The sequence below is a fragment of the Clostridium hominis genome (genome assembly GCF_014287825.1).
GTDB lineage: Bacteria > Bacillota > Clostridia > Clostridiales > Clostridiaceae > Clostridium > Clostridium hominis.
On the sequence record NZ_JACOOO010000016.1, the window covers coordinates 1 to 57,671 of the forward strand.

The 57,671-nt window shown below is 29.3% G+C and carries 46 protein-coding genes, 1 pseudogene and 1 other annotated feature (1 of these 48 running past the window's edge); of the genes and pseudogenes, 8 read left to right on the forward strand and 39 right to left on the reverse strand.

Annotated elements, in window-relative coordinates:
• Nucleotides 1-90 precede the first annotated feature (90 nt).
• The 12 genes from H8S20_RS08270 to H8S20_RS08325 form a co-directional block, all read right to left on the reverse strand.
• Complete coding sequence (locus H8S20_RS08270; protein ID WP_186859823.1) at nucleotides 91-1,254, reverse strand: class I SAM-dependent methyltransferase; 1,164 nt, start codon at nucleotides 1,252-1,254, stop codon at nucleotides 91-93.
• 189 nt (nucleotides 1,255-1,443) lie between these two features.
• Nucleotides 1,444-2,643 carry a cation:proton antiporter gene (locus H8S20_RS08275; RefSeq protein WP_186859824.1) on the reverse strand — a complete coding sequence of 400 codons (1,200 nt, stop codon included), beginning with the start codon at nucleotides 2,641-2,643 and terminating at the stop codon, nucleotides 1,444-1,446.
• 50 nt (nucleotides 2,644-2,693) lie between these two features.
• Nucleotides 2,694-3,029 carry a P-II family nitrogen regulator gene (locus tag H8S20_RS08280; protein WP_186859825.1) on the reverse strand — a complete coding sequence of 112 codons (336 nt, stop codon included), beginning with the start codon at nucleotides 3,027-3,029 and terminating at the stop codon, nucleotides 2,694-2,696.
• 157 nt (nucleotides 3,030-3,186) lie between these two features.
• Nucleotides 3,187-4,380, reverse strand: coding sequence for a cation:proton antiporter (locus tag H8S20_RS08285; RefSeq protein ID WP_186859826.1), 1,194 nt, complete (start codon nucleotides 4,378-4,380; stop codon nucleotides 3,187-3,189).
• A gap of 256 nt (nucleotides 4,381-4,636) precedes the next feature.
• Nucleotides 4,637-6,835: a sensor histidine kinase gene (locus H8S20_RS08290; protein WP_186859827.1), complete on the reverse strand. Its 2,199-nt coding sequence runs from the start codon at nucleotides 6,833-6,835 to the stop codon at nucleotides 4,637-4,639.
• Nucleotides 6,810-7,514, reverse strand: a complete 705-nt coding sequence (locus H8S20_RS08295; RefSeq protein WP_186859828.1) for a response regulator transcription factor — start codon at nucleotides 7,512-7,514, stop codon at nucleotides 6,810-6,812. Before H8S20_RS08295 ends, H8S20_RS08290 begins: the two co-directional genes overlap by 26 nt.
• Before the next feature lie 354 nt (nucleotides 7,515-7,868).
• The gene (gene ascB, locus H8S20_RS08300; protein WP_186859829.1) at nucleotides 7,869-9,278 is read right to left on the reverse strand and encodes a 6-phospho-beta-glucosidase; all 1,410 of its coding nucleotides are present in this window, start codon (nucleotides 9,276-9,278) and stop codon (nucleotides 7,869-7,871) included.
• Nucleotides 9,279-9,299: 21 nt separating this feature from the next.
• Nucleotides 9,300-10,391: a DUF871 domain-containing protein gene (locus tag H8S20_RS08305; RefSeq protein ID WP_186859830.1), complete on the reverse strand. Its 1,092-nt coding sequence runs from the start codon at nucleotides 10,389-10,391 to the stop codon at nucleotides 9,300-9,302.
• A gap of 78 nt (nucleotides 10,392-10,469) precedes the next feature.
• Nucleotides 10,470-11,804 (reverse strand): PTS sugar transporter subunit IIC, encoded by a 1,335-nt coding sequence (locus H8S20_RS08310; protein WP_032117712.1) that lies wholly within the window; start codon nucleotides 11,802-11,804, stop codon nucleotides 10,470-10,472.
• 141 nt (nucleotides 11,805-11,945) lie between these two features.
• A complete protein-coding gene (locus H8S20_RS08315) occupies nucleotides 11,946-13,856 on the reverse strand; it encodes a BglG family transcription antiterminator (RefSeq protein WP_186859831.1) in 1,911 nt (636 codons plus the stop codon).
• Between the two features lie 31 nt (nucleotides 13,857-13,887).
• The gene (locus H8S20_RS08320) at nucleotides 13,888-15,054 is read right to left on the reverse strand and encodes an aminotransferase class I/II-fold pyridoxal phosphate-dependent enzyme (protein WP_032117710.1); all 1,167 of its coding nucleotides are present in this window, start codon (nucleotides 15,052-15,054) and stop codon (nucleotides 13,888-13,890) included.
• Nucleotides 15,051-15,533: an Lrp/AsnC family transcriptional regulator gene (locus H8S20_RS08325; RefSeq protein WP_032117708.1), complete on the reverse strand. Its 483-nt coding sequence runs from the start codon at nucleotides 15,531-15,533 to the stop codon at nucleotides 15,051-15,053. The genes H8S20_RS08320 and H8S20_RS08325 overlap by 4 nt, the downstream gene beginning before the upstream one ends.
• 100 nt (nucleotides 15,534-15,633) lie before the next feature.
• Nucleotides 15,634-15,889 (reverse strand) — a binding site (T-box leader).
• Between the two features lie 198 nt (nucleotides 15,890-16,087).
• Here H8S20_RS08325 and H8S20_RS08330 point away from each other — a divergent pair.
• The gene (locus H8S20_RS08330) at nucleotides 16,088-16,735 is read left to right on the forward strand and encodes an HAD family hydrolase (protein WP_243177579.1); all 648 of its coding nucleotides are present in this window, start codon (nucleotides 16,088-16,090) and stop codon (nucleotides 16,733-16,735) included.
• Nucleotides 16,736-16,896: 161 nt separating this feature from the next.
• Here the strand turns inward: H8S20_RS08330 and H8S20_RS08335 are convergent, their stop codons facing one another.
• Together H8S20_RS08335 and H8S20_RS08340 are read right to left on the reverse strand one after the other, a co-directional pair.
• Nucleotides 16,897-17,715 (reverse strand): MerR family transcriptional regulator, encoded by an 819-nt coding sequence (locus H8S20_RS08335; RefSeq protein ID WP_032117706.1) that lies wholly within the window; start codon nucleotides 17,713-17,715, stop codon nucleotides 16,897-16,899.
• Between the two features lie 111 nt (nucleotides 17,716-17,826).
• On the reverse strand, nucleotides 17,827-19,131 hold the full coding sequence (locus H8S20_RS08340) for an MATE family efflux transporter (RefSeq protein WP_032117705.1): 1,305 nt from the start codon (nucleotides 19,129-19,131) through the stop codon (nucleotides 17,827-17,829).
• 386 nt (nucleotides 19,132-19,517) lie between these two features.
• Here H8S20_RS08340 and H8S20_RS08345 point away from each other — a divergent pair, with 386 nt between their 5' ends.
• Nucleotides 19,518-20,246, forward strand: a complete 729-nt coding sequence (locus H8S20_RS08345) for a hypothetical protein (RefSeq protein WP_186859832.1) — start codon at nucleotides 19,518-19,520, stop codon at nucleotides 20,244-20,246.
• Nucleotides 20,247-20,367: 121 nt separating this feature from the next.
• Here the strand turns inward: H8S20_RS08345 and H8S20_RS08350 are convergent, their stop codons facing one another.
• Complete coding sequence (locus H8S20_RS08350) at nucleotides 20,368-21,198, reverse strand: phosphatase PAP2 family protein (RefSeq protein ID WP_032117703.1); 831 nt, start codon at nucleotides 21,196-21,198, stop codon at nucleotides 20,368-20,370.
• 128 nt (nucleotides 21,199-21,326) lie between these two features.
• On the opposite strand from H8S20_RS08350, the gene H8S20_RS08355 reads away from it, so the two are divergent.
• Entirely contained in the window at nucleotides 21,327-22,196 is an 870-nt protein-coding gene (locus H8S20_RS08355; protein ID WP_186859833.1) for a methionyl aminopeptidase, read from the forward strand.
• A 115-nt stretch (nucleotides 22,197-22,311) separates the two neighbouring features.
• Here the strand turns inward: H8S20_RS08355 and H8S20_RS08360 are convergent, their stop codons facing one another.
• From H8S20_RS08360 to H8S20_RS08375, 4 genes are all read right to left on the reverse strand, one after another.
• Nucleotides 22,312-23,355 carry an SPFH domain-containing protein gene (locus H8S20_RS08360; protein WP_186859834.1) on the reverse strand — a complete coding sequence of 348 codons (1,044 nt, stop codon included), beginning with the start codon at nucleotides 23,353-23,355 and terminating at the stop codon, nucleotides 22,312-22,314.
• A 46-nt stretch (nucleotides 23,356-23,401) separates the two neighbouring features.
• On the reverse strand, nucleotides 23,402-24,109 hold the full coding sequence (locus H8S20_RS08365; protein WP_032117700.1) for a PspA/IM30 family protein: 708 nt from the start codon (nucleotides 24,107-24,109) through the stop codon (nucleotides 23,402-23,404).
• 240 nt (nucleotides 24,110-24,349) lie between these two features.
• Nucleotides 24,350-25,795, reverse strand: a complete 1,446-nt coding sequence (locus H8S20_RS08370; RefSeq protein ID WP_186859835.1) for a YybI family spore inner coat protein — start codon at nucleotides 25,793-25,795, stop codon at nucleotides 24,350-24,352.
• Between the two features lie 232 nt (nucleotides 25,796-26,027).
• A complete protein-coding gene (locus H8S20_RS08375) occupies nucleotides 26,028-27,107 on the reverse strand; it encodes a collagen-like domain-containing protein (RefSeq protein ID WP_186859836.1) in 1,080 nt (359 codons plus the stop codon).
• Between the two features lie 630 nt (nucleotides 27,108-27,737).
• Between H8S20_RS08375 and H8S20_RS08380 the strand changes: the two are divergent.
• Nucleotides 27,738-28,055 (forward strand): annotated as a pseudogene (locus H8S20_RS08380) (3D domain-containing protein); the annotation flags it as partial.
• 196 nt (nucleotides 28,056-28,251) lie between these two features.
• Here H8S20_RS08380 and H8S20_RS08385 read toward each other — a convergent pair.
• From H8S20_RS08385 to H8S20_RS08405, 5 genes are all read right to left on the reverse strand, one after another.
• Nucleotides 28,252-29,244: an aromatic acid exporter family protein gene (locus tag H8S20_RS08385; RefSeq protein WP_042281316.1), complete on the reverse strand. Its 993-nt coding sequence runs from the start codon at nucleotides 29,242-29,244 to the stop codon at nucleotides 28,252-28,254.
• A gap of 15 nt (nucleotides 29,245-29,259) precedes the next feature.
• On the reverse strand, nucleotides 29,260-29,946 hold the full coding sequence (locus H8S20_RS08390; RefSeq protein WP_032117698.1) for a PHP domain-containing protein: 687 nt from the start codon (nucleotides 29,944-29,946) through the stop codon (nucleotides 29,260-29,262).
• Between the two features lie 116 nt (nucleotides 29,947-30,062).
• Nucleotides 30,063-31,163, reverse strand: a complete 1,101-nt coding sequence (locus tag H8S20_RS08395; RefSeq protein ID WP_186859837.1) for a DHHW family protein — start codon at nucleotides 31,161-31,163, stop codon at nucleotides 30,063-30,065.
• Between the two features lie 11 nt (nucleotides 31,164-31,174).
• Entirely contained in the window at nucleotides 31,175-32,551 is a 1,377-nt protein-coding gene (locus H8S20_RS08400) for an MBOAT family O-acyltransferase (protein ID WP_186859838.1), read from the reverse strand.
• Between the two features lie 73 nt (nucleotides 32,552-32,624).
• Entirely contained in the window at nucleotides 32,625-33,113 is a 489-nt protein-coding gene (locus H8S20_RS08405) for a DUF4358 domain-containing protein (RefSeq protein ID WP_186859839.1), read from the reverse strand.
• 328 nt (nucleotides 33,114-33,441) lie between these two features.
• Here H8S20_RS08405 and H8S20_RS08410 point away from each other — a divergent pair, with 328 nt between their 5' ends.
• Both H8S20_RS08410 and H8S20_RS08415 read left to right on the forward strand, forming a co-directional pair.
• Nucleotides 33,442-34,173, forward strand: a complete 732-nt coding sequence (locus tag H8S20_RS08410; RefSeq protein ID WP_243177581.1) for an N-acetylmuramoyl-L-alanine amidase family protein — start codon at nucleotides 33,442-33,444, stop codon at nucleotides 34,171-34,173.
• Between the two features lie 110 nt (nucleotides 34,174-34,283).
• Nucleotides 34,284-34,700 (forward strand): hypothetical protein, encoded by a 417-nt coding sequence (locus H8S20_RS08415; RefSeq protein ID WP_032117692.1) that lies wholly within the window; start codon nucleotides 34,284-34,286, stop codon nucleotides 34,698-34,700.
• 244 nt (nucleotides 34,701-34,944) lie between these two features.
• On the opposite strand, the gene thiI is transcribed toward H8S20_RS08415, so the two are convergent.
• The 4 genes from thiI to H8S20_RS08435 all read right to left on the reverse strand — a co-directional run bounded on the left by thiI (nucleotide 34,945) and on the right by H8S20_RS08435 (nucleotide 41,011).
• Nucleotides 34,945-36,102, reverse strand: a complete 1,158-nt coding sequence (gene thiI, locus H8S20_RS08420) for a tRNA uracil 4-sulfurtransferase ThiI (RefSeq protein WP_186859841.1) — start codon at nucleotides 36,100-36,102, stop codon at nucleotides 34,945-34,947.
• Complete coding sequence (locus H8S20_RS08425) at nucleotides 36,099-37,244, reverse strand: cysteine desulfurase family protein (RefSeq protein WP_186859842.1); 1,146 nt, start codon at nucleotides 37,242-37,244, stop codon at nucleotides 36,099-36,101. The genes thiI and H8S20_RS08425 overlap by 4 nt, the downstream gene beginning before the upstream one ends.
• Nucleotides 37,245-37,360: 116 nt before the next feature.
• Nucleotides 37,361-38,233 (reverse strand): DegV family protein, encoded by an 873-nt coding sequence (locus H8S20_RS08430; RefSeq protein ID WP_366455896.1) that lies wholly within the window; start codon nucleotides 38,231-38,233, stop codon nucleotides 37,361-37,363.
• A gap of 198 nt (nucleotides 38,234-38,431) precedes the next feature.
• Nucleotides 38,432-41,011: a calcium-translocating P-type ATPase, SERCA-type gene (locus H8S20_RS08435; RefSeq protein WP_186859843.1), complete on the reverse strand. Its 2,580-nt coding sequence runs from the start codon at nucleotides 41,009-41,011 to the stop codon at nucleotides 38,432-38,434.
• A 158-nt stretch (nucleotides 41,012-41,169) separates the two neighbouring features.
• Between H8S20_RS08435 and H8S20_RS08440 the strand changes: the two genes are divergently transcribed.
• Complete coding sequence (locus tag H8S20_RS08440) at nucleotides 41,170-42,810, forward strand: putative manganese-dependent inorganic diphosphatase (protein WP_186859844.1); 1,641 nt, start codon at nucleotides 41,170-41,172, stop codon at nucleotides 42,808-42,810.
• A 29-nt stretch (nucleotides 42,811-42,839) separates the two neighbouring features.
• Here H8S20_RS08440 and H8S20_RS08445 read toward each other — a convergent pair whose 3' ends face one another.
• The 8 genes from H8S20_RS08445 to murG form a co-directional block, all read right to left on the reverse strand.
• A complete protein-coding gene (locus H8S20_RS08445) occupies nucleotides 42,840-43,685 on the reverse strand; it encodes an aminotransferase class IV (RefSeq protein WP_243177583.1) in 846 nt (281 codons plus the stop codon).
• Nucleotides 43,676-44,320 (reverse strand): HAD-IB family hydrolase, encoded by a 645-nt coding sequence (locus H8S20_RS08450; RefSeq protein WP_186859845.1) that lies wholly within the window; start codon nucleotides 44,318-44,320, stop codon nucleotides 43,676-43,678. The genes H8S20_RS08445 and H8S20_RS08450 overlap by 10 nt, the downstream gene beginning before the upstream one ends.
• A 297-nt stretch (nucleotides 44,321-44,617) precedes the next feature.
• Nucleotides 44,618-45,811, reverse strand: coding sequence for a pyridoxal phosphate-dependent aminotransferase (locus H8S20_RS08455; RefSeq protein ID WP_186859846.1), 1,194 nt, complete (start codon nucleotides 45,809-45,811; stop codon nucleotides 44,618-44,620).
• Nucleotides 45,812-45,822: 11 nt separating this feature from the next.
• The gene (locus tag H8S20_RS08460) at nucleotides 45,823-46,650 is read right to left on the reverse strand and encodes a PHP domain-containing protein (RefSeq protein ID WP_032117685.1); all 828 of its coding nucleotides are present in this window, start codon (nucleotides 46,648-46,650) and stop codon (nucleotides 45,823-45,825) included.
• A 136-nt stretch (nucleotides 46,651-46,786) separates the two neighbouring features.
• On the reverse strand, nucleotides 46,787-47,128 hold the full coding sequence (locus H8S20_RS08465; RefSeq protein WP_032117684.1) for a DUF1292 domain-containing protein: 342 nt from the start codon (nucleotides 47,126-47,128) through the stop codon (nucleotides 46,787-46,789).
• A gap of 236 nt (nucleotides 47,129-47,364) precedes the next feature.
• Nucleotides 47,365-50,886 (reverse strand): pyruvate:ferredoxin (flavodoxin) oxidoreductase, encoded by a 3,522-nt coding sequence (gene nifJ, locus H8S20_RS08470; RefSeq protein WP_186859847.1) that lies wholly within the window; start codon nucleotides 50,884-50,886, stop codon nucleotides 47,365-47,367.
• A gap of 147 nt (nucleotides 50,887-51,033) precedes the next feature.
• Nucleotides 51,034-51,462: a flavodoxin domain-containing protein gene (locus H8S20_RS08475; protein WP_186859848.1), complete on the reverse strand. Its 429-nt coding sequence runs from the start codon at nucleotides 51,460-51,462 to the stop codon at nucleotides 51,034-51,036.
• Nucleotides 51,463-51,594: 132 nt separating this feature from the next.
• Complete coding sequence (gene murG, locus H8S20_RS08480; protein WP_032117681.1) at nucleotides 51,595-52,668, reverse strand: undecaprenyldiphospho-muramoylpentapeptide beta-N-acetylglucosaminyltransferase; 1,074 nt, start codon at nucleotides 52,666-52,668, stop codon at nucleotides 51,595-51,597.
• Between the two features lie 148 nt (nucleotides 52,669-52,816).
• Here murG and H8S20_RS08485 point away from each other — a divergent pair, with 148 nt between their 5' ends.
• Nucleotides 52,817-52,999 (forward strand): alpha/beta-type small acid-soluble spore protein, encoded by a 183-nt coding sequence (locus tag H8S20_RS08485; RefSeq protein WP_032117680.1) that lies wholly within the window; start codon nucleotides 52,817-52,819, stop codon nucleotides 52,997-52,999.
• Between the two features lie 147 nt (nucleotides 53,000-53,146).
• Here the strand turns inward: H8S20_RS08485 and recJ are convergent, their stop codons facing one another.
• The 3 genes from recJ to H8S20_RS08500 form a co-directional block, all read right to left on the reverse strand.
• A complete protein-coding gene (gene recJ, locus H8S20_RS08490) occupies nucleotides 53,147-54,913 on the reverse strand; it encodes a single-stranded-DNA-specific exonuclease RecJ (RefSeq protein WP_186859849.1) in 1,767 nt (588 codons plus the stop codon).
• 154 nt (nucleotides 54,914-55,067) lie between these two features.
• Entirely contained in the window at nucleotides 55,068-55,607 is a 540-nt protein-coding gene (locus H8S20_RS08495) for a DJ-1 family glyoxalase III (protein ID WP_186859850.1), read from the reverse strand.
• A 142-nt stretch (nucleotides 55,608-55,749) separates the two neighbouring features.
• Nucleotides 55,750-57,671, reverse strand: the 3' portion of a protein-coding gene (locus tag H8S20_RS08500) for a DNA topoisomerase IV subunit A (RefSeq protein WP_186859851.1). Its footprint extends 994 nt past the window's final position; the window shows 1,922 of its 2,916 coding nt (coding positions 995-2,916); its start codon lies beyond the right edge, outside the window; the stop codon is at nucleotides 55,750-55,752.

Here is a 57,671-nt window from a genome sequence, read left to right on the forward strand (position 1 = left end):
AATAATTTATATTCAATCTTTATAAATTTATTTTAATCCATAAAAAATAGAAGTTATATAAAATAACTTCTACTCTAAACTATTTTAAACTTATATAAATTTATCACTTTTTAAAAGGTTGTATAATGTAGGTTTAAAATTAAATTTATTCATAAGTGATTTAACTTCAAATAATGCTTTCTCTTTCTTTTCACTTGATATATTAGATTTTGATGCTCTTATTAAAATATTCTTTGGAGAATGTGCTATATCTATAAACTCTAGTAACTGAGTTTTATATCCTAAGCTTTCTAAAAGATTAGCTCTAACAGCATCTGTCATAAGTGCAGCTACTCTTTCTTGAACTATTCCATATCTAGTTAATATTGATAAGTCATCTGTCATCATTTGAGCATTAAACTCATGCTGACAACAAGGCACGGAGAATATCATTTTAGCATTCCATTTAACTGCATTATATAATGCATAATCTGTAGCTGTATCACAAGCATGTAATGTTATTACCATATCAACATTATTATTATATTTAAATCCATTTATATCTCCAATTTCAAAATGAAGATTCTCATAATTATATCTTTTAGCTATATCATTACACTTTTTAATTACATCTTCTTTAAGATCTAACCCTATCATCTTAACATTAATCTTTTTAATTTCAACAAAGTAATAATATAAAACAAATGTTAAGTAAGACTTACCACATCCGAAATCTAATATAGTAAGTTCTTTTTGATCTGTTTTCTTTATTTCATCATCAATAATTTCTACAAATCTATTAATTTGCTTATACTTATCATATTTAGAATTTACAACCTTACCTTCTTTAGTAAACACGCCTAAATCTATAAGTGGTTGTATTATCATACCTTCTTTAAGTATATAGTTTTTTTCTTTATTGTGTGATTTATTAACTACCTTTTTATTATCAGAACTTTTCTTACCTAAGAAAACTTTTCCCTTCTTAGAAATCTTCATATCAAAAGTAGAATTTTCACTCCAAGCATTTACTTGCTTATATTTAGCTTCTATATTTTCAAAAAGACTTTCTTCTAATTCATCCTTATCTATATTTTCATGAAAGACTTGTTTATCCGTATATTTCTCAATTTGATAATATTCTTTTCCCTTCTTTTCTTTTAATAAAAATACTATCTTATTATACTGAACATCACTTTTCATCTTATTGCTTAGTACTACTTTAACAATATCCTCTGATACAATATCAAAAATAGCTTTTCTTAAATCGTTCATATCAACACACCTTATCACTTCTAATTTTCTTGTAATCTATACGATATATTATATCGTTATTTCTGCAAAAAGAAAGATGGTTATTTTTATTTCTACATATATTATTTAAAACTCCCTACGGAACTTTTTCCTCAATTCTTAATTCTTAATTTTAAATTTCAAATTAAAAAAGGTGCTTTCGCACCTTTTCTAATGACTTACTTCAATTTTATGATGTGCATCTACCGTAGCTTCTCCAGCCTTGAAGATAGCTATTTTAGTGCATAATGGTCCTATCAGTTCATATATAACTGTACCAGCTAATATTATTGCTCTTATAGATTCCCCACAACTTGGTAATGCATCTTGTACTATCATCGTAAGTCCTATAGCAACTCCAGCCTGTGGAACAAGTGTTAATCCTAAATACTTCTTAACTACAGGTTCACTATTAGCAATTTGAGCTCCTATATAAGCCCCTAATACTTTACCAATTACTCTAAATACAACATATCCTATACCTATTACACCTACAGTTAATAGCACTGATAAGTCAAGTTCTAAACCTGATATAGTGAAGAACATTATAAATATTGGTGAAGTAATATTATCAATTGCAGATAACAATTTAGATTTACTTAATACTAAATTACTTACAGTAGCACCTAATGCCATACATGCTAATAGATTTGAAAGATTTAGTAAATCTGCTAAACCTATTACTAAAAATATTGCTGCTATTACAAGATTCATAGCATTTTCTTTTTGCTTAGACAACTTATTTAAATAAGTTAGTGCAAATCCTACTGCACATCCCAATACTACTGAGAAGAATATTTCTATAAATGGTTCTAAAAATGCCATTATTGAAACACCATCTGATCCATTAGAAATAATTTGCGCAACAGCAATTGATATTCCAAATGCTATAACTGCAATAGCATCATCTATAGCAACTACAGGAATTAAAGTATCTACTAATGGTCCCTTAGCTCTATATTGTTTTAACACCATAATAGTTGCTGCTGGTGCAGTAGCTGACGCTATAGCTCCAATCGCTAAACTAAATTCCCAAGTTTGTGCAAATATAAACTTCATTGCAAGTGTTACTATAAAAGTTGCCATTAATGCTTCAAATAGCGCAATTATAATTACACCTTTACCTATATTCTTTAATTTATTATAATTTAATGAACTACCAATGTTATAAGCTATAAAACCTAATGCTGCTTCAGAAATTATAGTTAAGCTTTCTATAGCTTCATGTGGTACTAGCTTTAAAACAAAAGGCCCTATCAATACCCCAGCTATTAAATATCCTGTAACTCTTGGTAGCTTCAAATAAGATACTACCTTTCCCATTAATAATCCAAAAATTAATATTACTGCTAGGTAATAAAACCAACTCATTTTTTCATCCTCCTTTATTATTACATAATCCTCTCAATAAATTACTGCAATTATAAAGGTATTCCCTCAACTCTTCCCACAGGAACTGTAAATATAATTCCACCACCTGGTGCATCTAAATCTTTTACTACAGATTTGATAGCTTTTATAGCTGAATCCACCATATCGCTCTTTAAAACTGTTAAAATTGTTTTCTTTTGAGCTCGTCCATCATTCATTAACAGCTTTAAAGAACTAAATAAATTAAATTCTTCACATTCACTTAAAATATTTGCCATCCCTTGAGAATCAATTATTGTAGAGCCTTTAATCCCAAGCTTAGTAAACTCTAACATTATGTCCTCGATATTTTCATTTTCTTCTAAAATAGTTACAAGCAATTCCATCTTATCCCTCCTAAATTTATGCGCACCTTTAATTATATACTTGCAAGATTTATTTTTCAAACTTGCAAATACCATATTTACAGTAACTTATAGCTAAATTTACTTATTATAACGATAACATCTCTATATTTATAATAATTTTGCATTCATCTACATATTACTTGTTAACTATCAATTTTTTCTCTTTGTATACTTCTCCAGCCTTAGTTATAGCTATCTTGGTACATACTGGCCCTATAAGTTCATATATAACTGTAGATGCTAATATTATAGCTCTTATAGATGCTCCATATACCGGTAACGCCTCTCCAACTATCATAGTAAGTCCTATTGCAACTCCAGCTTGTGGTACTAGGGTTAAACCTAAGTACTTTTTAACTACAGTCTCACTATTTGCAATTTGAGCCCCAAGAGATGCCCCTATTACTTTGCCAATTACTCTAAATACTACATATCCAATACCAAGTAATCCTACTGTTTTCAGAACAGATAAATCTAGCTCCAATCCAGATATAGTAAAAAACGCCATAAATATTGGTGGTGTAATATTATCAAGAGCCGAAATCAATTTTGACTTACTCAATACAATATTACTTACAGCAGCTCCTAATGCCATACAAGCTAAAAGATTTGATATATTTAAAAATTTTGCCAATCCTATTACTAAAAATATTGCTGCAATAACAAAATTCATAGAGTTATCCCTATCTTTTGATCTTTTATTTATATATACTAATCCAAATCCAGTAATACTACCTAATAGTACTGATGAAATTATCTCTATAAACGGTTCTAAAAATGTAATAAGGGATACACTATCTGCTCCTTTTGTTATCATTTTTACTATAGCCATAGCTATTCCAAATGCTATTACTGCAATCCCATCATCAATAGCTACAACTGGCATTAATGTATCAACTAATGGTCCCTTAGCATTATACTGTTTTAATACCATAATAGTTGCTGCCGGCGCTGTTGCTGAGGCTATAGCTCCTATTGCCAAACTAAATTCCCAACTTTGTCCAAAAATAAATTTCATAGCTAATATAACTACTACTGAAGCCATTAATGCTTCAAATAAAGAGATAACTATTATCCCCTTTCCAATGCTCTTTAGTTTTTTATAGTTCAATGAGCTTCCAATGTTATATGCTATAAAGCCTAATGCTGCTTCTGATATAATTGTTAATCCTTTTATTGCATCATTTGATATTAATCTTAATCCAAAAGGACCTATTAAAACTCCAGCTATTAGGTATCCAGTAACTTTAGGTAACTTCAAATATGAAATAACCTTTCCCATTAATAATCCAAATATCAATACTAATGCAATATAATAAAAATAACTCATTCTTTATCCTCTCATAAAATTATCTTACATCTCATTTTAACCCTTCTGTTATTTTTTTACAATTTAGTTTTGTGCCTATTTTAGGCTATTTTACCCGCAATACACTTCATGTTAACGTTACCTATCATTCAAATTATTATAATTTAATTTTTTACATTTAATCAAACTATTATAATACATAACTTTAAAATTAAATTTATACTTTAGCATATAAAATGAGTGTATCTAGATAAATCTATATACACTCATTTCCTTTTTATTCACTTATCTTATTAAATTTTATAGTTACTTTAAACAAATCTCCATCTACACTTATATTAAATCTACCACCTTGTAACTCTACGAAGCTCTTTGCAATTGCAAGACCTAAGCCAGATCCTTCTGTATTTCTTGATTCATCTCCACGAACAAATCTTTCTGCAATAGTATCAACATTAAAGTTAATTTCTTCCGCTGCCATGTTTTTCATAATAATTTCCACATCTTTTTCAGTTTCAATTATATCAATATATGCTCTTGTGCCTTTCATCGCATATTTAGTCATATTTATAACTAAATTTTCAAATACTCTAAATGTACGTTGACTATCAAGAGATAATATAATTTTATTTCCAGGGAAATTAGTTCTTACTGTTAATTCAGATTCTTGAATTTTATCCTCTAATTCAAGAATAGTTTGCTTCATTAGAGATACTACATCAATATCTTCTATATTTAAAGTTATATTTCCACTACTTGCTTTGCTCATTTCAAATAAATCCTCAATTAGAACTTGTAATCTTTGAGCCTTTCTATCTAATGTATCAACATACTGTTTACGCTTTTCTTCTGATAAATTTTCATCCTTTAATAAATCTGCATAAGTTATTATAGCCGTTAAAGGAGTCTTTAAGTCATGTGATACATTGGATATAAGATCAGTCTTCATTTTCTGACTTTTAACCTCTTCATCTACAGCCTTCTTGAACCCACTTTGAATCTTTTCTAAATCATCTTTAAAAGGTTCAAATAATCCTAAATCCTCCTCTATCACTACATCAAGTTTCCCTTCCGCAATCTTATTTGTAGCCTTTTTTAGTATGCTGTACTTTGCACTTATCTTTTCAACATATTTTTCTGCTATAAAGAATAGTATACAAGAATAAATAATTACTACAGGTATTCCAAAGAACCATATTGATGTTATCAATAATAATATTAAAGCATTTATTATAACTAACTTTAATAATAATTTATTATTTTTTTTACTTAAATCTACACCTGTCACTGCATCTAAAGTTCTTCTAACAATTCTAACAATTTTAGTTATAATCCAACCAATTATTGTTCTTCTCTTAAAGTACTCTTTTACCCCAATATTAAATATATATTTAATAACTAATACTGCAAAAAATACTATTCCAAAACATACAAACCAATTCATAAAATTAAGGAACCATATTATATCCTTAGGAATTGTAAATCCATTTACTAAGAATCCAAATAAATATTCTAAATTACCTTCTAAAGTTGGTTTTACCATATATCTAGGAGATACAACTAAAAGCATTGTAGCAAATGTACAAATTCCTATCCAAATTTCAAATGGTATTTTTGATAAACTATTAAATAAAACCATACTCTTAGCTTTATTAATAGGAAATGCTAATGCTACTACTGTTATACAACTTAAAATTATCATTACAGCTGTAGCTCCAGCTATTTCATATCCTGCTAAATTTGAATTTCTTATACCCCAAGATATTACATCATCAAAAACTAAAGTTTTAGGTACTGCATATAAAAACGACATATTTTTAATAGGCTTCATTGTAATTTCATAATAGCCATCTAAGTCGCTTAAATTATCTTTTAAGTTATATTCAAAATTTTGTTTATCTGCGCCCTTAATATCCGAAATAGATACTACTCCATTTTCGTCAAAGTTTAAAAGTACATAAAATTGAAACTGTTCCTTATCTAATGCCGATAAATCTATATTCTTATCTTTAATAGATATACCTTCACTTATATTAGTGTCACTTATATTATTTTCTTTATCATATGCATAATATATTAAGTTTCTATAATCTTGACTTATGTTTCTACTCCAATTACTAAATTCTGAATTAAAGCTATCTACATAAGAGTTATCATAATTCTCTTCATTACTATATATATTATTATTATTATTATTATTATTATTATTATTTATCAAAACCTCTGATGGATTAAGAGTACTACCTGCTTTTTCTGATAATGCATTAAAATATTTTACATAGCTTGCTTCTGCAAGCATATCTGCAAATCTATAGTTATCAAAATAATTATCTTTCACATTTTTTGCACTCTTATCTATAATAGGATATGATTTGCACATAGCTATAGATGCTATTGCTATTATTAATAATGCTACTAAAGTAGCAACTATCCCTTTACTTTCTTTACTATTATTGTTTTTCAATTTTATATCCAACTCCCCACACCACCTTCAAATATTTTGGATTTTTCGGATTAATCTCAATTTTTTCTCTTATTTTTCTTACATGGACCATTATTGTATCTGTATTTATTGCTTGTTCATTCCACACCTTTTCGTATATCTCCTCTGCCGAAAATACTCTACCTGGATTCTTAATAAGCAATGCCAATATCTTAAATTCTATTGGTGTAAGTCTAACTTGCTTCTCATCAATTTTAACCTCTTTAGTGTCTATGTTTAACTCTAATCCACCAACTTCATATATTTTCTCATTTATCTCCGGTTCTTTAACCATATTTAAAAATCTTGAATACCTTCTTAATTGTGAATTTACTCTTGCTAAAAGCTCTAATGGTCTAAATGGCTTAGTTACATAATCATCTGCACCTATGTTTAACCCCATTATCTTATCCACTTCTTCTGATTTTGCAGATAACATTATCACAGGAAAATCATTATTTTCTCTTAGCTTCATAACAAAGGTAATTCCATCCATTCTAGGCATCATAACATCTACTATCGCAAGATGCACAGTTTCTTTTTCTAAAATTTCTAATCCCTCTATACCATTATTGGCTATAAAAACTTTATATCCTTGATTTGTTAAGTAAGCTTCTATTGCAATAGCAATATCATTTTCATCTTCAACTACTAAAATATTATATAAATTCACTTCAATCTCTCTCCCTTTAATTAAGTATATATTTCTCATTTAGTAAATTAAAATTTATTTTACATTTTTCATTTAAGAAATGTTACTTTTTATTTAACTTACTAAATTATTCTATATATACAATAACATAGCCAAATCATTTAAACAAAATGTATTTCTTATTTAACTTTCTACTCCTTTCTTTACATAAATTTATATTGCTATTACTGTTTAACACCTAATTAAATAAGTTTCTCTTAATCTCTATGAATCTATAATACTTTTGAAAAATTAAGAAGACCGCTATAAATTTCTAAAGAAATTCTAAAGATTTTTAAAGAAAAAAAGCATACCTTAAAGGCATGCTCTTTTAACTTATATTAATATTTCTCCATTTGATTCTATGACTTTCTTATACCAATAGAAACTTTTCTTTTTTCTTCTCTCTAACGTTCCATTCCCATCATCATCTTTATCTACATATATAAATCCATATCTCTTTTTTAACTCTCCTGTTGATGCACTTACTATATCTATAGGTCCCCAAGAAGTATATCCAATTACATCAACTCCATCTGATATAGCTTCCTTAAGAGCACTTATATGCTCCCTTAAGTATCCTATTCTATAATCATCATTTATTTCTCCTTCTTCGTTTATAGTATCTATAGCCCCTAGCCCATTTTCCACTATAAATATCGGTTTTTGATAACGATCATATAAAGTGTTAAGAGAATATCTTAATCCCACAGGATCTATTTGCCATCCCCACTCAGAGGCTTCTAAATATGGATTCTTTAACATTTTAAATATATTCCCATTAGCCATTTCTTTATCTTCTTTATTAGAACTAGCCACTCTACTCATATAATAACTTATACCTATATAATCTACAGTGTTTTCTTTTATTAAAGATAAGTCATCTTCTTCTAATTTTATATTAATATTATTTTCTTTAAAGAATCTTTTTATATAAGAAGGATAATATCCTCTTACTAGCACGTCTGTAAAGAATAAAGTTTTTCTATCCATCTCTAATGCTTCCATTGAATCTAGTGGTCTACAAGCCATAGGATATATACATCCATAATTAATCATACATCCAATTAGCGAATCTTTATTTATTTCATGGCAAAGTTTAGTTACCTTAGCATTCGCTACAAATTGATTGTGTATTGATTGATATATTATTTCTCTTCTATTATCTTCATCCTTAAACGTTATTCCCCCGCCAATAAATGTCATATGAAGAATAGTATTCATTTCGTTAAATGTAAGCCAATATTTAACCTTCTCCTTATATCTTTCAAAAACTACTTTTGCATACTTTTCAAAAAATCCTATTAGCTTTCTATTTTTCCATCCACCATATTTATCAACTAGATTTAAAGGCATCTCATAGTGAGATAAAGTTACTACAGGTTCTATATTATATTTTAATAGTTCATTAAATACATCATCATAGAATCTTAGTCCCTCTTCATTTGGAAATTCATCATCACCATTTGGGAATATCCTAGTCCACGCTATGGACATTCTTAAACACTTAAATCCCATTTCAGCAAATAACTTTATATCCTCTTTATATCTATGATAAAAATCTATAGCTTCATGAGATGGAAACTTTCCATTAGGAGGATTTATTACTTCACTAATCATACCACCTGGTAGAACATCAGCTACTGATAAACCTTTTCCATCCTTTAAATAAGCTCCCTCACATTGATTAGCAGAAAGTGCTCCCCCCCAAAGAAACCCCTCTTTAAATACATTCCCTGCACACATAAAAACTTTCCTCCTAAGTTATTAATTAATTTCTAACTTAAATCTATTTCCACCAACTATATATTGTAATAAAACTTTATACTCATCAGCTACTGTTCCAATATAATTTCTTCTGTTGTCTACTTCTAACTCTTTTAAAGCTATTAGTAATTCACCTTTATATAATTTATAATTATCATTATTAAGTAAAATAGCTCCGTTATTAACTTTAAACTTTTCACTAGTTTTACTTTCTATATCTTTATCTTTCAACTCTTTTCTACTATTAAAGTTTCTTATAACGTAATCACTATAATCCCATCTATTTTGAAGTATTTTCCCTATAAAACTCTTTTCTATTTCATCTAATTCCTCATTAAAATTAACTCTTAATGTAATTACATCTCTATCAAGGTTTGCTAGTCTCTCTAACTCTTCATCACTAGCAAAGGCATTTCCTATTATTACATCATCTACACCTAAAGCATAAAGTTCTTGTGCTTGTACTTCTATCGGTAAGTATCTATGTGATTCTATTGTGCATAACCCATCATTTATTGGCCATGGCCCTAGTTTTCCACCTTCAATTGAAGTTACAAAAGCTGCAGTATTTAAACCTAATTCTTTATGTCTTTCATGATTTGATATAAAGCACTCCTTAGATAGTCCTGTAAATTCCTCTGGATAAAAATTATGACAAGTAACTAATTTATCTTTTCTACATTTTAAATCAACTATGCTATTTATATATCCTGTATCAAAAGATCCATTAACTTCAATCTCTAATCCTTGCTTATTAAATGTCATGAAACTCTCATAAAATCCATTAAATACAGAATCTAGTCTTAAACCGGTAGCACCTAACTCTACAAAGAAGTCATAATTCATAGGATTAACTTCTATTTTCTTTAAAACTTCTGGATTTATATCTATGAAGACTTTCATCCCAAGTTCCTTTGCTCTATTAAGTAATAACCTATAATTGTTTACTTGTTCTAGAGCTTTTTCCTTATTATCATCTAATTCTAACATTGAAGTAAATAATCTCTTATATCCCAGCGCTACTGCTTTTTCTATATATTTCATATTGTCTTCTACTGAACTAACTAATGGATAAATACTAATTCCTAACATTTATTTTCCTCCTTAAAGTTATTAAGAAGTAGGAAATTCCCACTTCTTAATTTTTGTACTATATATTTATTTTAAAACTTAATTTACTCCTGCTTTTTGAGTTGCTAACAATTCCTTTTCTTCTTGTCTTTCTATTAACTTAAGGAATGGAATATACATTAAGACAACTATTATAATATTTACTATTGATAATGCTGCACCTGTCCAATGCATTCCTGTTGCTAAGAATCCATTTATTATAGGTGGAGTTGTCCATGGTACATTTGCTACAACTGGGTGAACTAATCCAAAATCTATTGCCAAATATGAAATACAACTTATTATTGCTGGTCCAAATACAAATGGTATAAATAACATTGGATTTAATACTATTGGGAATCCAAATATTAAAGGTTCATTTATATTAAATATTCCAGTAGGTCCAGCTAAAGATAATAATACCTTATGTCTTCTTCTATTAGTTATAAACATTGCAATTAAAAGTGCTATCGTACAAGCTGATCCACCCATATAAACAAATGAATATAAGAACTGATTAGTTAATACATTATATTGTGACCAATCTGTTACTCCTTGAGCATATAATTCTATATTTTGCATACCTGGTTGAACTAATACAGCGCCTATAATAGGTCCAACTATATTATTTCCATGTATTCCGAAGAACCAAAGGAATGCTATAATAAATGGTACTAATACAGCTGTTGCTAAATTTCCTGTTAATCCTTGTAATGGAGCAGATATAAACTTATTTATTAACTCATTAAATGATTGTCCCCCAAACATATTGCTTATTATATAAGCTACTGAAGAAAAAATTATAACTGTTAAAATAACAGGGAATAATTTTGAGAAAGAGTCACTTACTGCTGGTGGTACAACATCTGGCATTTTGATTTTTAACGCCTTTAATTTACTAAATCCATGTAAAATTGATACTGATACAATTGCTACTATAATACATGAGAATAAAGAATCTGCACTAAAGTTTGTATACTTAATAAATCCAAATGCTGGTATAGTATTTTCTCCAGCTGGTACATTTGCCATCCATGGAATAAGAATTATGTATGATGCTAAAGATACTCCAATACCTTCTAATCCTCTATGACCAAATAACCCCCATAACGCTTGGCCAATTGTTCCACATACAAGCAACCCGTACATAGCAAGGCATCCCCACCAAATATTTTGACAAATATTCCATATAACCTGTCCTGCTTGAGTATTATTAATAAAGTTTTGATATGCTTCTATTTGTAAGTTTTGTACTAATGAAGCTAATGATGCTACTATGATTATACCTACTAAACTTATCATACCTGCCGATATTGCTCTAATATAAATATTTTGACCTATCTTGTTTGCGGTTGGCATAACCTTCCTATCCATAAAATCTACAAATTTATTCATTATTATTCCTCCCTGTAATTAATTTCTGAGCATGTCTTAATTCTAAACCTTTACAATCATAAATTGTAACTTTATTTTTCCTATATCACTTAGGAAAATTTATATATATGGCAAATTATAGAAATAAAAAGATGCTCTGATTTAATTCAGAACATCTTTTAAATATAGTTCAATTAATAATCTTTTTAAATCACACATATTTTCACAGTTTCTAAGATTCTCATTGAAATCAGCTTTTTCTGCTAATTCTAATATATATGTAATAATTACATTTATTTCATTTATATTATGTGACTTATCAAGAATAGCAACTATAGTTTTTACCTTATCATCAACCCATGTTATAGAGTTTTCAAGCTTAATTACAGCCATTTTATCACTTTCTACATTATCATCCAACTTATAAAACAACCCTATTCCATTTTTTAACGATATTATCATAGGTTTTCTTTTAGAAGTATCAACTTTAAATATATTTGATATCTCTTTAATTATTTTCTCTTGAGAAGTTACATGTTCAATACTATAAAATATTTCATCGCTAAAATAGTAGTCAAATAAGCTTTTAATCTTTTCTTCAATTAATCTTGATCTTATCTTATTTATTTCAGCTATTACTCTATTTCTTTCAACTATATCGAAAGTCTTCCTTATTTCCATATAATCATCTATAGTGAATTTAACATCTTCTTTCGATGTAGTAATTATAATATCAAATTTACTTTCTATATCTTTCTTTTCTATTTCCGTTAAATAGCAGATTTTTTTAAATTTAACACCATCGTATCCTAGGTTCTTCTTTATTTCATTATAGATATAATTCAAATTAGACCTTCCATCTGAAACAATTAACAATACATTTATATCTCTAATATTTTTTAAATTTTCTAGTTCTTCATAAACTATAGTTGATAAATATGCCACAATATATGATAATTCATTAAAATCAAATTTAATAGATTCATTTCTACATATATCTGCTACTAGCTTATTAGCAAATCCAAATAACAACGGATATTTATTTTTTAAATTTTCTCTAAGAGGGTTATATATCTTAATTCCTAGCTTTATTCTTTTAACTGCAACAATAATATGCAGTACCATATCATTAAACAAATCATTATCTTTATCTAAGTTAATATTGAGCCTTTTAGAAACTTTTAGAATTTTATTTCTATATAAATTATACTCGTCATCACTCATATAATTTCGTATATAATCTTCAATAACATGCATAGTGCGAAGTATATTTAAATAATATGCTATATTTAACATACACTCTTCATTTACTTTTATTAAAAATTCTTGCTCTATAAGCTCTGATATATTCCTAGCAATATTTATATTTTTTTCTTCAATATCTTCAACTTTAAAACTACAATTAATCTCATCCCTACATTCAACAACCAAAGCTACAAATATAGTAACCTTAGTAAGTAATAAATATCTTGAATTATACTTTCCATCTTTCAATATACAAGCTATGGAATTATATAAATATTTTAAATCTATATCTTTAAAATATTTTTGCATATCATTTAGTTGTAAATTTACAAACTTATATTTTGCAAACTCATATAAAAGTATATATCTTTCTGATAATTCACAATTTAAACTTATTAAATCGCCATTTTTTACTATAGTGACATAAGCTATTCCTATCCTTGAAAAAACTCTTTTTATTTTTATAATATCATTTTGTAAAGTAGATTCAGATATAAATAATTCTTCTGATAAATCAAACAGATTTATCCCATCTTTAAAAACTATTAATTTCTTTACAATATAAACCCATCTTTCTATTGTAGTTAATACTCCAACATCAGTAATATAATCTGTATTGCTCTCCTTATCAAAATCATTATATCTATAACCTTTTCCTTTAATTGATATAATAATATCTTTTTCATAAAGCTTATTTATAGCTATAATATCATTTCTTATTGTTCTATCAGTTACACCTAATATTTTAGCAAGTTCACTACCTTTAACCCATTCATTTATATCTCTCAAATATTTTACAACACTCTTCTGTCGTTCTATTAATCCCATTTAACCACCTTAGTAATTAATTTATTTAAATTTACTTAAATTTACTTATAAACCTCTCAATTCTCTTTAATGCTTCGACTATGTTCTCCATAGATGATGCATAACAACATCTTATAAAGCCTTCTCCACAGTCGCCAAAAGCATTTCCTGGAACGGCTAGTACCTTTTCTTCCATAAGCAATCTTTCACAGAACTCATCTGATGACATTCCTGTAGATTTAATACAAGGGAATAAATAAAGAGCTCCCATTGGCTCAAAACACTCTAAGCCCATCTTTCTAAAACCATCAACCATAACTCTTCTTCTTCTGTTATATTCCTTTGCCATATATCTCACATCATCATCACCATTCTTTAATGCTTCAATAGCTGCAAATTGTGCAGTTGTTGGTGAGCACATTATTCCGTATTGATGTATCTTCTTCATCGCATCTAATATAATAGGATGAGCGCATGCATATCCTAATCTCCATCCAGTCATTGCATAGGCTTTAGAAAATCCATTTATAACTATAGTTTTTTCCTTAACCTCTGGGAAGCTTGCAATAGATACATGTGGCTTGTCATATGATAATTCTGAATATATTTCATCAGAAAGTATTATTATATTCTTATCTTTTAAAACTTCAACTATTCCTGCTAACTCTTCTTTAGTCATAATTGCTCCTGTAGGATTATTAGGAAATGGAATTATAACAACTTTAGTTTTTTCAGTTATAGCATCTTCTAATTGCTTTGGAGTAAGTTTAAAGTCATCTTCATCTCTTAAGTTAATAACTTTTGCTGTTGCTCCAGTAAAAGCAGTACATCCTTTATAAGCTACAAAGCTTGGCTCTGGAATAATTACTTCATCTCCTGGCCCCACTAAAGCTCTTAAAGCAAGATCTATCCCCTCACTTCCTCCAACAGTAACTAATATTTCATCTTTAGGATTATATTTCAAATTATACTTTCTATCTAAATACTTAGATATTTCTTCCCTTAATTCAATAAATCCAGCATTTGCTGAGTAATGAGTTTCTCCCATTTCTAATGAATATATCCCTGCTTCTCTAACATTCCATGGAGTAACAAAGTCTGGTTCCCCAACACCTAAAGATATTACATCATCCATCTCATTTATTAGATCAAAATACTTTCTAATCCCAGATGGAGGCATGTTTCTAACATCATCTCTTATCATATTTTCTAACATCATATAAATATAGCCTCCCTAGTATCTACTTTCTTTTCTTTAAATATAGTTCCATGATCTTTATACTTCTTTAAAACAAAGTGAGTTGCTGTTCCATTAACAAACTCTTGAACTGCAAGCTTGTCAGATACAAACATAGCAACTTCTTTCATTGTCTTTCCTTCTATTATTACAGTTAAATCAAATCCACCAGAAGACATTAAATAACAAGCCTTAACTTGTGGAAATTTATATATTCTTTCTGCAACTTTATCAAATCCTACTCCTCTTTGTGGAGTAATCTTAACTTCAATTAATGCTGTTACAGTTTCTTTACCTGTATTCTCCCAATTAATAAGTGTTGTATATCCTGCAATTATACTCTTTTCCTCATAATCTCTTATTGCTTCTCTTACTTCTTCAACAGTCCTACCTGACATTACAGCAATCTCTTCATCAGTATATCTACTGTTTTGCTCTAAAATTTCTAAAATTTCATCCATAAATAACCCTCCAAACTTTTATCAATTAAGAATTCATAATTATAAATTAATCATTAATTCAGCATTTTCAATTGTAAATAAAAAAAGCCCCATCCCTATAAAAAGGGACGAAGCTAAAAATTCCGCGGTACCACCCTAATAAGTAAATTTCTTTACTCACTCAGTAAGAACTTAGATTTAATAAGTTCTATTCCTTTTAACGTTAGGATATACGGCTATACCTATTTTAAGATTAATCTTAGTTCTCAGTATGCGATTCAAAGGCTGCTTCTTAAAAGTATTATTACTAAGTTACACCAAACCTTAGCTCTCTAAAAATAATATCTTTAAATACTATTCCTTATCATAATCTTTACTTATATTCTAATTTGGATTTTCTGTAAATCTTATAAATATTATCTATCATAAATAATATTTAGTCAATAAAAAATACTTTTGATTTTACTAAAATATAGATTTTCAAATTTAGAAAATTATTAATATATTGTTTAACTTTTAAAATTTATAATATAATATAGTACTATATTACAGTTGAAGGGATGGACGTAAAAATTATGAATACAAAATTAGTTATCTTTGATATGGATGGATTAATGTTTGATACAGAAACAGTTTCTAGAGAAGCTTGGAAAATCGCTGGTAAAAAAGTTAATATTCCAGTAGACGATGAACTTTTCTCACAGTTTCTAGGCACTAACAGTACCTATATCACTAATCTTTTAATTAATAAATTTGGAGAGGATAGTCCTTATAAAGACCTTATTTCAGAAAGAAATATTATGGCTGATAAACTTATAGATATGAATGGCTTGGGTGTGAAAAAAGGATTAAAAGAATTACTTTCTTATCTAAAATCTAATAATATAAAAAGAGCTGTAGCTACATCTACATCTAGAGAAAGAGCGCTTAAACTATTAACTTTAGGTGATGTAGTTAATGAATTTGATTATATAATCTGTGGAGATGAAGTAACTAAATCAAAGCCTGATCCTGAAATTTTCCTAAAAGTAGCTGAAAAACTTGATGTAAAACCTGAAAATTGTATTGTCCTGGAAGATTCAAGATTTGGAGTTTACGCTGCTAAAAATGCCGGAATGAATCCTATTATGGTGCCAGACTTACTAACTCCAGACGAAGAACTATTAGGAATGATTTATAAAAAAGCAGATGATTTAGTACAAGTTATAGAATTACTTAAATAAGTTGTTCGCTACGCTTACAAAGAGAAATGTTGCCTTTGGCAAAAGAAATTTTCAGTAAACTGAAGAGAAATATTTAGCTAAAGCCACAGAGAAATATTTTGCTTAGCTTTAGGTACCATTTCTATTGTGAGCTTTAGCGAACAACATATTTCAATCATTAATTAAAGAACTGCTATTTGTAGTTTTCCTAAAGATTTCTCTTTACCATCATTCCCTACACGGGTCATAGCATATATTTCGTAGAAATCTCCTTTTATTTTAAGATTATTTTCTCTTATATAATTCATAATTCTAGCATAATACTTTCTAGTATCTTTATAATCATCATCAAAATTTATTGTAATATATTTTCCCTCTGGAATTATATATTTTTCTTTATCATTCACATTTAGCATATCAGTAAAACTTAACATCATAGCTTTATATATAGTTTTATCATCGTTTTCTAAATCCTCAAAAGACGTTACAAAAGCTAATTCTTTATTAAAATTATTATATTTTCTTTCTGCATCAGCTAGTGCTTTACTTAAGTTTATCTCAAACTCTACAGTAAATCTATTTGTATTATCATATTTTATAAATTCTCTTTTAGGATATTCTTTTATAAATATTCTATCTATTCCTTCTTCTAAAGAGTCATTTATTCTTTTTTCTAAGAAAGATATATTATTCTTAATAGTATTTAATTCGCTTATCTTTTTATCTATTATATCTTTTTGTTTCTTCATTATATCTAAAATAGACTCTAATGACGTATAATTGTGAATAATCTCTTTAATCTCATCTAAAGATAATCCCATAGATTTACACTGCTTTATAAGATCGATTATTACAAAATCTTTTGATGAGTAATATCTATATCCTGTTTCTTTATTTATATAAGAAGGTGTTAACAATCCAATCTTGTCATAATGTCTTAATGTTTGTACTGAAACATTATGAATTTTTGCTATATCTCCTATTGAGAACCTTGATTCCATAGACTTCCCTCCCTATAAAACTTTATTTAATGGTAAATGACAAATAGCAAGTTCAAAATTCATTAACCTACCATTTGTCATTAATTTAGTATTTTATCATAATTTTTATATTTAAGCTGCTAACATTTCAGCTGTTGACTCTTCAACATTTGTTTTAAATCTCATAGTTATATAAGTTGCAGTTTCAGCTACTATTGCTGCTGCCCATATTCCATTTACCCCAAATATCTTTGATAAAACAAAGATACTTATTGGTAAGTATACTACTGATCTTAAAATACATACAATATTCGAATACTTAGGTTTCTCTATTGCTTGATAGTATACTAAAGTATTTAAATTTAACCCCACTGCAAAATAACTAAATATATTTATTTTTATAGCTGTAAATGCCATATTAGCTAAATTACTATCATTAGTGAATATATTAATTAAGTTAGGTCCAAATAGATATACTACTGCTGTAAATATCGCAGTTATTAAAATTATTGATCTACAAGTTATCTTATAAAATCCTAACATTTTTTCTGAATTTCTTCTACCATAATTATAACTTATAAGAGGTTGTACTCCTAAAGTTACACCGTAAAGTACCATATAAACATTAGTTGTTAGGTAATTCATTATACTATACGCGGATATACCAACTTCTCCAACTATTTTAACAATAGCTATGTTATGCAATAAAACTATTACTGAATAACTAGCTTGTGCAAAAAACGATGGGAATCCTATCACACAGAATTCTTTTATTCTTTCTTTTTCTATCTTAACTTTTCCAAAACTTAAATATCCCTTTTTCATTAAGAAATGTGGTAATAAGATTGCAACAGTAACTATTTGTCCAAGTCCTGTAGCTATTGCAGCTCCCTTTATGCCCATTCCTAATGGGAATATAAACACATAATCTAATATAACATTTGTAATAGCTCCACTTATAGTAGAAATCATAGCAAGCTTAGGTCTTCCATCATTTCTAACAAAACTATTTAAAACTATTCCAACTAAGTTTGGAATACAGAAAAGCGCATAAAATCTTAAGTACTCAACAGATAAAGGTTTTATATTTTCTGTAGCTCCTAAAACAGTTACAATTTGATTAGTAAATATAATACATATCAAACTAATTCCTATACTTATTATAAATAAGAATTTAAATACTTGTCTAAAAATATTTACAGCCTTATCTACTTTTTTAGCTCCAATATTTTTTGATACTAAAGCTCCTCCCCCAATAGCAAACATATTAGCAATACCAAATAACATAACAGTAAAAGGTAATACTATATTAACAGCTGCTAAAGCTAATGATCCAACACCTTGTCCTACAAATATTCCATCAATAACTGTATATAATGCTGAAGTAAACATTGCTAATGCTGATGGAATAGCATATTTTAAAAACTCCTTAGTCATAATTACCACCCTTATTTTTAAATTTTCCTTCCACATTATAAACTCTATTGTAACTATAGAGTCAATAAGTTTTATTAATTTTTCTTATAACTTTTATATTATATGTCATTTAATAAATTCTTACCTTTTGGTAAATAATACTACTATGGATGGGTTTTCTTATTTATCTTGGAGGTATTAAATTGTTTTTCTTATTTAAATCTATAGGCTTTACTATCTTATTTATACTAAAATCTTCGTATTATACTTTATTGCTTATGTATAAAATTTTCATTTTACTTTTTAAAATTATACGATTTTTATTTATAAATAAATTTCTAAGAGTGCCTACTATATTATTTATATTGGGATTACTATTTCATCTTAACTTTTCAATACTTTCTACTATGTACTTTATATACTTAGTACATAATGTTGCTTTATATAAAGGAATTTATAATAATATTTATAACAATATAAAAAGGTTTGTTAATGAAATTAAAATTAACGCTAATATAAAAGATATACTTAAAGCTCTTCCAACTAGTAATGTAGTATTAAATAATATCTCTTTAGAAAATGACGAAAGGTCCCTTAATATATACCACTTAGCTATTACCCCAAACGGGCTATACAACATAATACCATTATCATATTTTTTAGATACTAATTACTCTAAAGAAGCTGCTAATAGTCTTATTTATGATATATACAATGAAACTGAAAACATTAAAAATCTACTGGATGATATTATTGAAGAAGATGTACCTTTAACTACATTAATATTATCTCCAGAAAGTGATATAGAAAATACTATTAATATTGATACTTTTAAATTAATTGAAGAAAATCAACTTCCGTTTATAATAAATTCAAGTGAAAATGTTAATACGCCTTTAGACATAGATACAGTAAAAGAACTTATTATAGAAAATAAGGCATGGTTTTTAGATAAGGTTTGGATCAGATTTACATATTTTATAGGTAACAATAGAAAAATACTATCTTTTTTTATGTTATGTCCTATAATTTATTGCATTTATATGATTATTTTAACTATATTCTACAGTGCAATAACGATGATTATTAGTGATTTTTTTAGATTCCTTACAGAAATATTTAATTCTAAATTATAAATTTTCAATTCTAAATTAAGGTGGAAACTGCTTAGGCAGTTTCTTTTAAGATTCCTTTCAAGGAATTTCCCCCTTAATTTATCATTTATAATTCAAAATTATAAATTAATAAAGCATTGCTTTATATTTTAAGCTTTTTAAATATTGCCGGATATACTCCTATTCCTACAAATGTTACTATTGTATATCTTATAAAATGGAATATTAATTCATTAGGAAAAATTAATTTTAATCCTGATTTAATTACAAGTAAAATTGCTATACCTATAACAACTCTTAATACTTTATTAATTAAGCTTCCCTCAACTGAAAAATTAACATATCTCTTTTCAACAATTACACCTAAAACAAATCCTAAATATGTTCCCATTCCTTTTATAAAATCTGGAGACTGCGCAAATATTAATGCAGGTATAAAACATAAGAAAGTTATTACATAAAGTAAGTTTCTATTATTAACAGAATTAAATAATTTATATGTTATTATTGCTATTATAAGTCCAAAGATTATTCCTACTACTACATCCTTAGGATAATGAACACCTAAGTAAAGTCTTGATATCCCAACTAAAAAAATTATAATAGTAGCTAATATATAAATAATTCTCTTTCTAAAGTATATAGCTATACTTCCATAAAAAGATGCTGCACCTTGGCTATGTCCGCTTGGAAAGGAGTATCCTGTAGCTGTTTCAGCTCTTAATGTTCTAATTCCCTCTTCTCCAATAGGCCTCTTCATTTTAAATATATCTTTTACCGCATTATTAAATAATAAGCTTGTAAGTGATGAATAAGCTACATACTCTCCAAACTTTTTATCATACGCCCAATATATAGTTGTTATTATAGATATTAATATTAACTCTTCACCAAACATAGTGAATACTTGAAATAATATATCTAGAAATGGATTTGATATACTCTGAATAGCTCTTATTATTTCTAATTCCATACTTCCTCCTCTATCTCCATAAATATAATTTATAATATAATTTTATATCATTATTATACTTATTATCAACATTTCTAATTTAGTAGTATAATAATTATTATAGTAATTAAAAAATTAAGGAGAACAATATGAACATTAATAGAAATGCACCATGCTGGTGCGGTAGCAATAAAAAATATAAACATTGTCATCTTGAATTTGACAAAAAATTATTTTCTTATGCCCAAAGAGGTGCTATTATTCCTCCAAGAAGTATAATTAAAAACGAAGAACAAATTCAACGTATAAAAGAAAGTTCTAAAATAAACACTGCAGTTTTAGATCTTGTATCAAAAAATATAAAAGTTGGTATGAGCACAGATGAAATAAACACAATAGTTCATGAGTTTACAGTTTCTCAAGGCGCTATTCCTGCTCCACTAAACTTTCAAGGCTATCCAAAAAGTGTTTGTACATCAATAAATGATGAAGTTTGTCACGGTATACCTAGTCCAGAGGTAATATTAGAAGAAGGAGATATTATAAATGTAGATGTTTCTACTATATATAATGGATATTTTTCTGATGCTTCTAGAATGTTTAAAATAGGAGAAGTTCATCCTGACCTAGATAAATTAGTAGATGTGGCAAAAGAGTGCTTAGAAAAAGGATTAGAAGCAGCTAAACCTTGGGGCTTTATGGGTGATATAGCAGAAGCAGTTCAAAAACATGCTGAAAGCAATGGCTATTCTGTCGTTAGAGAATTTGGCGGACATGGAGTAGGCTTACAATTCCATGAAGAACCTTTTGTATCTCACGTTGGTAAAAAAGGTACTGGTATGCTATTAGTTCCAGGTATGATTTTCACTATTGAGCCTATGATAAATATGGGAAAACCAGATATTTTTATTGATTCAGAGGACGATTGGACTGTTTTAACAGAAGATGGATATCCTTCCGCACAATGGGAATATACCGTTCTTGTTACAGAAACAGGAATAGAAATTTTAACTTATTAACTTATTCCCTAGTAAAATTTCAATGCTTTATTAGGTGATAATTTATAAATGACAAGTGACAAGTTTTGAATCAGCTTAAGCTGATTCAATTTCCTAACTTATCACTTGTCATTTTTTAAAGTTTATTTCCGCATTCACTACAGAACTTAGAATTTTCATCTTGTTTTGCTCCACACTCAGAACAAAATTTCTTTTTAGAGCTTTCTTCTACTTTTACTATCTTCTCTCCGCAGTTTGGACAAAACTTAGCATTGTTATCTACATTACTATGGCAGTTTGGACAACTATTTGAATTATGAGTATCATTCTTTGAATTATCCATGTTACTCTTCATTTCTTTTGCCATTTGCATTCCCATTTGCATTCCTATACCAGCTTGAGCCATATTGCCTATTGAGCTTCCAGGATTCTTTTCCATAGACTCAACCATAGCTACATTTTGGTAGTGTCCTATATTTCCAACCATCCCATAAGCAGCATTTTTATCTATCATACTTTGAACTTGTTCTGGATAATTAAAGTTTTCAATTGTTACTCCAGTCACAGTTAAACCTATTTGTAAAAGTTGCATATCTAAATCTATCTTTAACCCTCTTGCTATATCTGCTGAATTTACTTGAAGATTAAACATATTTTTCCCTTCTTTTACTATCCATTTCATTAGAAGGCCATCCATAATAGCTGATGTACGTGTCTTAATATCCTCAACTGTAAATTGGCTCTTTATCCCCGCAACTTTATCTATTAAAGTCATATAATCATCAATTTTTACTGTATAAAAACCAAAACATCTTATTGGCATGCCCCCTGGCATACCTGGCGCTGGTATATTAATTGGACTTTTAGTTCCCCATCTTACTAAAAACTCTTTTGTGTTAATAAATAAAACTTCTGCTCTTAGCCCACTATTAAATCCAAACTTAAAGCCTTTTAAAGTTGATAAAAATGGGATTATTTCAGTTTCTACTTCATAATTTCCCTCATCAGTAAATACACCTTCAACTTTACCATTTTGCATAAAAATAGCATCTTGACCTGGTCTTATTATTAATCTACTATTTTTCTTTATTTCGTTATTCTTCCACATCCAAAAGATAACATCATCTCTTGTCTCATTCCATTCAATTACATTTAAAAGTTGGTTTTTAAATAATCCCATCTTTACCTCCGTTATATATTAAAAGATAATCCTATTTAATATTATACTACTCACTTTTTAACTTATTTAACATATCTTCAACAGCGTCATTGTTTCCCTTTAAAGCTGCAAGTTCATCCTCTACAGATGAATTATTAGTGTTATATTTACCCATTAAATCATCTATATCATCAACTGGTTTAGCATTTAATTCTGCCATTGCATTTGCTTCATCTAACATTCTATTTGCCTTTTCTTCCATTCTTGCAAAAGAATCCATACTAGCAGTTGATTTATTAACGCTATTTCCTATTGAATTAACTTTTTCTTGAATTTTAGCTGTTGCCATCTTAGCTTTTATAACAGCTCTTCTTTCATTAAGTTCTTCAATTTGACTTGATATTTTGTTATACATAGATTTCATTTTATCTGAATTTGATCTTGCTGTATCATATTTTGTTTGTAATAAAGTTAATTTTTCAGAAAGAGTTACCTTTTTCTCTAAAAATCTTCTTGCATCATCATCATTTCCTGCTGCAACAGCTCTTTTAGCATAATCCAGCATTTTATTAACTTCTACTTGGCATTCATTAAGTTCTCTTTTTGCTCTGCTTTCTTCCGCCATAACTGAAGCTGTTTCTACTTTTACTTCATTTAAATCCTTATTTAAGTTTCTCATTAGTTGATCTACCATTTTAACAGGGTCCTCACACTTATCTAGCATAGCATTAATGTTAGAAGACATTATATCAGTGAATCTCTTTAATATTGACATGCAAATTCCTCCCTTAACTTTGTATATTCTATATTATAGCATATTATATAAGCTTATTATATTTTTTTCCATCCTTATATATTACTGTATACTTCCTTGTGTTATCCTTTATAAAAAAGATAACTTTAAATATATATATTTCTAAGCATCTACAGAAAAATCCAAGTTTTCACATCAAAATAAATATGCTTTTAACAAAATATATAAATAATTTAAAGTTATCTTAATTAAATGTCTATTTTATTTACTTATACTCTTTCTTAACCTCTTCAACTCTTGTACTGAAGGAAATGGATTTTGATTTTTCAAGGCTCTATTTATATTATCATAAGCTTCTTTCTTCTTCCCAGCCTTGCATTGAGCTTGAATTAAATAATATAAATATTGTGGTGTCTCTCTAGATTTATTTATTAAATTTTTATAGTAATCCTCTACCCGCAAGAAATAATCTTTATCATCTTTATATGTTTTTTCTAAAACTTCCCCTCTTAATGTATAAATTTGTACATTATAAGCCTCTCCTGTTTCATGACTCCATAAAGCTATATTTTTTCCACCTCTAGAATTGCTTGAATCACAAAGTTCTATTTTGGAGTAGTTTAATTTATCCCCTTTCAAAGTCTTTATAAATTTACCTTCCTTAAAATCTAGTATATCTAATACTGACCATATACCACCAATTCTCCATCCTACTACTATACTTTCTCCGCCTTTTTGCTTTATCTTATCAATTATTAAATCTGATATATCATATCCTGTTCCATCTATATTGTCTAAAAACTTAACAACACCGTCTATCTCTCTAAATGCACTTAAATACTGTACATCTTTATACTTATATGCACATAGTATTTCCTCATTACCATCTCCATCAATATCTGCCTTAATTAATCCATTTCTTCCACCAAACTTGTTTAAATTTATTAACACAACATCATCAGGCAACTTACTTATAATATCTTCTTTTAAATCATTTCCCCTTGATAGTTCTGAAACATCTTCTCCATAAGTTGCTGCAAACTGTTCTATAACCTTTGTTTTACATTCCTCTAAGGAAATAGTACTAATAACTTCTCCAAGCGTACTTGAGTTTGTAATTCCAATAATCCTTTGATATGCTTCTATCCTCATAATATTCGAATCTAAATCTACTAATGGATATACAGTATTTACATATGATACTGATGGATCAGTATCTGTAATTATTTTCCCATCCATATCATATATTTCACTAAGATTATTTTTATTTATAGTTGATATATCCATAATGTATTTCTTCTGTAACTTATCACAAATCAACTCAAGCTTAAAATCATTTAAATATCTACACTTATATTTGTACTTATCTGAGAATGTATCTGTGTTAAATATTTCCAAAAGTTTTCCATCATCATAATGATATATATTTGCTATAGCATAATTGCCACTACCTCCACTTTCTCCATATATAAGTATATCTTCAGTGCAGTCATCACAAAAACTTCCTAAAAAAAGTTTAAAATTGTATCCACCTAACTTTAATGGATATTCCTTCTCTCCTATATCATCAGACTTAATTAGAATACATAAATTTTCAATGAAATTACTATCTTCATTAAATTTATCACCTTTTAAACATACTAAATCATCTTTTGATTCTTCTGTAACCTTTCCCCTTTTCGTATCAATAATTACTTCTTTCTTCAATTTATCCTCTCTAAGAAATTGTTATATAATTATATATTATTCATTAATTGATTTATCGTGTATTTACTTTAATCTAATATATCAGTTCTGAAAATCTCCTTACTAAAAAATAGAATCGTTTTACTTTCCATATGCTATGTTATATAAAAGCAATAATTAAATAAAAATATTAAAAAGGAACTCATCTACTAAATGATTTGAAAATCATTTAGTAGATAGCTCCTATATAGTTCTATTTCAATCTAACTATAGAAATAGTAACTGCATAAATATTTACTGGAGTATTTCCTTGTGTTAAGTTAGTCAATCTTATAACTCTATCTTCACATAAATTTACAATAGTATGATTAGCTATATTATTTAATCGTGTATCATCTGAAACTGAAGCTGCAAATTGTGATGCTGGAACTTTATCTCCATTAACATAAGTTAAAGTAAATGATACATCTCTATTATTAGAACTACATCCATTACCTGAAGTAAAAGATACTGAATACTTTATTAAATATGATGCATTACCTTTTAATCTTATCTCTCTACTATTAGCTGTGTGAGTTATATTATCTCCTACTATTTCATTAGTAGTAAATGGTACATTCTCTCCAGTATTCAATGCAACATTTGGATCATCTACTGTTCTATAAACTATACCAAAATCTCCAATTGTTCCCGCTGGTCCTGTTGCTCCTCTTAGTCCTTGAGCTCCTGTTGGTCCTTGTGGTCCTGCTGGTCCTACTGGTCCTGCTATTCCTTGTTGTCCTGCTGGCCCTACTGGTCCTTGTGGTCCTTGTATTCCTTGTGGTCCGCATGGTCCTGTTGCCCCTCTTGGTCCTTGTGGTCCTGTTGCTCCTGTATCTCCTTTTGGTCCTCTTGGTCCACATGGCCCACATGGTCCGCAATGTCCGCATGGTCCACATTCTCCTGGCTCACCTTTTGGTCCTCTTGGTCCACATGGTCCCGGTTCACCCTTTGGCCCTCTTGGTCCACATGGTCCGCATGGTCCGCATGGTCCGCAATGTCCGCATGGTCCGCATGGTCCACATTCTCCTGGTTCACCCTTTGGTCCTCTTGGTCCACATGGTCCTTGTGGTCCTCTTGGCCCTCTTGGCCCTCTACAAACATAACATTTTTCACATTCTTCATAGTTTTTGCAATGACATTCATGTTCTTCATATTCCTTAGAATAACATTTTTCTTTTTCTTTTTTATTAGAAGAGCACTCATGTTTTTCATAGTTGTTAGATGAATATTCATCTACTGAATTATAATCATCACTATCATAATAATAATAATCTCTATTATTTTTATCCATTTTTTCCTCCTGAACTATCCCCATTTTTTTATCTTTTTACTGTTTACTTATAATATATGCTATGCCCTACTATTTTTTTTGTGATTATATTTATACAAACCTTTGTATTTTTCAACTTTTTTCGATTAGCAAACTATAAAATTATAGGTATTTAAGGATTATATTGTAATTATTTTTTTCTTGATATAGCTTTTTCTTCCCTCTTCTAACTCTTTGAAATAACTTATATAAGCATCAATTGGATAAATACCCCAAAGGCCTCTTTGGGATATTTATCCCTGTGAAATTTATCCACACTAATTTGACAAGCCCCAAAGGCTCTGTTTATACTTAATACTCGATGGACACAAGCTAGTTTTTGGAGGTGTAATTTTGTTTAAAAAACTTTTTTTATCATTAACCGTTATTACGCTATCAACACTAACTTCTTTTCCAACATTTGCTGATATACTATCTAAAACAGATAATATATCTAATCATGAATTTAGATATAATGAATTTAAAGAGAATTTAAATACTGTTGAGAAGTTAAATAAAATAATAGAAGCTACTAAAGAAGTTTCTACTAACAATATTACGGTTAAAAATACAAATAATAGTAGTACTACTGATAGCAATACTACTATAACTAACGAAAATATTAATCCTGGTTATATAAGTAATTTCACAATGGAAAGTACTGCTTATACTGGTGATACTATAACTGCTACAGGTACAGTTCCTGTTAGAGATTCAGAAGGAATAAGTACAATAGCTGTTGATCCGTCTATAATCCCACTAGGATCATTGTTGTATGTTGACGGATACGGATATGCTATTGCTGCTGATACAGGTGGAGCAATACAAGGAAATATAATTGACTTATACCTTAATTCTTATGATGAGTGTATGAATTGGGGTAGACAAAACGTCTCGGTATATTTAATTGCATACCCTGGACAATGGTAATAAGCTGTTCGCTAGTATCACAATGAAAATTTCTACCTTTGGCAAAAGAAATATTTTGCTTACGCAAAGGAGAAATGTTCAGTAAGCTGAAAATAAACAAATGCCTACGGCATATATGATATATCTGCTGTAGGCATATTTTTCTACACTGAAAGTGTATATCGCTCTGACGAAGTCATATTTCTCTTAACTTTAGCTAACATTTATCTTGTGAGAAATGCGAACAATATATTTTATTATTTAATATAAAGTTCCTTTTAATATTTAAAAAATCTTCCATATCATTTAAAAGATTTAGTAATTGAGCCCTATTTTCAAATTCTTCTCTTGTTTTTGGAAGCTCCATATTTTTATATTGTAGCTTTAACTTTTCTAACCTATATAAATGTTCTTTGCAATCATTATTTTCTCTAATATCTTCTGCAACTCGCTTTAAAAACATAGCCATGTTTTTCATCTGATCAACTGGCATACTAAATCTCTCAAAATTTTTTCTCATCTTTTTAATAGTATCAAACTGATTTCTTCTCATAGCAATATAATCTGTGTAATATGATGAACTCTTAAAAAAATTATTATTCACAATTTTATATGCAGTAATATTACTACGAATTAAATTCTTCTCTATATCATCCATTATTTTTTGCTCATCTATATCTACAGTTTGGGTTAATAATGATTTAGACATCTTTAACAATATAACTTTATATTTTTCCTCTATCCATATCTTATCTTTTCTAAACTCATCCTCTAATGCAGGCATAAACAAATTAGCTATAGACGCTACCCCTATACCTATTATCATAATTCCAAACTCATTTATTATTAGAGGTAAGTCTATCTTATCTGCTACTAATAAATGCGTAGATAAGACAACAGACGCAATCATCCCTTCTTGTATTTTAAGTCTAGACGTTATAGGTATTAATATTAATAAAAATATTCCAAAGCTAATAGCTCCATTCCCTAATATTCCATAAACGATTAATGATAATATTTGTCCAATAATACATGCAACAGCTCTATTTCTTCCTACTATTAAAGCTTTCCTTCTAGTATCTTGAATTCCTAAAATAGCTATAACTGCAGCTACTGTTGAGTACTTAAATCCAAGAGATTCCCCTATAACTAAGGCTATAGTTGCACTTAAAGCCATCTTAAAGGCTAGATTATAAATATATTTCACCATATCCCTACTTTCTTTTCATTTGCTATTTAATACTTCTAAAAAACTTTCTATTTCTTCTCCATCTAAAAATACATCACCAATACACCCATGTGCCCTATAATAATCATATCCATTATGATAATCAGAGCCAGCTGTATATATAATATTTCTTTTATTAGCTACTTCAATAAAATAATTGGTATCCTCTTCTGTATTGGCAAAATATTTAGCTTCAATACCGTCAAAATCCATCTCTATTACTTCATTAAAAACCCCTCTTGGCAATAAAACAGGATGAGCTAATACTACAACAGCACTAAAATATTTAAGTATTCTTATCCCCTCTTCAATAGATATTTTTTTATTACCTCTATTTAATGTAAGTATATCTCTAAAGCGATTTTTTATATACGATATATTTCCTTTTTTAATATTATTTATTGTATCTATAAATAATTCATTTTTATAAACATCATAATTAAAATATCCTAATATATGAATTCTAATACCTTTATATCTAGTAGATAGTTCCAACCCTGGTATTACTTTAACACCATGTATTTTACCATATTCTACTGCTACTTCAACACCGTTAACAGTATTATGGTCTGTTAATGCTATAATATCTAAATTTCGTTTTTTTGCAAATAATATTATCTCATCTGGCTTTAAAGCTCCATCCGAAGCTGTAGAATGAATATGAAAATCTCCTCGCTTATACATAATATTTTTCCTAATTATAATTTTAGTTGTTATACACTATCATTTTATAAAAGTTTATTGTCTTTGTTCATTATTAACTTATAATTGCAAATTAAAAGAGATATCTTTTGATACCTCTAATATTTTAATCTAATTATATTTACATCTCTAGTAAAATTAATAAAATTATATAGTATTAATACATCCTGAATATTGTTATTATTTATATATTGATCTACTTTTTCTTTAAAAGTTCTTAAATCAATAACATGTATCTCTTCAAAGTTTTGAGTTAAATAAGGTACTAATGAATTAGCATAGGAGTCTTTGATAACTGCTATTTTTTTACCATTACTTAAGTTACTATTTTTTATAACCGTTAAAGCATTATTACCTTTTAAAAATAATGCATATTTATCTCTTAATTCTAATTGTGAATAATCATATATTGAATCATATTCTTCCCCTAGAATACTCATAGTAACTCCGCTTACATCTAAATAACTAAAAATATCTGGCTCCACATTAAAAGGCTTTGCCTTAGAAAAATATGTTCCGTAAAAATTATCTACTTTCGTAACATCTCCTTCTTCTAACTTTATAGGAATTTCCCCTATACTCTCAACAAACTCTTTATAAGCTAAATATGCTCCATATACAGTCCAGTGATGATCAGTTCTATAGTAAATATATTCATTTTTATTTTCTTTCATAATCTCTGATAAATTAATATTATTTGTATCGACTATATTTTCATATATATACTCTATATTTTCTTCTTGTGGAACTAAAGGAGCAGCTTTAGGAACAAGCTCTTTATATATTTCATAAGAGTTAGGAGCTATCATAAGCGACACCTTAGAAGGGACCTTATCTTTAAATATCTTTATAGCTTCAATATTATTTAAAAATCTAGTATTGTCAAAACTCGAATACTTTTCAAATAAATACTCCTTATCCCCATATATAATTCCGTTATTTTCAATTTTACCTAAACAATATTCACTTCTCGATTTTATATCAATCCATCCATCTCTAAATATAAATTGATCATTAATATAACTTTCATAGTTTTGCTGAAAGCTATTATCCCAAAAAGCGTCTACTGTAAACTTTACTTTTTGCTTTAGATTTCTATTCTCCAAGTCAGAAAAAGTTTTATCTGGCTTTAATATATCTAATACACTTAATAAAACTACTACTATAAAAAAACTATATAATAAATAATTTTTTTTCATCATATCACCACCTAAAATCTAAAATATAAGAAAGGATTATAAGTAGCATCTACTAAATAAGCTATAGAAATTAAAAATATACACATTAAAATCACAGTATTTATCAATTTATTTTTAATAATTTTTTTATATGCTATTTCAATTATAGGAGTTGAAAATAACGTTGCTATAATTAAGGTTAATCCATAATTTCTTATATAATAAAGCCAATCTATCCCGCCAGTCATATTAAATAACTTTATAAATAGAATTTTAAGCTGACTTAAATCTGTTACTGAGAATAAAGCCCATCCTATTAAAATAAAGAAAATTGAATATATGTGAGAAAATACTTTATGTTTTTCTAAGAACTTTAAAAGACCTAGCTTTTCAATTCCTATAAGAATAAAGAAATAAATTCCCCACATTATAAAATTATAACTGGCTCCATGCCAAAACCCTGTTAAAAACCATACTACAAATAAATTAAATACAAGTCTACCTTTATTAACTCTATTTCCACCTAACGGTATATAAACATATTCTCTAAACCAAGATCCTAATGTCATATGCCATCTTCTCAAAAACTCTGTAATACTTCTTGATATATATGGATTATTAAAGTTTTGAGGAAAATTAAAGCCTAACATTTTTCCTAATCCAATTGCCATTAATGAATAGCCACTAAAATCAAAGTATATTTGAAAAGCAAAAGCTAAAACTCCAAGCCAAGCTAAAACAGATGATATATTTGAAAAGCCTATACCTTCAATCTCTGTCCAAAGCATACCAATATTATTTGCAATTAAAACCTTTCTACCTAAACCTAATATAAATAACTCTATACCTTCTTCAATCTGATTTATATCCATCTTTCTATCTTCTAGCTCTTTATTAATATCTGTGTATTTTACTATAGGCCCTGCTATAAGTTGTGGGAAAAGACAGACAAAGGCTCCAAAAGAAATAATATTTTTTTCAGCTTTAACCTTACCTCTAAAAACGTCTATTGTATAAGACATAGTTTGGAATGTATAAAAACTAATACCTAATGGAAGCGTAATCTTTACATGATTTAATGCTAATCCTAATATTGAATTTATATTATCTATAAAAAAGTTAAAATATTTAAAGAAAAATAACATACCTAAATTAAAGCATACAGAAATGCATAATAGACTAATTTTAATATTCTTCCTTTCTCTATATCTTTCAATTCCTCTACTTACAAAATAATCAACTACTATTGATGAAATCATAATTAAGAAATATTTAGCTTCTCCCCAAGAGTAAAATATTAAGCTTAATATAAGTAAACTAAAATTTTTATATTTCTTAGGTGTTAAATAATATATCCCTAATGCTATTGGTAAAAATCTAAAAATAAATAAAATACTACTAAAAACCATGGTACTCTCTCCATTTTAAAATTTATTATAAAAATAAGGAGCTGACAATCAGCCCCTTTAAATTTAAAATTAATTACTTAATTGCATCCTCATAAGTTTGAATTGCTTCAGCAGCTACATCATCACTGAATATTAATAATGAAACAAAATTTCCATCTACTTCAACCTTTGCTTTTTCAGCAACTTCTTTTTCATCTGGATAGAATGCTGCACCTACTCTATCTTCTAAAACCTTATCTACAGAAGCTTTAACAGCATCTACCTTTCCATCTTTAGCCTTAACAACCATCGCAAATCCTACTCCTGGACTTCTTCCAGTTAAAGCTATTCCATAGCTTTCTACGTCATCTAAATTTAAATGATAAATATCTTTAGCCTCTTCCTCAGTCGGTTCCATAGGCATCGGAATATACTCTTTTAATTTTTCAACTACATCTTTAGGTGATACACTTGAAGTTTGTTCTACTGATGATCCATTTCCTCCTTCAGGCTTTGATCCACATCCTGTTAATGTAGCACCTACCATAGCAGCTACTAATAAACTTACTAATATCTTTTTCATTTTGAGCACCTCTCTAGTTAATAAATATTAAAATAATTTACAAATTTAATACTACAACAAATCTCAAAAAATGCAATTTTTCTCTTAATAACTTTTGCATTCCTTCTTATGTTATTATTATTTTCTCTCATTAGACTACAAATACCCTTAAATTGTTCCAGTAAAAAAAAATTTTTTTTTACTTTTTGTGAACATATTTGCATAGTCATCGATTTTTACCATATATTTACATAACATCTTCCCATTGCTATACTATTTATATATTTAATCTAGTAATTAAGAGGTGTTTATGGAACCATCAAACTTTAATTTAGATTACAGAAGAAAAATGCTTCGCAAGCGTAAGAAAAGGCGACAAATAATCACGAGCGCAATTTTAATTTCTCTTATTTTATTTCCACTAATACTTTCTATAAAAAGTGAAAGTAATTTTATTACTACTATTCAAAAAGTTGATGACTCTGATAAGAAAGAGTTTATTGTGTGTATAGATGCTGGTCATGGTGATTGGGATGCTGGTACCGTAGGTGTTTCCGGATGTGAAGAAAAAGATATCGCATTAAATATTGCATTAAAATTAGGTGAGTTACTAAGTTCTGAAGATGATATTAAGGTTATTTATACTAGAACCTCTGATTCTTTACCTTGGTTAAAAACTGCTAACGATAGTTTAAAGGAAAGAATAAAAATTTCTAACCTCGCAAATGCAAATTTATTTATATCACTTCACTGTAATAGCAATTATGATGACACAAATGCAAAAGGAGTAGAAACATGGTATAACCCTTCTTTAAAAGCTAATGAAGACTTTGCTTCATATCTCCAACATGAATTAAGCAGCTTAAACTACACAACTAACCGTGGTTTAAAGTTTTATGAAGATAAAGATGAAGCATTAGCTGTTCTTGAAAAAACTAATGCAACCTCTGCTTTAGTCGAATTCGGTTTTATTAGTAATTTTCAAGATGAATATTATCTTAAATCTAAACCTGGCCAATCAGCTTGTGCAGAAGCAGTATATAAAGGCATAATTGATTATAAAAACTCTTTATCGCAATAAATTATATAAATGTTTATATTTGTATACACATTTATTATTTTATAATTATGTTTTATATGATATAATGATATTAGCAATAGTAGAATTTTTTAATAAAAGGAGTTTTTGAAATGGGTTTCAAAGATAAATTAGGCAAGTATTATTCAGATGCATACATGCAAAAATATGGGGATAGAATGACTAGTGTTTCTGGTACTATTTTATCAGTAAAAACTGAAACTAAGAGCATTTTAGGTATTTTTAATAAAATAAGAGTATATCTAGTTGTTAAACCTGAGGCAGGAAAGCAAGTAGTTAAATGTCAATATAAAATGAACAAATGGTTTAAGAAACCAACTTTTATAGATGTTAACCAAGGTCACAAAGTAATTATTATGGGAATCAAGGGTGAAAAAGGTAAGGCTGAAGCTGATACAGTAGTTGTTTCTAATATAGCTAACTTAACTACTAAGAAAGACCTACATCCATTTGATCATGCACAAATTAAAAAAGCTAGACAACAAGCTACAAAAATGAGATCAAGATAATAAAAAAGGAACTGCAACTGCAGTTCCTTTTTTAATTCCGCACTAAATTGGCAGTCCAAAAGTCGACTTCGTCGAGTCCAAGATTGCCTACGACAGTCCAATATATTTACTTCGTAAATGTCCAAAGGCTTTTTAAATTCTAAGTCACTACTATTGGATATTGTAAATCTCTTGGTCGTCACAAAGTGACCTCTTGGACTTTGACGAAGCCAAACTTTTGCCCAAAGTTCTTCGCACTTTCCTTCTAATATGTAATAATCTCTGTTTCTTCTATAGCCTTATTAACTAAAGCCTCTATATCTAACACTGATTCAGATTTTCTCATCTCTTCTAATCTTGGTTTTGTTTTAGGATGCTTTGGAACGAATATTGTACAACAATCCTCATAAGGTAAAATTGAAGTTTCGTATGTACCAATCTCTCTTGCAATATTCATAATATCAGTTTTATCCATTGTAACTAACGGACGGAATACTGGTCTATCTGCACAATCTGTACTTACTATTAATCCTTCCATAGTTTGAGATGCTACTTGCCCTATACTCTCCCCTGATGATACTGATTGAACTCCATTTCTTTCAGCTAACTCACAAGCTACTCTCATCATGAATCTTCTCATTATTATAGTTAACTCATCTTCTCTACATCCATTTATTATAGCCATTTGAATTTCTGTAAATGGAACTATATATAACTTAACCTTTTCAGCATATTCTGATAAAATTTTAGCTAATTCCTTAACTTTATCTTTCGCTCTTTCAGATGTATATGGATGACTATGATAATATACGCAGTTTAATGCTACACCTCTTCTTGCCATTAAATATCCTGCTACTGGCGAATCTATTCCACCTGAAAGCATAAGCATAGTGCTACCATTAATACCGTATGGTAACCCTCCGACAGCCTTTATCTTATCTTTACTAGTAAAGATATATGCTCCCTTTTCTCTTATTTCAACATTTACTAAACACTCTGGATTTTTAACATCAACCTCTAAACCTTCTCCATAATGATGTAATACATATCCACCAATATCTCTTGAAGCTTCTATAGAGTTTAATGGGAATTTCTTATTTGCTCTATTAGTTTCAATTTTAAAAGTTTTTGGTTTTATTTCACTAACCATTTTAAGAACTTCTTCTTTTATAGCAGTTAAGTCTCTTTCAACTTCTGTAACTAAACAAACTTCAACAACTCCAAAAACTTTTCTTACTCTCTCTACTGCGGCTTCAACATCTTGAGCCTTTATAAAGTATCTTCCTTGATCTACTACTATTTCGTATTCAATATCAGCTAATCTCTTTTTAATGTTATTCATTAGCTGTCTCTCAAATTTACCTCTATTTAAGCCTTTTAAAAATATCTCTGGTGCATATTTAACTAATATTAATTTATTCATCTTCTAACTCTCCTTAAAAATATAAGTGAACCTTTTAAAACTTCTATAGCTTTATCTACTTCTTCTTTAGTGTTTTCATAACTAAATGAAAATCTTATAGCACTTTCTATTTCTTTAGCATTAAGCCCTAATGCCTTAATTACATAACTACCTTTTGACATGCTTACCTTTGAACTACAAGCAGATCCTGTAGCTACATAAATATTTTGTTCCTCTAATAAATGTAGTAATACTTCAGATCTTACACCTCTAAAAGATACATTTAAAATATATGGAGAAAAATTCCCCTCTAAAGGACTATTTATTCTTATATCATCTATTTCTTTAAGTCTTTCTATCATATATTTTTTTAACTCATAAACTTTTTTATAAGTCTCATCTTTATGATCAAAAGTTATTTGAGCAGCCTTTTGCAATCCAATTATACTTGGTAAATCAACAGTTCCAGCTCTTAAGCCTTTTTCTTGCTCCCCTCCAGAAACTAATGGATTTAACACTATACCTTTTTTAATATAACAAAATCCAACGCCTTTAGGCCCATGAATCTTATGTCCAGCAACTGTCAAAAAGTCTATATTCATCTTTTTTACATTTATATCAAACTTTCCATAAGCTTGAACTGCATCAACGTGTAATCTTGCTCTAGTTGACTTCTCTTTTATAAGCTTTCCTATTTCCTCAATGTTTTGGATAGCGCCCATCTCATTATTAACATACATTATTGAAACTAATACTGTATCTTTAGTTATAGCTTCTTCTAAGTCTTCTAATGATATATTACCATATTGATCTACATCTAAATATGTAATTTTGACACCTTTATCCTCTAACTCTTTACATGTATTTATTATTGATCCATGCTCAAAAGAAGTTGTTATAAAATGATGTCCTGGTTTTAATAATCCCTTTAAAATAAAGTTATTACCTTCACTTCCTCCTGAAGTAAAGTATATTTCATCTTTATCAGATTTTATTGTTGAAGAAATATATTCTCTGCACTCTGTTAATCTCTTTTCACATTTAATACCTATCTTATGAAGTGATGATGGATTACCAAAATACTCCCTCATCCCATCACCTACAGCCTTTATAACTTCTTCATAAGGCTTAGTAGTCGCACTATTATCAAAATAAATATCCATATTATCACTCCCTCCTTTTATTATTTACTTATTTTATACATTAAATTCTTAATGTTTTTTATATAAAATTTTCCTATAAAAAAATAGACTTGTCAAAGACAAATCTATCCAATTCCTTATTCTCTTCCATTAGCAAAATAAAAAATTGCTACAGTCCCAGGCCCTGAATGTGTTCCTATGACTGGTCCTACGTGATTAACAACAATATCTTTTACGTTTATTTTTTCTAAAATTTTTTCTTTTACATACTCTACATCTTCTATACAGTCACCATGACTTATAAAAACAACCTGTTCTTCTGGATTTACTATCTCTTCAATTAACTTATTTACTAAAGCGCTTAAGGATTTTTTTCTTCCTCTAGCTTTTTCAACCGGTATTAATCTTCCTTCATTATCCACATGCATAACAGGTTTTATACTTAATAAAGTTCCCACTGTTGCTGTTGCTTTAGATACTCTTCCACCTCTATATAAATGATTTAAATCCTCTACTGTAAACCAATGAATAACTTTAAGTTTATTTTCTTCTACCCATTTTACTATTTCCTCTTTATCTTTGCCTTCTTTAAGCATGTTGTTTGCATAATACACTAAAAGACCTAACCCCATAGATGCACACTTGCTATCTATTACCGAGATGTCAGCATCACTATATCTTTCTTTTAAAGCTTCCATTGCAATATTAGCACTATTATAAGTTCCACTTAAAGCTGATGAAAAACCTATATAAATTACCTTATCTCCATTTTTAATATGTTTTTCAAATTCTTGTTCAAATTCATAAACATTTGCTTGTGCTGTCTTTGGCATCTCTCCACCTCTAACAGCTTTATAAAAATCTTCATATTTTAAAGTTTTCCCTAAATCGTCTGCTATGGTCATGTCTCCTAATGTTAGTCTTAGTGGAATAACTACTAAATTATTATCCTCTGTAAAATCATAAGGTAAGTCACAACACGAATCTGTCATAAGTATAATTTTATTCACTATAAAACCTTCTTTCCTTATAAAGTTGTAGTTCACATTATAGTCTAAATGATCTCTTATCTATCTTTAAATCTTTCACTAAATATTACCATAATATTCCTACTACTGCAATATTCCTAATTAGAATTAAAAAGATTTAATTCTCAATACTATATATATTATTATGAATAGAAGAAAAAGCCAGCTAAGCTGACTTTTTTAATTTGATTTTTTAGACTTAATTAATAAATAAATACTATTTATTAAGAAAATACTTCCTGAGAAGAATAGTACTAATGACCATTCCTTAAATCTTAATGGAACTGTATTAAAAATACTACCTAAGAAAGGAATATATAATATACTACATATCATAACTATTGATATTAATACTGCACCAACTAAATATGGATTAGTAAATAACTTAATTTCAAATATTGAATGTCTTTCTGATCTACATTCAAAAACATGGAATAATTGAGACATTACTAATGTACATAAAGCTATAGTTCTACATGTAGCTAAATCTAGCATATAGAATCTACCTACCATAAATGATAATAATGTGCATACTCCAATTAAACACCCTCTAACTACTATCTTTTCCCATAGACCTCTTGCAAATATACTTTCATCCTTTTCTCTAGGCTGTTGTCTCATTATATCTTTATCTGCTGGATCAACTCCTAGCGCAATAGCTGGAAGGCCATCTGTAGCAAGATTTACAAAAAGAATTTGTATAGGTGTAAGTGGATTTGGTAAATAAAATAATGATGCTAAGAACATTGTAAGAACTTCACCTAAGTTACAAGATAATAGGTATCTTATAAACTTTCTTATATTATCATATATTATTCTTCCCTCTTCTACAGCTGATACAATTGTTGCAAAGTTATCATCAATAAGCACCATAGCAGCAGCTTCTTTAGTTACATCAGTACCTGAAATACCCATAGCAACTCCAATATCTGCTTCCTTTATAGCCGGTGCATCATTAACACCATCTCCTGTCATAGCAACAATATTCCCTGTCTTCTTAAAAGCCTTTACTATTCTTAATTTATGATTAGGAGATACTCTCGCAAATACCCTAACCTTAGCTACTTTTTCCACAAGCTCTTTATCAGACATCTTTTCAAGTTCTTCCCCTGTTAATGCTTGGTCATCACTATTACATATATTTATACTTTTTGCTATAGCCAATGCAGTATTTTTATGATCTCCTGTAATCATTACAGGTTTAATTCCAGCCATCTTACATTTTAATACAGCATCTCTAACTTCTAATCTTGGTGGGTCAATACTTCCTGCTACCCCCAAGAATATTAAATCATTTTCTACTATATTATTTTTAACTACACCTTCATCCTTATAAGCTGCTGCAATACATCTTAAAGCTCTATTAGACATAGCTTCAATATAGTTATATATTTGCTTCTTCTTTTGAGCAGTTAAAGGTCTAACCTTACCATTTTCTAGTATTCCAGAACATCTTTCAAGTACTCTTTCTGGAGCACCTTTCATGTAGCAAACTTCTTTATTATGCTCTTGAATAATTACACTCATCATTTTTCTATTAGAATCAAAAGGTATTTCAAATGTTCTTACTCCACCTGAAACAAAAGCTTTTATATCTTTTGCATTCTTAAAGAATACTTTAATTAAAGCTGTTTCTGTAGGATCGCCCATAAGAGCCTTTTCCATATCTTTTTTAGAGTAATCATAATTTGTATCATTACAATATACAAAAGCCTTTTTTAACATTTCATGGTTTTCTGGCATTCCTTTATCTACTTCGTGTATCTTACCATTAACAAGAATTTCTTTTACAGTCATTCTATTTTGAGTTAATGTTCCTGTTTTATCTGAACATATTACTGATGTACATCCTAGAGTCTCAACAGCTGGTAACTTTCTAACTAAAGCATTTCTCTTAAGCATCCTATTAACACCTAATGCTAATGCAACTGTAACTATGGCAGCTAATCCTTCTGGAATCGCAGCAACAGCTAATGATACTCCTAATAAAAACATTTCTGCAATATCATTACCTCTAATTATTCCAAGAACTGTTACTATAAAACATATAACTAAACATATGGCAACAAGAATCTTTCCTAAAGAATCAAGCCTTATTTTTAAAGGTGATTTTTCCTCTTCGATATTATCAAGAAGATTTGCTATTTTCCCCATTTCAGTTTTCATTCCTATGGCATCAACTAGCAGAAGACCTCTTCCTTTTAATATTATAGTTCCCATAAAGCCTATGCATCTATTTTTATCCCCATTTTTGCCTACCTCTAGCTCTGCATCTTTGCTAACTCCTACTGATTCCCCTGTTAATAATGATTCATCCACCATTAAATTTTGACAATCAACAAAGTTACCATCTGCTGGAATTCTATCTCCAGCTTCTAGTACTACTAAATCACCAATAGTTAATTCTCTTGAATTTATAACTTTTATAGCCCCATCTCTAACAACTTTACAAGTAGGTGCTGCCAATTCTTGAAGAGCCTCTAAGGATTTTTCAGTCTTAAATTCTTGGATAAATCCTAATATAGCATTTACAAAAACTATTATTAAAATAGTAATGGCATCTGCTACGTCTCCCATAATCCCTGATATAATTGTAGCTCCGATTAGAACCCATGTAATAAAATCATTAAATTGAGATAAAAAAATTAAAAAAGGTGACTTTTTCTTATTATGTTTAAGTTCATTTAATCCATAACTCATTTGTCTCTTTTCTGCTTCTCTTGTAGATAATCCCCTAGTAAATTCCCTTTCCTGTATCACATTTTATCCTCCTTCATTAGAACTCTTCTATATATATATTAATGTTTATGTAATATATGAATAAGAGATGTCTATTTTTTCATTTACAAATTGTAATTAAATATATAGAATATTACTATATGCTTAGAATGCATTATAAACTTAAGGAGGAAATAAAGTTGAAAGATTTAATTTATGTAACTGGTCACAAAAACCCAGACTCAGATTCTATATGTGCAGCTTATGCTTATGCTGAGTTTAAAAACAAGACAGGAAACATTCCTGCAGTAGCTTGTAGACTTGGTACTCCAAACCAAGAAACTCAATTTATCTTAGATTACTTTAAAGCAGAAGCTCCAAAATTTTTAAATACTGTTAAGTTAAAAGTAGAAGACTTACAATTTGATTACATCACTCCAATTTCACCTGAAATATCTTTAAAGATGGCTTGGAAAATAATGAGTGACAAAAATATAAAAACTATCCCAGTAGCTGATGAAAGCGAACATCTATTAGGTGTACTTGCAGTTTCAAACTTAACATCTTGCTACATGGATATATGGGATAATCAAATATTAGCTAAAAGTAATACATCTTTAGATAACATCTTAGATACACTTGCAGCTAAGGCTGTATATATCAACCCAAATACAAAAACTTTCCCTGGTAAAATAGTTGTTACAGCTATGCAACCAGATAGCATGGTTGATCATATTGATGCAGGAGATATCGCAATAGTTGGTGATAGAGAGGAAGTTCAAGAAGCTTTAATTAAGCTTAATGTTTCTTTATTAATAATAACTGGTGCTCACGCTCCATCTGAAAATATAGTTAATTTAGCTAAAGAACATGGAGTAACAGTAATAGTTACTAACTATGATTCATTTACAACTTCAAGATTAATAATTCAAAGTATACCAGTTGGATATGTAATGGTTAAAGAAAACTTAGTTACTTTCACCACTGATGACTTAGTAGATGACATAAAGCCAATTATGATTGAAACAAGATTTAGAAGCTATCCTGTAACAGATCCTAACGGAAAAGTTTTAGGTACAGTATCTAGATTCCACTTAATTTCAAACCATAAGAAAAAAGTTATTCAAGTTGACCATAATGAAAGAGGTCAATCTGTTGATGGTTTAGAAGATGCAGAAGTAATCGAAATAATAGACCACCACAGAGTTGCTGATATTCAAACAAGCAATCCAATATACTTCAGAAATGAGCCAGTTGGAAGTACATCTTCAATAGTTGCTAAATGCTTCTTTGAAAATGGAATTAGACCTTCTAAGAAAGCTGCAGGGCTTTTATGTGGAGCTATAATCTCTGATACATTATTATTCAGAAGCCCAACTTGTACTCCATCTGATGAATATATATGCAGAAAGCTTGCTGATATAGCAGGAATCAACGTAGAAGAATTTGCTAAAGAAATGTTCAAGGCTGGTACTTCTTTAAAAGGTAAGACTGTGGCTCAAATCTTCAACCAAGACTATAAGCCATTTACTATAGAAGGAACTAAAGTTGGTATAGCTCAAGTTAACACTATGGATATCGAAGGATTCATGCCTTTAAAGGAAGAAATGCTTCAATACATGGAAACTAAAGCTAAAGAAGCTAATTTAGATATGGTTATGCTTTTATTAACTGATATACTTAACGAAGGTTCTGAAATATTAGTTGCTGGTAATGAGCCTGAAATAGTTGAAAAAGCATTTAAGGTTACATTAAAAGACAACGGTGCTTTCCTTCCTGGAGTTCTTTCAAGAAAGAAACAAGTTGTACCACCAATAACAAATACAATAACATCAGCATAATAAAAAAATCCAGCATTAGCTGGATTTTTTTATAATCTATTATCTTCTATACATTCATCTACCATCTGATTATATCTATCTATTATGCTTCTTAGCATTTCATTATGTGCATCTTTTTTCATATTGTCAACATAGGCTATTGGAAGAACCTTTGCTAATGATCCTGAAATAAACATTGCATCCATATCCTTTAATTCACTTTCTTTAACAGTTCTTTCTACAACTTCTATATTTAGCTCTTCTGCTATCAGCATAACCTTTGCTCTTGTTACTCCTAGAAGCACTGCTTTTCCTGGTGCTGTTATTAGCTTTTTATTCTTTATAAAGAATATATTAGATCTACTCCCTTCAGTAATATCACCGTTTCTATCAACTAATATAGCTTCATATGCATCTTGCTTTGATAATTCATCATTTATTAATTCCCTAAAGCTTTTGTTAACTATCTTTATATTTGGATTTTCTCTTTCTCCATGATAAAGAATCGTCTTAACACCATCAGCGTAATCTTTTTCTGATGGATATTTATGAGGTATATAGAATATCTTTAACTCTTTACTTAAAATATTATAAGTCATTTTCATATTTCCAAGTACATAATCATTAGCTTTAATAACTTTAGCAATACTATTTCTAAACTCTTCAATAGAAAATGGCATTTCTAAATTTAAAAGTGAAAAAGATCTTTTTAATCTTTCTGTATGGTCTTTTAGAAAAATAGGAGTCCCGCCTTCTATTCTAAAAACTTCATAAATAATATTTCCTTTATCACTATTATCATCTACGAAATCTTTTACTTCACATATTTCTCCATCTTTTAGATAGAACTTATTTATGGCCTCTACCTTCATTAAACTCTCTCCTTTTACTTCCATCTTAAAATCTCTATATTATGATTCTTATTATAATTAATAAGATATGGATTACCTACTAAATCTAAAAGCGGTAAGTCAGATAAAGAATCAGAGAACATATAAGAATTTTCATAATCAGCCTCTATATTGTTTTCTTTAAGATATGCTTTTAATCTCACTACTTTTTCATCTCTCTTGCAGTTATTACCACTCATCTTTCTAACAAACTTTCCATTTTCAAAAGTAAATCTTGTACCTATAATAAAATCTACATCATCTATTGCATAAAATTCATTTATATAAAACTCTGGTGATGCTGATATTAATATAACCATATATCCTTCAGTTTTTAACTTATGTATCATATCTAATGCATCTTTATAAAGAATTTTGCTTAATCTTTCATCATAAAACTTCTTAGTTAATACAGCCAGATCCTTCTCTTCTATATTTTCTATAAATTTTAAGAATGACTCTTTAACTCGTTTTTCATCATAAACTTTAACTCCATACATAAGTCCTGAAAATAAAGCTCTTGGTAAAAACTTAATATTCTTAATATCCTTAGATACTATGTACTTATAAAACTCCATAAGAGTTTCTTTTCTTGTTATAGTATAATCTATATCAAACAAAGCTAACTTAACTTTATCCATCTTCTCCTCCACCATAAATAATATCGTTCGCGAAGCTCACAAGAGAAATGTTAGCTAACGCTAAGAGAAATATGTCCTTCGGACAGATAAATTTTCACCTATGGTGAATAGAAATATGCCTACGGCAGATAAGTTGCCCATGCCGTAGACATATTCTTATCTGTGGCTTTAGTCGTATACTTCTCTTCAGCTTTTCAAACATTTCTCTTTTGTGTAAGCAAAATATTTCTCCGTAGCTTTAGCTACATATTTCTCTTGCCAAAGGCAATATTTCTCTTTGTGAGCATAGCGAACAACCTATTTCAACTTACTTATAAACTCTCTTATTCTACTAATTCCTTTTTCAATAGCTTCCATAGATGTTGCATATGATAATCTAATATAAGTATTTAATCCAAAGGCTTCACCTGGTATCACTGCAACATTTTCAATATCTAATAATAGTCTTGCAAAATCCAGTGAAGTATTTATAGTTTCACCGTTAATTACTTTACCTATATTATCTTCAATATTAACCATAATGTAGAAAGCACCTTGTGGTCTTATTGATTTTATACTATTTATTGAGCATAATTCTTTATACATATAGTCTCTTCTAAGCTCAAATTCTGATATCATAGAATAAATATCCTCTTGTGGTCCATTTAACGCTTCTAAAGCCGCATATTGAGCTATAGAGCATGTGTTTGATGTCATATGGCTTTGAATATTCGCCATGATCTTAGCAATTTCTGTTGAAGAAGCTGTATATCCTACTCTCCATCCAGTCATAGCGTAAGTTTTAGAGAATCCATTAATTACAATTGTTCTAGCTTTTATATCTTCGCCTAATGAAGCTATACTCACATGTTTTTTGCCATCATAAGTTAACTTTTCATATATTTCATCTGAAATAATTATTAAATCATTTTTTCTTGCAAATTCACTTATAGCCTCTAGTTCTTCTTTATTATAAACAGTCCCTGTAGGATTATTAGGATTATTTAATATAATAGCTTTACTTTTGCTAGTTACTACCTTTTCTAAAGCCTCTACATTATATTTATAATCATTTTCTTCTCCTGTATTTACAAATATAGGCTTTCCATCTGCTAATTTAATTAGTTCAGGATAGCTAACCCAATAAGGTACTGGTACAATGACTTCATCACCTGGATTTAATATAGCCATAAACGAATTAGCTAAAGATTGTTTAGCCCCTGTAGAAACAACTATTTGAGAAGCATCATATAGAAGTCCATTATCATCTTTTAACTTTTTGCATATAGCTTTTCTTAACTCTATAATCCCACTAGTTTGAGTATATTTAGTATTTCCATTATCCATTGCATCTTTTGCTGCATCTATGATATTTTTAGGTGTATTAAAATCTGGTTCACCTGCAGCAAAGCTTACTACGTCTACTCCTTTTGCTCTTAGCTCCTTAGCCTTAGCTGTTATCATTAAAGTTACAGATTGTTCTATTTTTTTTGCCTTAAACGATAGTTCCATATTTCCCCCAATTACCTCTTAGTTTTTATAAATTTGCTTAATAATAAATCATTTATTCCACAACTACCTATAGATTCATCATCAAAGTTTGCTCTTCCATGAAAATCACTACCTCCGGTAATTGATAGTTTATATTTCTTTGCCATATTAAAAAACTTATTTGTATCTATAGCAGAGTGACTTGGATGATATACCTCTACCCCATTTAATCCAAAACATTTTAATTCTTTTATGATATTTTCAACTTCTATCTTCTTATAAATCTGTCCTGGATGTGCTAAAACTGGTACCCCACCACTTTCTCTAATTATATCTAAAGCTTCTTTATAAGTTAATTTAAATCCCTTTACATATCCTGGTTTACCTTTAATCAAATAACTTCTAAAAGCCATCTTATAATTATCAAAATAGCCCTTTTTGACCATAGCATTTGCAATATGGCTTCTTCCTATTGTGGAATCTAAATCTACTCCTAAGTCATCTAATTTTATATTTATATCATATCCTTTTAAGTTATAAAGTATTTTCTCTACTCTTTTTAACCTCTGTTTATTAAGATTATTAACTAATTCTTTTAAACTACTATTTTCTGTATCTATAAAGTATCCTAGGATATGTAACTCCATCTCTTTATATTCAGCACTTAATTCTATTCCTGGTATTATTATTAAATCTTTATTATTATATTCTGTATTTACAATATATTGAGCTGCTATTGAATCGTGGTCAGTTATAGAAATGCATTTAATTCCTTTTCTCGTTGCTGCCTTTGCTATTTGTTCTGGTGTATATATTCCATCAGAATAGCATGAATGTATATGTAAATCTACTGATTTCATCTTATCCACCTTTTCCTCAAGTGAAATTCTTATCTATTTTTCCTTATTAATAAATATATCACTAGCTGAATAAATTGTAAATTATTATAAATATTAAAATAAATTTATAATAAAAAAAGTGCCCTTAGGCACTTTTTTATTCTTCGTCAGCTAAAACGTTGCTATAGTAGTCAGCTACTTTATCAAACTCAGCTTCATCTGGAACTACTAATTCTCCTGATTCAGTAGCTCTGAATAAGTATATTGAATCACCTTCTGGATCTTGAGCTAAAACGTACTCTTCACCTTCGTATTCAAATGCATCGATTATAGGGCAAGAAATAACATTTCCGTTATCGTCTTCTAGGTCTACAACCATATGCTCATGTTCGTGTTCTCCACATCCACAACCTTCTCCACAACCTTCATGATTGTGATCATGATCGTGATCGCATCCGCAGTTTTCACCGCATCCACATTTATTTAATTCGTTATCCATCTTAATTCCTCCTTAATATTTAAGTAGTCTTTATCATTGTACCCTTATTTATAGGAAAATAAAAGTAAAATTTTAAAATTAGTCTTAATATTTTTTATGTAAATAAGCCATTCTTAGCTTAAATTATCAAATACTATCTAAAAACAATCTAAAATTTGATTAGGTTATTTTTTTATCAATTATTGATTCGAAATTCTTAATAAAAAAGAGACCTTTCGGTCCCTTTTTATTTATAACTACTCTTGAGAAGCAAGTCTCTTGTAGTTGTTTAATCTTTCTTTTGCATCTTCTTCAGTCTTTTGGAATAAAGCTTCTGCTTGTTCTGGGAACGCTTTAGCTAATGCAGCATATCTAACTTCTCCCATTAAGAATTCTCTGAAGTCTGCTTTTGGCTCCTTAGAATCTAATGAGAATGGGTTCTTAGTTCCCTTTAATGTTGGGTTGTATCTGTATAGAGCCCAGTATCCTGAATCAACAGCTTTCTTAGCTTCATCTTGTGAATTAGCCATACCACTCTTAATACCATGACTGATACATGGAGCGTAAGCTATGATTAATGATGGTCCATCGTAAGCTTCAGCTTCAGCTATAGCTTTTAATGTTTGGTTCTTATCTGCACCCATTGAAATTTGAGCAACATATACGTAACCATAAGACATAGCCATCATACCTAAGTCTTTCTTCTTAGTTCTCTTACCAGAAGCAGCAAACTTAGCGATTGCAGCAGTTGGTGTAGATTTAGAAGATTGACCACCAGTGTTTGAGTAAATTTCTGTATCAAATACTAATACATTTACGTTTTCTCCTGATGCTAATACGTGGTCTAATCCGCCGTATCCTATATCGTAAGCCCAACCGTCTCCTCCGAAGATCCATTGAGATCTAGCAACGAAGAATTCTTTGTCTTTTAATATAGTGTTAGCTAATTCAGAATTTACAGATTCAAGAGCAGCTGTAAGGTTATTAGCTCTATCTCTAGTACCTTCTCCACTTTCTCTGTGTGTTAACCAGTCATTTAATACTGCTTTAACATCTTCTGATAATTCTTCAGTTTCAATAAGCTTAGCTACATTGCTAGCAATTCTTTCTCTTATTGTCTTAACTCCTAAGAACATACCTAATCCGAATTCAGCATTGTCTTCGAATAATGAGTTAGCCCAAGCTGGACCATGTCCGTTATGGTTAACTGTGTATGGAGTTGAAGGAGCTGATCCACCCCAAATTGATGAACATCCAGTAGCATTAGCTATCATCATTCTATCTCCGAATAATTGAGTAACTAATTTAGCATATGGAGTTTCTCCACAACCAGCACAAGCTCCTGAGAACTCGAATAATGGTTGCTCAAATTGGCTTCCCTTAACTGTATTTTTGTTCATTGGGTTCTTCTTAGCTGAAACTTTTTCTACAGCGTAATCCCAAGCTTCGATTTGATCGTGTTGAGTATCTGCAGGTTTCATGATTAATGCCTTACCTGGAGCTGGACATACTTGAGCACAGTTTCCACATCCAGTACAGTCAAGTGGTGTAATACCGATGCTGTATGACATTGGTTCTTCTGTCTTTAATGCTCTAGCAGCAACTATCTTCATAGATTCTGGAGCATTGTTCTTTTCTTCTTCATTTATTAAGAATGGTCTGATTGTAGCATGTGGACATACATATGCACATTGGTTACATTGTATACACTTGTCTGGTTGCCATTCTGGAACATTTATAGCGATTCCTCTCTTTTCATAAGCTGCAGTACCAGCCATGAAAGTACCATCTTCCATATTGTGGTCTACGAAAGTAGATACTGGAAGTGCGAATCCTTCTTGTCTGTTGATTGGTTCAACTATTTCTTTAACGAATGCAGGTACATCCTTAGTAGTTTCAACTTCTTCATCAACAGCATCTTTCCAGCTAGCTGGAACATCTATCTTAACTATAGATTCTACACCCATATCGATAGCAGCGTTGTTCATGTTAACAACTTTTTCACCCTTCTTACCGTATGAAGTTACAACAGCTTCTTTTAAGTACTTGATTGCATCTTCAACTGGAATAATGTGAGCTATCTTAAAGAATGCAGCTTGCATTATCATGTTGATTCTTCCACCAAGACCGATTTCTTGAGCTATCTTAACAGCATTTAATGTATAGAATTCAATGTTGTTTTCAGCTAAGAATCTCTTCATGCTTGCTGGTAATTTTTCTTCTAATTCTTCTGGAGTCCAGATACTATTTAATAAGAATTTACCATTCTTCTTTAATCCATCTAATACGTTATATTTATAAACGTATGATTGGTTGTGACAAGCTACGAAATCAGCTTTGTCTATTAAGTAAGGTGATTTAATTGGAGATTTACCAAATCTTAAGTGAGATACTGTTATACCACCTGACTTCTTAGAGTCATATGAGAAGTATGCTTGAGCATACATATCAGTCTTATCTCCGATAATTTTGATAGCACTCTTATTAGCACCAACTGTACCATCTGATCCTAATCCCCAGAACTTACATGCTTTAGTTCCAGCTGGAGTAGCATCGATATCTTCTGTTATTTCTAATGAAGTATTTGTTACGTCGTCTACTATACCTATAGTGAAGCCGTTCTTTGGCTCTTCCTTAGTAAGGTTAGCATATACAGCAGCAATGTGAGATGGGTTTGGATCCTTTGATCCTAATCCGAATCTTCCTCCTACGATTTGTGGAGCATTTGCTTTTCCTGAGAATGCTGATACAACGTCTAAGTATAAAGGTTCACCAATAGATCCTGGTTCCTTAGTTCTATCTAATACAGCTATCTTCTTAACTGTAGTTGGCATAGCTTTTAATAATCTTTCTATTGAGAATGGTCTGTAAAGTCTTACTTTAACAACCCCAACTTTTTCTCCTCTACCATTTAAGTAGTCAATAGTTTCTTCAACTACATCTGTAACTGATCCCATTGCTACGATAACTCTGTCTGCATCTGGTGCTCCATAGTAATCGAAACAGTGATATTCTCTTCCAGTTAATTTAGTAATTTCAGCCATGTAGCTTTCTACTACTTCTGGAACGTCATCATAGAATCTGTTAACAGCTTCTCTAGTTTGGAAGTAGATATCTGGATTTTGAGCAGTACCTCTTGTTACTGGATGATTTGGGTTTAAAGCTCCATTTCTGAACTCTTCTACTGAGTTCCAATCTACTAATCCAGCTAATTCTTCAGTTTCTAAAACTTCTATTTTTTGAATTTCGTGTGAAGTTCTGAATCCATCGAAGAAGTTCATGAATGGAATTCTGCTCTTGATAGCTGCTAAGTGAGCAACTGCAGATAAATCCATAACTTCTTGTACTGAACCTTCAGCAAGCATTGCAAAACCAGTTTGTCTTGCAGCCATTACGTCTTGGTGGTCACCAAAGATACTTAATGAAGATGTTGCTAAAGCTCTAGCAGAAACATGAATAACTCCTGGTAATCTTTCCCCAGCAATCTTATACATGTTAGGGATCATTAATAATAATCCTTGTGAAGCAGTATAAGTAGTTGTGTATGCTCCAGCTTGTAATGAACCGTGTACAGCACCTGCAGCTCCTGCCTCAGATTGCATTTCCATTACATGTACGGGTTGGCCAAAAATATTTTTTCTTCCTTGAGAAGCCCATTCATCAACGTGTTCAGCCATTGGTGATGATGGTGTGATTGGGAATATTGCTGCCACTTCTGTAAATGCGTATGATATATGAGCTGCAGCAGTATTACCATCCATAGTTTTCATTTTTCTCATTGTGTCTACCTCTCTTTCCATCTAAAAATAACCAATAAAATTCATTATATAATATATGAATATATTACATATAATAAATCTTAAAGTAATTTTAAGGTTTAAGTTATATATAAAAACTTACTAGAGATCACTCTAACAAGGTTTTACTTACATTAAATTTACTAATTCTTTTCCTAAAGATTTAGCTTTTTCCACTTCTTCTCCTGTAAGCGACTCTTTACAAACTACTTTACCAATAACCTCAAATCCATAATCTTTCATTACAGATTCCCAATTATATATAAATTTGTCGTCTCTCCAGCCACAAGATCCAAATAGTACTAAAGGTTTATTATTAAATCTTATAGTAGATAACTTATCAATGAAGGGTTTCATTTCTAATTGTTCTATTCCATCATCTACCATTGCAGGACTTCCCATTGCAATAGCATCAGCTGTTATAACATCCTCTTCTGAAGCATCGTTAACATGTTTTAAGTTTATTTCTACCTCACCTTCAACGCCTTCTGCAATGCAGTTAGCTAAAAGTTCAACATTACCACCGTTGCTCCAATAAATAATTGAAACTTTCTTCATATACTAGCACCTCTTATTTTCCCTAAAATAGTTCCTATTTTTACACTTCATATTTTATTATATAACAGCTGAATTTTTTTTCAAGTTAACAACAGTAATTATTTCGCATATTGTTTAAATTTATAGCTTATTTTAATTAAAACTTTTTAAAATTATGCTTATAATTTCATCAACTCCGTTTTTTACTTTACTATTTTGCATCGAAGTTATAAGTTTATTCCTATTATTCTTCAATTCTGTTAATTTATCAGTTAAATTATGCTTTTCCATCATTTCATCTTCATCTAATACTAAAGAATAACCTTCTTTTTCAAAAGAATTAGCATTTAAAATCTGATCTCCTCTACTTATCTTTTTAGAAAGAGGTATTAAAAGAGTCGGTTTTTTTAATGCTAATAATTCAAATATTACATTAGCACCAGCTCTAGATATTATAAAATCTGCTGCTTGAAGTAAATGAGGTAAATCCTCTTTTACATACTCGAACTGCTTATATCCACTTATTGAATTTAAGCTTTGATCTAAGTTTCCTTTACCACATATATGAATAATATTAAAATCTACTAGAATTTTATTTAACTCTCTTCTTACTTCATCATTAATACTTTTAGCTCCTAAGCTTCCACCGATAACAAGTAAAATCTCTTTATCATCTCTAAAGCCACATATTTCTTTTCCTCTTATCTTACTTCCTTGTAGTATTTCACTTCTTATAGGTGTTCCTGTTAAAGCGCCTTTTCCATCTTTCACATAGGCTAAACTTTCCCTAAATGTTACACAAAGCTTATTACAGAAAGGTGCAGAAAGTTTATTAGCTAATCCAGGAGTTAAATCGGATTCATGAGATACTACAGGTATCTTTTTCATTGATGCAGCAATAACTACAGGAACTGCAACAAATCCTCCCTTTGAGAAAACTACGTCTGGCTTTTCCTTATCTAAAATCCTCTTAGCTTGATAAATACCTTTCATTACCTTGAAAGGGTCAGAGAAATTCTTCATATCAAAGTAACGTCTTAATTTCCCACTTGAAATTGGGAAATATGGAATATTAGCATCTCCTATAATTTCCTTCTCAATCCCATCTATACTTCCTATGTACTTTATATCAAACCCTCTCTTCTTCAGTTCAGGGATCAATGCCAAGTTTGGAGTTACATGTCCTGCTGTTCCCCCACCAGTCATTATTATTTTATATTTACTCATAAAACACCTCATATAAAATTTTTAATTATAAATCATCTCTATTTTACCACTAAGTCGTTATTTTGCCACCTTTTCCTTTAATTAAATAAAATAGAACTTAGAAATTTGGATAAGCTATTAACAGCAAGATAAAAGGAGGTGAAAGATTATGGCATACAATTTAGTACCTGAAGCTAAACAAGGTTTAGCAAAATTCAAGAGTCAAGTTGCTACAGAAATGGGAGTTCCATTTACAGATTATAATGGAGACCTTACTTCTAAACAATGTGGTAGCGTTGGTGGTGAAATGGTTAAACGTATGGTTGAACAATATGAATCTGGTTTAAAATAGCCACTATTTATAACACTCACTACATATGCTAAGAATATCAACATCATAATCTTGTAAAAACTAGTATTTAAATTGAGAAGGAAATGTTTTAGCATTTCCTTCTTCAATTTTTAGCCTATTTTAATACTTTATCTAACTCGTTTAACTTTAATTTAATCTATAATTTTGTATTATTAATTGAACTTTTTTATTTCCTCTAAATTCATTTATTTCTGGCACGCATACTACATCAATCTTTACACCATTAGGATATCCATTAAATACCTTGTTATATTCATCTTCACCATAACTTAGTTTTAAAGATTCTTCAAAACCCTTTATATCTCCAAAATAGATTCCATCTATAAAAAGAGTTCCGTCACTTAACTTCATTTTTAGAACATTCTTATCCTTGCCTAACACTCTTAATTCCAACACTTTTAAGTTCTTCATACCAAATGTTGGCTTAGGATTAGCCTTTCCATAAGGTTCAAGTTCTGATATTTCTTCAATAAGATTAAAATTAATATCTTTCAATAATAAAGGCATATCTATAGATACCTTTGGAATTACATCTTCATCAGTTAATGTAGTTTGAGCATTTAATCTTTTTCTAAAATCATTTATATTTTCATTTGCAATAGACATACCGGCAGCCATAGGATGTCCTCCGAATTTCCCCAATAAGTCTTTACACTTTATTAGTTCCTCAAACATATTGTACTCTTCAATTGATCTTCCTGATCCTTTTGCCCCCTCATGAGCTGATGTTAATACAATAACTGGTAGGTTGTATTTTTCTCTTATTCTACCTGCAATTATTCCAGCTATACTTTCGTGAGTATCTTCTAAGTATACAACTAATACTTTCTCCTCATTCATCTTATTACTTTCAATTATTTCAATAGCTTTCTCTAATCCTTCTTTTGTAAGTTCCTGTCTTTCTTTATTTAGCTCATTAAGTTTTTTAGCAAGTTCTTCTGCTTCTTCTTCATTTTCTGATAATAACATTTTTAAAGCCCATTCCGCTTGTTCTAAACGTCCTGATGCGTTTATACTTGGTCCAATAACAAAACCTAATGCATATACAGAAATTTCTTTAGTATCAAGGCCAGTTTCTTTAAACAAAGCTCTTAACCCTATATTCTTAGTTTTGTTTATTATTCTTAAGCCTTCTTTTACTATTATTCTATTTTCTCCAACTAAATCCACTACATCACAAACAGTAGCAATTGCAACATACTGTAATAACTCTATAGCTTCACTTTTATTTATTCCATAAGCTTCATACATACCTTCAATAAATTTATATGCTACTCCAGCACCACAAAGCTTTTTAAAAGGATATTTACAATCTTCTTGCTTTGGATTAATTACAGAGTCGCCTTCTGGAAGTATAAATGTTCTTTCACCTTTTTCATCTTCAACAAAAGGAACGTCATGATGGTCAGTTATTATAACTTTTAACCCTAATTCTTTGGCTAACTTTATTTGGTCTATAGCCGATATTCCATTATCGCAAGTTATTATTAAATCTGTCTCATTTGCATGAGCATTTTTTATTATGTTCTCATTTATGCCATATCCATCTTTTATTCTATCTGGAATCACATAACTTACATTAGCTTTACATTTTTTCAATCCACTATAAAGAACATAGGAGCTAATTACTCCATCAACATCGTAATCTCCAACAATAAGTATCTTTTCACCCTTATCTATACTATTCTTCATTATTTTTATAGCTTTATCCATACCTAATAATTCATTATAATCTTCAAAGTTATCTATGTTACTATTTAAAAAACTCTTCGCATCATCTAGCTTATAAAGATCTCTATTAACTAAAAGTCTAGCAACTACATTGCTAACACCAAGAGCTTTAGCAAAAGCTTCACAATTAAATTTCACATTTCTAACAGTCCATTTTTCCATCCTGAATCACCCCTTTTTATTAGTTAAAAGTTTAGAGTTTATAGTTAAGAGTTTAGGAAAAAAGTCAGCTTACGCTGACTTTTAAAATTATATTATTAAAAAATTGTTTAAACAATTATATCTTTTAACTATTCACTATTAATTTACTTATAAATTATTTAAAAAGCATAGCCTTTTGTAAATCTTCAACCTTATCTGGTGCAATATGTTTTAACAATTCAAAAGCAAACGGTATTGCTGCTGCAGGCCCTCTTCCTGTTATTACATTTCCATCTACTACAACTAACTCTTCTTTGTAATTACAGTTACCAAGTTGGTCTTGGAAGCCTGGATAGCATGTAACATTTTTACCTTCTGAAATTTTAAGTTTTCCTAAAGTTATTGGTCCTGCACATATTGCAGCTACTAATTTGTTATTATTGTAAAAAGCCATAACTACTTCGTTTACCTTTTCGTCATCTCTTAAATTAACTGACCCTGGCATTCCACCTGGTAAAACTATCATATCGTATTCTAAAACTTCATCGCTTAATAACTTATCCGCTTCTACAACTACATCATGTGATGTCCTAACCTTTTGAGACTTAGTTCCAAAAGTATGACAACATACACCAGCTCTTCTCATTATATCTACTACAGTTAATCCCTCTAAAGTTTCAAATCCTTCTGCTAATAAAACAGCAACCTTCATCATAAAACCTCCCTTTATATAATTAAAAATTTTCAATGATAAATTTATAATTATTATTGAAACTGCTATGCAGTCTCGTTAAATATAGTTTCATAAACTTCCTAAGTAGTTTTAGACTTAATTGAAAATTCATAATTATGAATTCTTAATTAAACTCCGCTTCTACTACTTCATCTTCAAAAGCAGTAACCATTACTGTTGTTCCTCTTCCTGCCCTGTTTTGAAGTTTAATATCGTTTATGTCTACAACTTTTACTTCTTTATTTCTTGTTGTTAACGTTAAGTCTACCTCAATATTATCTATAGCAATTTCATCATTAGTTGAGCCACTTTTAAGCTCAATAACTTTACCCATTATTACAAAGTCATCATCTCTTAAGCTAATACCAGTAACCCCTGATGCAACTCTTCCCATAGTATTTACACTTTCCTCTAGGAATCTTATAGCCATACCATTTTTAGTTGCTATAATCACATTTCCATTACCTTCATTGCATATATTAACCGAAACAACAGCATCATTTTCATACTTTAATTTATATGCGACTTGATAAGCATAATTACCGTCGTACTCTTTTAACGAAGTCTTTTTTATCATTCCCTTTTTAGTAAAGAAATACACTAGCCTTTTTTCATCGTAACTTTTAACTGAATATATATCTATTATTTTTTCTTTAGTTGTATATCCCTCTATTAATGCATCTAATTGTATTTCTGTTTCAGTTACATTTTGAATTAGGAATGTTGGTATCTTAAATACATTTCCTTTATCAGTAAATAAAAGTAATTCACTAGCTGTATCTATATTTACTTTTAATCTGTCATTGCTTCTACCTCTAGAGAAGGATTTTATACTTCCCTTTTGAGTAATACCCACCCAGAATTGTTTATACTCAATTTGATCTACATACTCAACTTTTACAACCTCATCATTTGAAGTTAAGTTAAACAATGATAGTCCTAAAACATTTCTTGGAGTATCTTCAATTGCTGGTATCTCAAGTGTGAACTTCAATCCATTTTTCGAAACAACGCTTAAGAATGATTTACTTTCCTCATTTTCAAGCATAATTACATCAAGTACAGCCTCACCTTCTTTAATCTTTATAGCTTGTAACTTACTGTAATTAGTTTGGAACTTATCTAAAGAGCTCTTTTTTATAGCTCCCTTATTTGTTATAAATTGAATAGATTTATTTGCATCAAATAAAGGAATGGACATTACTTGTACTATATTTTCTTCCTCTAAGTTTAAGGTTTTAATAATAGAATCTATTCTTTCACCTTTTTCTTTCCACTTAAGCTCTGGAATATTAATTCCTTTTGTTTGATACATATTTCCTTTATCAGTAAATACTATTAAGCTTTCAGTAGTATTAGATTTAATTAAGAATTTAAGCTCATCGCCTTCTCTATAATCTATATCATCAGCATTAGAATTTGATCTATTATATGTTTTAAGAGGTATTCTCTTTATAAATCCATCTTTAGAAAGAGTTATCATAACATCCTCTACAACTATAAGCTCTTCTATATCAATCTTAGCTTCGCTATCATCTTCAACTATTTGTGTTCTTCTTGGGTTTCTATATTTATCAGTTACTTCTTTTAATTCTTCCTTTATAACTTTAAGAAGCTCTTTTTCATCTGATAATATCTTTCTTAATCTCTTAATAGTTCTTTCAAGCTCTGCATATTCTTTTTGGAATACCTTTATCTCAAGACCAGTTAATCTATAAAGCATAAGCTCTAATATAGCTTCTGCTTGAATTGCAGTAAATCCAAACTTAGCTATAAGGTTTTCTCCTGCATCTTTCTTAGACTTAGATTCTCTAATTGTTTTAATTACTTCATCTAAAACATCTATAGCTCTTATAAATCCTTCAACAATATGGTGTCTCTTCTCAGCTATTTCTAACTCTCTTATAGTTCTTCTAGTTACTATATCCTTTTGATGGTTAACATAGTGAGTTATTATAGTTTTTAACCCCATAGTTTGAGGTTTACCATTTGCTAAAGCTACCATGTTAAAGCTTAAGTTAGATTGAAGGTCTGTTTTCTTAAATA

Excerpts from the sequence above, each read along its gene's own strand:
- H8S20_RS08455 (WP_186859846.1), bottom strand. The coding sequence starts at position 45,811 with ATGGAACTATCGTTTAAGGCAAAAAAAATAGAACAATCTGTAACTTTA.
- murG (WP_032117681.1), bottom strand. The coding sequence starts at position 52,668 with ATGAGTAAATATAAAATAATAATGACTGGTGGGGGAACAGCAGGACAT.
- H8S20_RS08285 (WP_186859826.1), bottom strand. The coding sequence starts at position 4,380 with ATGAGTTATTTTTATTATATTGCATTAGTATTGATATTTGGATTATTA.
- thiI (WP_186859841.1), bottom strand. The coding sequence starts at position 36,102 with ATGAATAAATTAATATTAGTTAAATATGCACCAGAGATATTTTTAAAA.
- H8S20_RS08270 (WP_186859823.1), bottom strand. The coding sequence starts at position 1,254 with ATGAACGATTTAAGAAAAGCTATTTTTGATATTGTATCAGAGGATATT.
- H8S20_RS08495 (WP_186859850.1), bottom strand. The coding sequence starts at position 55,607 with ATGATGAAGGTTGCTGTTTTATTAGCAGAAGGATTTGAAACTTTAGAG.
- H8S20_RS08450 (WP_186859845.1), bottom strand. The coding sequence starts at position 44,320 with ATGGATAAAGTTAAGTTAGCTTTGTTTGATATAGATTATACTATAACA.
- H8S20_RS08350 (WP_032117703.1), bottom strand. The coding sequence starts at position 21,198 with ATGGAATTAGAAATAATAAGAGCTATTCAGAGTATATCAAATCCATTT.
- H8S20_RS08345 (WP_186859832.1), top strand. The coding sequence starts at position 19,518 with ATGTACTTTATATACTTAGTACATAATGTTGCTTTATATAAAGGAATT.
- H8S20_RS08335 (WP_032117706.1), bottom strand. The coding sequence starts at position 17,715 with ATGGAATCAAGGTTCTCAATAGGAGATATAGCAAAAATTCATAATGTT.
- H8S20_RS08325 (WP_032117708.1), bottom strand. The coding sequence starts at position 15,533 with ATGGATGAAATTTTAGAAATTTTAGAGCAAAACAGTAGATATACTGAT.
- H8S20_RS08395 (WP_186859837.1), bottom strand. The coding sequence starts at position 31,163 with ATGAAAAAAAATTATTTATTATATAGTTTTTTTATAGTAGTAGTTTTA.
- H8S20_RS08405 (WP_186859839.1), bottom strand. The coding sequence starts at position 33,113 with ATGAAAAAGATATTAGTAAGTTTATTAGTAGCTGCTATGGTAGGTGCT.
- nifJ (WP_186859847.1), bottom strand. The coding sequence starts at position 50,886 with ATGAGAAAAATGAAAACTATGGATGGTAATACTGCTGCAGCTCATATA.
- H8S20_RS08360 (WP_186859834.1), bottom strand. The coding sequence starts at position 23,355 with ATGGGATTATTTAAAAACCAACTTTTAAATGTAATTGAATGGAATGAG.
- H8S20_RS08390 (WP_032117698.1), bottom strand. The coding sequence starts at position 29,946 with ATGTATAAGCGAGGAGATTTTCATATTCATTCTACAGCTTCGGATGGA.
- H8S20_RS08465 (WP_032117684.1), bottom strand. The coding sequence starts at position 47,128 with ATGGATAACGAATTAAATAAATGTGGATGCGGTGAAAACTGCGGATGC.
- H8S20_RS08425 (WP_186859842.1), bottom strand. The coding sequence starts at position 37,244 with ATGGATATTTATTTTGATAATAGTGCGACTACTAAGCCTTATGAAGAA.
- H8S20_RS08280 (WP_186859825.1), bottom strand. The coding sequence starts at position 3,029 with ATGGAATTGCTTGTAACTATTTTAGAAGAAAATGAAAATATCGAGGAC.
- H8S20_RS08315 (WP_186859831.1), bottom strand. The coding sequence starts at position 13,856 with ATGGGATTAATAGAACGACAGAAGAGTGTTGTAAAATATTTGAGAGAT.
- H8S20_RS08275 (WP_186859824.1), bottom strand. The coding sequence starts at position 2,643 with ATGAGTTGGTTTTATTACCTAGCAGTAATATTAATTTTTGGATTATTA.
- H8S20_RS08310 (WP_032117712.1), bottom strand. The coding sequence starts at position 11,804 with ATGAATAAATTTGTAGATTTTATGGATAGGAAGGTTATGCCAACCGCA.
- H8S20_RS08415 (WP_032117692.1), top strand. The coding sequence starts at position 34,284 with ATGGGTTTCAAAGATAAATTAGGCAAGTATTATTCAGATGCATACATG.
- H8S20_RS08365 (WP_032117700.1), bottom strand. The coding sequence starts at position 24,109 with ATGTCAATATTAAAGAGATTCACTGATATAATGTCTTCTAACATTAAT.
- H8S20_RS08330 (WP_243177579.1), top strand. The coding sequence starts at position 16,088 with ATGAATACAAAATTAGTTATCTTTGATATGGATGGATTAATGTTTGAT.
- H8S20_RS08410 (WP_243177581.1), top strand. The coding sequence starts at position 33,442 with ATGCTTCGCAAGCGTAAGAAAAGGCGACAAATAATCACGAGCGCAATT.
- H8S20_RS08385 (WP_042281316.1), bottom strand. The coding sequence starts at position 29,244 with ATGGTGAAATATATTTATAATCTAGCCTTTAAGATGGCTTTAAGTGCA.
- H8S20_RS08475 (WP_186859848.1), bottom strand. The coding sequence starts at position 51,462 with ATGAAGAAAGTTTCAATTATTTATTGGAGCAACGGTGGTAATGTTGAA.
- ascB (WP_186859829.1), bottom strand. The coding sequence starts at position 9,278 with ATGTGTGCAGGGAATGTATTTAAAGAGGGGTTTCTTTGGGGGGGAGCA.
- H8S20_RS08460 (WP_032117685.1), bottom strand. The coding sequence starts at position 46,650 with ATGAAATCAGTAGATTTACATATACATTCATGCTATTCTGATGGAATA.
- H8S20_RS08445 (WP_243177583.1), bottom strand. The coding sequence starts at position 43,685 with ATGGAAGTAAAAGGAGAGAGTTTAATGAAGGTAGAGGCCATAAATAAG.
- H8S20_RS08320 (WP_032117710.1), bottom strand. The coding sequence starts at position 15,054 with ATGATGTTAGAAAATATGATAAGAGATGATGTTAGAAACATGCCTCCA.
- H8S20_RS08400 (WP_186859838.1), bottom strand. The coding sequence starts at position 32,551 with ATGGTTTTTAGTAGTATTTTATTTATTTTTAGATTTTTACCAATAGCA.
- H8S20_RS08485 (WP_032117680.1), top strand. The coding sequence starts at position 52,817 with ATGGCATACAATTTAGTACCTGAAGCTAAACAAGGTTTAGCAAAATTC.
- H8S20_RS08375 (WP_186859836.1), bottom strand. The coding sequence starts at position 27,107 with ATGGATAAAAATAATAGAGATTATTATTATTATGATAGTGATGATTAT.
- H8S20_RS08340 (WP_032117705.1), bottom strand. The coding sequence starts at position 19,131 with ATGACTAAGGAGTTTTTAAAATATGCTATTCCATCAGCATTAGCAATG.
- H8S20_RS08355 (WP_186859833.1), top strand. The coding sequence starts at position 21,327 with ATGAACATTAATAGAAATGCACCATGCTGGTGCGGTAGCAATAAAAAA.
- H8S20_RS08305 (WP_186859830.1), bottom strand. The coding sequence starts at position 10,391 with ATGTTAGGAATTAGTATTTATCCATTAGTTAGTTCAGTAGAAGACAAT.
- recJ (WP_186859849.1), bottom strand. The coding sequence starts at position 54,913 with ATGGAAAAATGGACTGTTAGAAATGTGAAATTTAATTGTGAAGCTTTT.